We start from the raw sequence: 56915 nt of genomic DNA, 5'->3' as shown, positions 1-56915 counted from the left end.
GGTTGGGGGCTTCGATTTCCCGCCCCAGAGCGCTGACCACGCCGGTGGTCAGTGTGGCGTCCAGGCCAAAAGGGTTGCCGATGGCGAGCACCTTGCGCCCCACCATGAGCTCGCTGGAGTCGCCCCGACGCAGGGGCTGGAGCTTTTTGTCCGGGGCGTTGATTTTCAGGACGGCGAGGTCTTTTTCGGGGGCCAGGCCCACGACCTCGGCGGGCCAGATGCTCTGGTCCTGCAGGGTAATGACAACTTTGCGGGCGTTCTCGATGACGTGGAAGTTGGTCACGATATAGCCGCGCTCATCCCAGACAAAACCGGTGCCGGCGCCACGGGGCACGGTCAGCAGGTCGAAGGAGCGCGGGTCCCGCACGACCTGCTGGTTGGTCACATAAACGACACTGGGGCTGGCGTACTCGAACACTTCGATTGTGTTGCGCTCGTCGTCGGTAGCGAACTCCTGGGCCTGCAGTGGGTTCCAGGGCAGCAACAACAGGGCGACGACGAGCAGGGTCCGAGTTCCCATGGTGAAACTCCTTTCTCTATATTAGTGGGCGTTCTGCAGCGCCGCGATGCGTTCTTCCAGTGGCGGGTGGCTGGCGAACAGTTTACCCAGGTTCTGTTTGAAGCCACCGCTGATGCCAAAGGCTTTCATACTGTCGGGCATGGGGTTCTCCACACCGGCCTGCACTTCGGCCTGCAGCCGCTGGAGCGCCCGGATCATGGCGCCGCGGCCGGCCAGCTTGGCGCCGGCGGCATCCGCCCGGTACTCCCGGTAGCGGGAGAAGGCCATCACGATCATCGAGGCGAGCACGGCGAGAATAATTTCGGTAATGAAGGTCACCACATAGAAGCCGATGCCGTGGCCGCGCTCGTTCTTGAAAATCACCCGGTCGACAGTGTGGCCAATAATCCGGGCGAAGAACATCACAAAGGTGTTCACCACGCCCTGAATCAGGGCCAAAGTGATCATGTCGCCGTTGGCGACGTGACCGATTTCGTGGGCCAGCACGGCGCGCACCTCGTCGCGATCAAAGCGCTGCATCAGGCCCTGACTGACCGCGACCAGCGACGCGTTGCGGTTCCAGCCGGTGGCGAACGCATTGGCCTGGGGCGCGGGGAAAATACCGATTTCCGGCGTCTTGATACCCGCTTCCCGCGCCAGTTGCTGCACGGTACTGACCAGCCACTGTTCATCGGCCGTGCGCGGCGTTTCAATGATCTGGGTGCCAGTGGTTTTCTTGGCAATAAACTTGGACAGAAACAGGGAAATGAACGAGCCGGCAAAACCGAAAATCGCACAAAAAATCAACAGGCTCTGCAGATCTAGGTTGCCGTTTTGTTGCAGGTAGTGGTCCACGCCCAAAAGAGACAGGGTGACGCTGGCCACCATCAGAACGGCCAGGTTGGTTAACAGAAACAAGCCAATGCGCATCAAGGCGGTGATCTCCTACAGTCAGTCGCACACAGTGCGGAGCGCTGCCGGCCCGTCCGGCAGTGCTCCGCTATTCTCCCGGTTATATAGGTGCCGGCGCAAGAAATTCAATATCGCGGATGTGTAAAGATGCGATGTGTGAGAAAACGGGGAGGGCGGAAGAAAATGGCCACCCAGAGGGTGGCCCAAGCAACCGTGATTAGCCAAAGGTCTTCAAGCCCGGAGAGGGACTTGCCTGACCTCAAAGGAGAAGATCCGGCGTGCGCGACAGAGGCTGCGCTGGGCAGCGTTTCGTACCGCCTTCTCCTCGTTGAGTGGGGAGATGCAATCACTCAACAGCTCAAATGATAATTATTACCATTATCGTTGTCAAGCGTTGTCTCGGCTTTTTGATGGTTGCCCGATCAGCCTTTCGCTTGCGAGGCCAGCAGTTGGCCGTTGAGCTGATTGATCTTGGCCGCCAGCTCTTCCACCAGGCCCAGGCAGATCTGGGGTTGCAGCTCAACCAGGTCGGCGAACTCCTCCTTGCGCACGGCCAGTACCGTGCAGTCACTCACGGCCACCACAGACGCCATGCGCTTCTGACGGGTGAACACCGCCAGCGCACCGAAAATCTCGTCCGCCTGAATCTCTCCGACCTTCACGCCATCGCGCAACGCGTGGGCTTCCCCTTCGAGCAGGGTATAGACCCGGTCGGCCTCCGCGCCCTGCTGAATGATGGTCTCTCCGGCCTGGAAGTGCATAAAGCCGGCCGAGGGCTGGAATTCCGCCCGGATTTCCTGGGCCAGGGCTGCCCGGTGAAAGGCGTTGGCACAGATCAGGTAGCGGATAAAGCGGGTGGGGTGGCGTCCAGTGATATCCACGAGGCGGTAGGGCTCCATGGTCAGGGGGCCCGTGGTCCCGTAGACGCCCTGTTCGCAATCCAGCGTCGGCAGACCGATGAGATCACCGGCGCTCAAGCGCACTACCTGTTTGCCACCAACCCGGTAATAGGCCTCGCCGTCAGTGATCAGCCACACGGTCTGATTGTCGCTCTCGGCCAACAGGTCATGGTTGGTGTTGTGGTTGACCGGAGCACCGCACGGGCTCAGCGAGGCCATCAGTTCCGCGCCGGCTTCATCGAGCTGGGCGGCGCAGTCAGTGATGGTATCCGACTGCTTATGGGGCAAATACATAGAACCTCCAGAATTGACTGCGCGCCTCGCCGGCAATGCCGGAACTCAGGCTTCGCTTAGCGTATCCTGTTCGGCCTCGATCACCAACTGTTGTTTCAGGTCCGGCGACAGGTCGTTCCAGTGAACATCCATCAGTGCACCCTGAAGCGCATAGAGCATCACTTTGGAAACATTGATGTCGCGGGCTTTGATACGACGATAGGCTTCAACGGCGCCGATTTCGCGTAGCTCGGCATAGCTGTTGATGCCAATGGCGTGCAGAATGTTTACCGTCGCCATCCCCAGGTTTTTGAGCTGGAGTAATTCACTATGACTGGCGGTCATACGGGTTACGCTCCATTCTTCATTATGATTATGGTTGTGATATTGTCCCAATGCAGTGCGTGCCATCCGGTACACAAAAGCCACTGCATGAGTCCAATAGTACCGGTTTAAACCGCGAGCGCAAAACATTTCCGCGCATTGGCGCATTTTACAGTCGTGGGGGCCAAACATTGACACAATCGGCGGATAATATCCCCGGAAATCGCCCGGCAGACGACTCGCCTGCCTTGGAAACTCTGACGCCAGAGCAGCTCTGTGGGCGCGATGAGTCAGCGCTGGTAAGCTGCCCTTGGATAGGCGGTTTGATTCATCGGGACCTCTACCACCCTCTTATGAGGTTCTCCGAGGCGGCCGAGGGAGCCGGGTTCACGCTAAGGTTGGCCAGCGGTTATCGTGGCTTTGATCGCCAGTGCGCTATCTGGAACGCCAAGGCCGGGGGCGCACGACCAGTGCTGGATGAGCAGGGAGAGCCACTCGACACCGCGGCGCTGGATGAGTTGGCGCTGGTCCATGCGATACTGCGCTGGTCGGCTTTGCCGGGGAGTTCGCGCCATCACTGGGGGACCGATATTGATGTGTATGATGCTGGTGGCTTGGCGGAGGGCGAAACCGTGCAATTGACCCGTCGGGAAAGCGAACCCGGAGGGCCCTTCGCGGCCTTTCACGACTGGCTGGATGGGTACCTGACGGGCCCGGATAACCCCGGCTTTTACCGGCCCTATGATCGGGACCGCGGTGGCGTGTCGCCGGAGCCCTGGCACCTGAGTTATGCGCCCCTGGCGAATCGTTACGCCAGGGCGATGACGCCCGAGATGTTGGCGAATTACTTGCAGACCGAGTCGTTTGCGTTAAAGGAGACCGTGATGGCGCACCTGCCCGAACTGTTCCATCGTTACGTGACCGTGCCCCCGGGGCCGGAGCCTGCCCTGTGAGCTCGCCCGAAGCGTCTCCTCAGTTCTCGTTGCTCTCGCAGCGGCGTTTCCTGCCGCTGTTTCTGACCCAGCTCGGCGGAGCCTTCAACGATAACTTTTACAAAAGCGCCCTGCTGATGCTGTTCACTTATGGTGGCATCGAGCGCTGGGGTATGAGTATCGATGTAATCAACAATCTGGTTGCGGCCACTCTGATTGTGCCGTTCCTGCTGTTTGCGCCGGTGGCCGGGCAGTACGCCGATAAATTTGAAAAGTCCCGGTTTATTCGCGGGATCAAAGTGGCCGAAATCGCCATCATGGTGCTGGGGGCGGTGGCGCTCTGGTTGAACAGCGCCGCGCTGTTGTTGGTGGTGTTATTTCTGACCGGAACCCAGTCGGCCTGTTTCAGCCCCCTCAAATACGCGATCCTGCCTCAGCACTTGTCCGCCGAGGCGCTGACCGGCGGGAATGGCCTGATGCATACCGGCACCTCTCTGGCGATTTTTCTGGGCATGATTGCCGGCACCCTGGCCCTCAGTGTGGTCGGGGGCTACTGGTGGGTGGCGGCGGGGGCGCTGTTGATTGCCTGGTTGGGGTGGCGTGCCAGTCTGCGGATTCCGCCGGCGCCCTCGGCGGACCCGGAGTTACGCCTGGAGGCCAACCCCTACAAACAGACGCTGCGAACGCTGGCCTGTGCACGAGAAAACCCGATGGTGTTCTGGTGCATCATCGGCAATTCCTGGTACTGGTTTCTGGGCTCGGTGTATCTGACCCAACTGCCCAATTTCACCCGCAGTGTGCTCTCTGGCGCTTCGCTGGTGGTCAGCCTGCTGTTGGTACTGTTTCTGGTCGGTATCTGTATGGGTGCCCTGTTGTGTGCCCGCTTGAGCCGCGGGCACATCGAACCGGCGCTGGTGCCCCTGGGGGCACTGCTGGTGTTGGTGTTCGGGGTGGACCTGGCCCTGGCCGGGCAGTCATTCGCGGCGGCGCATCCGGCGGTCGAGGGGGCCTTGCACCCCTTGGCATCCATGGCCCAGTGGCCCCGTGCCTGGCGGGTGGCGGCGGATGTGTTGATGCTGGGGGTGGCCGGCGGTCTTTACGTGGTGCCGTTGACGGCCCTGATCCAGGAACGCAGCCGACCGACGCACCGGGCCCAGGTGATTGCGGCCGGTAATGTGATCAACGCCCTGTTCATGGTGGCGGCGGCGCTGGTGGGGCTGGGCGCGCTGGGCGGCCTGGGGCTGTCGATTCCCCAGTTGTTTCTCACCGTAGCAGTTCTGCATGTCCTGCTGTGCATCGGGGTGTTTGTGAAGCAGCCCGAATTCCTGGTGCGGTTTCGCGCGCGCTTTGTGCCTGTGCGACAATAGGGCAGCGTGACAACAGACCGCCCACGGCGAACCCAGGAGATCACACTTTGCCCTTGACTCAGCTCACCGATGAACTCTGGCACTCCATTAGGCGAGAAGCCCAGGCGGCTTCCGAGGAAGAGCCGGCGCTGGCGAGTTTTTATCACGCCACCCTGCTCAATCACGACAGTTTTGCCAGTGCCGTGAGCTTTCATCTGGCCAATAAGCTCGACAGCCAGGCGGTCCCGGCGATGATGATTCGGGAAGTGTTTGAAGCGGCAATGGCCGAATCGCCGGAGATTGAAGCGGCCATGCGCGCCGATATTTATGCGCACTGTGAACGGGATCCGGCCTGCGAGAAATACTCCACCCCCTTTCTGTTCTTCAAAGGGTTTCATGCGCTGCAGTCCTACCGATTTGCCCACCACCTTTGGCTGAAGGGACGGCGGGGCCTGGCGCTGTATCTACAGAACCAGATCTCTGAGGCGTTTGGCGTGGATATCCATCCTGGCGCACGCATCGGCAGTGGCATCATGATCGATCACGCCACCGGGGTAGTGATTGGAGAGACGGCCGTCATTGGCGATGATGTCTCCATGCTGCACTCGGTCACCCTGGGCGGCGCCGGGCGGCTCAGTGGCGATCGGCACCCCAAAGTGGGGCGGGGTGTGCTCATCAGTACCGGGGCCAAAATTCTCGGGAATATCGACATCGGTGAATGTGCGAAGATCGGTGCCGGTAGCGTGGTTCTGCATCCGGTGCCACCCCATACCACCGTCGCCGGAGTGCCGGCGCGGATAGTGGGGCACCCTAAAGGGGATGTGCCGGCCAGGGATATGGATCAGGGGCTGAACGGGGCTGATTCGGACTGACTAGAGGGCGCGGGCGCGCGGCGCCTGGTGCCGGAGCTCTCCGTCCTGCAACCATTTGAGAACGGATTGGCGACTTTCCAGCATGGTCCGGTAGGTATCAATCACCGGCCGATTGGGACGGGATTGCGCCTCCAGGGTGGCAATGCGGTCGCAGAGGAAAGCGATGTCCTGCTCCACCTTGCGCCGAACCTCATCCGCCTGCTTCAACTGGCCGTGGGACACCAGCTGTGGACGTGAATAGGCATTCATAAGCTACCCTCCAAAGTTGTCCGAATCAAAATCCGGACCTTCAGTATTGGCCGAATATTGATCAGCCGCCAGCATTATCAGAGACCGTTTTGTCACAAAACCCCGGTGTTTATATTGCGAGTGAGCATAGGGCTGATTAAGATCGGGACATGACAATCCCTGTATCATCGTAATTTTCACCTGATGGAGCCTGGCATGGCGGATGAGCGGTTCGATCTGATCTTTCGGGGGGACATCGTCCTCGGGCAGCCGCTGGCAACGGTCAAGGAGCGTCTGCAGCAGCTGTTCAAGGCCGATGCAGCGACCATTGAGCGGCTGTTCACCGGCCGGCCGGTGGCGGTCAAGCGGCGACTGGATCGGGCTACGGCGCAGAAGTACCAGCAGGTCCTGCAAAAAGCCGGTGCCCTGGTTGAACTCATGCCGGCCCGTGCCGAGGCGGATAGTGGCGCCGGGCCCAGCCGTCCCCAGCGTCCGGCGGCATCAGGTCTCAGTTTGGCCCCGGTGGGGCCGCTGCTGAAGCCCTCTGAGCGACCGCGCCTGACTCCCGTGTCGGTGGATATCAGCGGGCTGAGTCTCCGCCCGGCACAGGGGCTTCTGTTGGATGCCAGCGAAAGGGCCTCGGGCGAGGTGAGGGATGTGCCGATACCGACGTTTGAACTGGCCGAGCCCGGCGAGGATTTGCTCCCGGAGCATGAGCGGGCCGATCTGCCGCTGATGGCGGTGGAGCCGGATGATTGGGGCCTGGCGGACGTCGGCGCCGAACTGCTCCGGGCCGAGGAGCGTGCGCCCGAACCGCCACCGGTGGCGGCTCCCGACTTTGAGGTGGCGCCGGTGGGATCCGATATGGGGGAACTGAAACAAGATCGGGCGCCTGTGGCGCCCGATATCAGTGGTCTGCGACTGGAAGGAGAGGCTTAGCCCTCTTTCTTGTACAGCTCCACAGAGTCCAGGATTTCCTGGCGAGCCGCTTCGGCGTTGGCCCAGCCATCAATCTTGACCCACTTGCCTTTCTCCAGATCCTTGTAGTGCTCAAAGAAGTGGCTGATCTGATTCAGGGTCAGCTCGGGCAGATCCTGAGCTTCTTTCACCTGGCTGTAGATCGGCGTGACCTTGTCGATCGGCACGGCCAGGACCTTCGCGTCTTCCCCGGATTCGTCGGTCATCTTGAGCACGCCAATCGGGCGGCAGCGAATCACTGAGCCGGCAGGCAGGGCGTGGGGGAATACCACCAGCACATCCACCGGATCGCCGTCGCCGCACAGGGTGTGGGGCACATAGCCGTAGTTGCAGGGGTAGTGCATGGAGGTGCCCAGCAGGCGGTCCACGAAAATCGCGCCGCTGTCCTTGTCCACTTCGTACTTGATGGGCTCGCCGTTCATCGGAATCTCGATGATGACGTTGATGTCGTCGGGCAGGTTTTTGCCGGAAGCTACCTTGTCAAAGCTCATGGGTTGATGATCCTACTGGTTCAGTGAATGAAAAAACGGCGGGATTTTACCACAGTTCCCCGGAGGACCCACTTACACCCAGTAGAAACCGCCAATCAGGAGCATGGCCGCCGCCAGAACCACCAGCCAGAGCCACAGCTCCTGGCGGCGCTCCTGATAGGTCGGCTCCTGCCGGTTCCCGGGTGAGGTGGGGCGGGTTTTCCAGCGGCGGGGCTTGTCGTCCAGGGGTTTCTTCGGGCGTGGCTCCGGGGGGCGGTTGACCGTGCTGGTGGCCCGCAGGCGGGTGCGCTCCCGGTCCCCGGACGGGCTGACCACTTTGAAGGTGTACACATCGAGGCGCAGTTGATCGCCGCCGTGGGCCAGTGCGTCGGTGACGGGCCGGTCATTGAGGTAGGTGCCGTTCACCGATCCCAGGTCCTTGATGTGCAGGCTGCCGCCCTGAACCCTCAGTTCGACATGGCGTCGGGACAGGTGGGTGCCCGGGATGACGATATCACACTGGTTGGAGCGTCCGAGCACCACCGTACCTTCATGAGGGATTTCATAACTCTGTCCGGCCAGCCAACTGCCGCTGGCGACCAGACGCCAGGGGTCGGCGGGGTTGTTTCCGGGGGCTGGCGCGTCGGTGGGAGGCAGAACATCGAAGGCGACCGGTCCCAGACGGATCTCGTCGCCGGGCAGAATCTCTTTCTGGGTGATGCGCTGGCCGTTGACGAAGCAGCCGCTGGGGCTGTTGTTGTCTTTGAGGAAGATTTTGTCGGCGGTGGCAATGAGCCGGGCCTGAAGGGGGGCAATGCCGTCGTCCGGCAGGATCAGGTGGTTATTGCTGTCGCTTCCAATACTGTACAGCTTTTCCGCCACCCAGAAGGCGGGTTGTCGCTGATCCTTGAACTGAAGCTTGAGCATAACCTCTTCCATCTCGAGCGAATGCGGTCAATGCCCGATTATATCGGGTGTTTTCCTGACTTTACCATAACCCGGTTGGCAAATCCGGCCCGAGAACGTAAAGGAATGTTGTCCTGTGCACCGCTTGCCCCGGTGGTTTCGGGTACACTGTCACCCCCTGGCCCTCAATGGATTTTAAGGTTCACCTATGCTGAAAATGCTTGATGCCCTCTACCGGACAACGGTTCTGCGCCACCCCGGCATTGCCCTGGCGATTGTGGTCCTGCTGGCCGCTGTGGCGGCGGCGGGCTTGCCCAACCTTAAACTGGATGCGTCGGCGGATTCGCTGACCCTCGAAAACGATCGGTCGATCGATTATTTCCGGGAGATCAACCAGCGCTACCAGAGTGGCGACTTCCTGGTGGTGACCTACAGCCCCGAAGCCGAGATGTTTTCCGATGAATCCATCGACACGCTCAAGGCCCTTCGGGATGACCTGGCCGAGGTGGACGGCGTGGCCAGCATCAACTCGATTCTGGATGTGCCCCTGCTGTACAGCCCGATGCGCCCACTGTCCGAGCAGCAGGAGTCGACCCGCACGCTGATGACCGACGGCGTAGACCGGGAAGCGGCCAAAGAAGAGTTTCTGACCAGCCCCATCTACCGCGATACGCTGCTCAGTGAAGATCTGGAAACCACGGCCATCCAGTTGAACCTCGAGGTGAACAACCGTTACCTCGATCTGGCCCGAAAGCGTGATGCGCTGCGGGCGAAGGCTTCTAAGGGTGAACTCGATGAAGGGGAAGCTCAAGAGCTGGAGGCGGTGAGCGAGGAGTTTCGGGCCTATCGCACCGAGCTGACCGAGCGGGATCACGCCCGGGTGGAAGAGGTCCGGGATATTCTCAGTCGCTACGAAGACCGGGCCGAGCTGTTTCTGGGCGGCGTGAGCATGATCACGGCGGACATGATCGCCTTTATCAAGAGCGACTTGGTGGTGTTTGGCAGTGCCATTCTGGTGTTCATCATTGCCATGCTGGCGATCATCTTCCGGCAGTGGCGCTTTGTGATTCTGCCCCTGTCGACCTGTGTGCTCTCTGTAGTCTTGATGTTGGGTTGGCTCAGTTGGATCGACTGGCGCATGACGGTCATCTCTTCGAACTTTGTCGCCCTGTTGCTGATCATGACCCTGGCACTGACCATTCACCTAATCGTGCGTTTTCGAGAGCTGCACCGACAGTCGCCCGAGGCGCCCAAGGACGAGCTGGTGCTCACCACCGTGCGCTTTATGGCACGGCCCTGTCTGTATACGGCCCTGACCACCATCGTGGCCTTTGTCTCGCTGGTGGTCAGTGATATTCGACCGGTGATCGACTTCGGCTGGATGATGACCATCGGTTTGAGTGTGGCATTTGTGCTGGCGTTCGTGGTGATCCCGGCCGGACTGATGTTATGGCGTAAAGGGGAGCCCAAAGACAAGGGCGACCAGTCCGGGGCTTTCACTCTGATTTTTTCCCGCTTTGCCGAGCGCCACGGTGCGCTGGTGATTTTCATAGCCCTGACCGCGGCACTGGTCAGCGCTTATGGCAGCACACGCCTGGAGGTGGAAAACCGGTTTATCGATTACTTCCATGAAGATACCGAGATCTACCAGGGCATGTCGGTTATCGACAAGCAGCTGGGCGGTACCATCAATCTGGACATTATTCTTACCAAGAGTCCGGAGGAAGAAGCCGCTGGCGAGGACGATCCGTTCGCCGAACCGGAGCAGGAGGCCGACCCGTTTGCGACGCCGGAGAGTGACGACCCGTTTGCCACTGAAGGCGATCAGGGAGAGGCCAGCAACGACAGCGTCTGGTTTACCCGCGCCGGACTGGAGCAGGTTCAGTCGCTGCACCAGTACCTGGAATCGCTCCCGGAAATCGGCAAGGTGAATTCCCTGGCCATCGCCTATGAAGTGGCTTCCGATATCAACGGCGGGCGGCTCAATAATTTTGAGTTGGGGGTGATGCGCAATGCCCTGCCGGACAACATCAAACAGGTGCTGATTGAACCTTACCTGTCGGATGAGCACAACGAGGCCCGTATCTCTCTGCGGGTCCAGGAAACCAGCCCGGAACTCAAACGCACCGAACTGGTGGAGAAAATCCGTACACATGCGGTGCAGGAACTGGGTTTTGAGGAAGACAATATCCGCTTTACCGGCATGCTGGTGTTGTATAACAACATGTTGCAGAGCCTGTTCAGCTCCCAGATTGTGACCCTGGGGGCGGTCTTCATAGGCATCATGGTGATGTTCCTGGTGCTGTTCCACTCGCTGACCATTGCCATCATCGCCATCCTGCCCAATATGTTGGCGGCGGCGGTTGTGCTTGGTGGCATGGGGCTGGCGGGTATACCGCTGGACATGATGACCATCACCATCGCCGCCATTACGGTGGGCGTCGGTGTCGACCATGCGATTCATTACCTGTATCGCTTCCGCAATGAGTTTTCGCAGCGGAAGAATTACGTGGACTCCATGCACGCTTCCCACGGGTCCATCGGCCGCGCCATGTATTACACGGCGGTGATCATCATCGTCGGGTTTTCGATACTGGCGCTGTCGGAGTTTATCCCGTCGATCTATTTCGGGTTGCTCACGGCGCTGGCGATGTTTGCGGCCATACTGGGGTCTCTGACACTGCTGCCCAAGTTGATCTTGATGACCAAGCCGTTCGGAAAGGAAGGGGAGTAATATCAGTAACAAAAAAACCCGGCCTGAGCCGGGTTTTTTCTGGGAGGTTTTACTCCGCGAGGTTGATGGTCACGCTGCTGATCGTTACCGTGCCAGCGCCGCCGCCGTTGGTTTGAACGCCGACTTGCGCGGTTTGGCCATCCGGAATGGTTGGCGCATTGCCATTTTCCAGTGTTGCAGGAATGGTGCAAGTGAACGTCTGCTCTCCCAATGCCAAATCGCCGTTGCCAATCCAGCAGAAGTGGTAGTCCCAGCCTGCATAATCTTTCAACTGAAAGAAGGGCTGCAAGTTGGCGCCGCTGTCGATAAACGCCTGATCAACTTCATAGGTAAACACGATGTCTGCGCCGGCATAGTCTGCAGGGCCTGCAGGGTCAAAAACCATCTGATCACTGGCAGCTTCTGGTTGATAGCTGACGCCAGCTTCGCTATAGCTGACCGTTAAGTCACCGCTTGCACGCCAACCGCTAGTCATGTCTACGGTGATTTCGGTGGTGGTTTGTTCACCATTACCTTCCGGAAGATCGATTTCCACTTGTTTGATGAGCGCGACATCAGCTTCGCCGCTGGTGATGGGGCCAACCAGCTGCACGCCGATGCGCATGGCATTTTCCAGCTCTCCAGCTTCGTAGGTGATCAGGTTGTCACCGGCGACCAACCCAGTGGTTGTAATGCTGCCAAAAACCTGGGTGAAAGGATCAGCGTTCTGCTGGATATAAGGTTGTACACCAATACCACCTTCGACCTGGGCTTCGGTCAGGGTAACTATCATGCGCACAGTGGCGTTGCTGATTACGTTGGTGGTTACGCCCATGGCTTTGGGACGGTTACCGCCTTCATCGGCGTTGTCCCAATCAGGGGTGATCACCAGCGCACCGGCATCCGCGTCGTGGCTGACCGCTGATCCGGCGCTGCCGTCGTTGGTCCAGCCCTGCACATCGCTGTCAAAGGTAAAGCTTTCATCACCCGTAGCCAATGGTTCCAGTGTTACGGGCATGACCGGTTTTTCCTCGACGGTAATCGCCTCGGAGGAAATGATGGCATCATCGATATGCAGGGTGTCATTCAGTTCAAGAAAACCTTCCGCGCTCTGGATCTGAACCCCCATCCGGTTGATCGCGGTCAGATCAAAGCCCTCGTTGGCAAACCCAAAGTCTTCAAGCGCGATGTTCTCAAGATAGAAAGTGTTCCAGCCAGCGGTGGTTGTTGTGTACCCGATGTAACCTTTACGGTCCGATGCATCCTGGAAGAATACCTGGGCAATCATTCCAGTGTGGCTTGCGGGGACAAAGAGGTTCAGGTGGGCAAAGCCGTCACTGAGGTCGGCGATTTCTGGGTCAATCGGCGTTGAGACTTCAATCTGGTCGCCGGCTGTGAGCCAATCGGGCGTTACGTCCATCGCCTGTGCGTCAGCGTTGTACGCGAGGGTAGCGGTGGCGTTGCACTCGGCACTGACACACACGGCTTCCCAGGAGTCGATGTCGGTTTCAGCATCGAAGGTGACGCTAACCCAGGGCTCTACCGGAGGCTCTTCTTCCGGTTCTTCTTCGGGCTCTTCTTCTGGCTCTTCATCTTCGCCAGCATTGAGGTCTTCCGGTGGGTTGAGAACGATACGGCTCTGATCGTCTTGATCGTCGCCGCCGCAAGCGGAAAGCGCAAACACTGCACACAGTGCAATCATGAATTTCTGTAACATCGTGTTGTTCCTCTATCGTTATTGTAAATGGTGAGAGGCGTGATGACTGGTGGGGCCAGTGGCCACTCACAGAGCCAGATAGCGACGTGGCCCGGCATAAAAAATACCGGTCACTCCCAGGCTGGTTTACTAAACATAGCACACAAATGTTCTAAAAGACTATAAGTCGCCTCAATAATTTTTCGCTATTTAGGTGCCACTTTTTATAAGGCTAAATTCGCTTTGTGCAGGCAGGTTAATATTGCGGGCGGGAGCATTGGATACAAAAAAGCCCGGCTCTGAAACAGAGCCGGGCTTTTTAGATACTGCTAAGGGCGAGCATTACATTGGGATAGTTAGACTTTTGACTGTTACCGTGCCTTCTATCACTTGCCCTTTTGACTGGAAGCCTACTTGCACGGCTCCGGTTTCGTCGAAATTGAAGTTTTCGCCCAGTGAGCCGCAGGTCACTTCATTTTCGCCAGCCACCAGATTTCCATTTGACACGTAGCAGCTGTAATCACCGATGCTGTAGTCATCTGTTCTCTGGATAATTGGCTGAAGATCTGCACCGCTATCAATGAAGGCCTGGTCGACATCAAAAACAATAGTGTATTGCTTGCCTTCCAGTTCGAGCGGACCTTGGAAGTCGTACATCAACTGATTGTCTGCGCCCACTGGAGAGTAGCTCACACCAGTTTCAGTATATTCCATCATCAGCGAATCAGGATTGACTCTCCACCCTTCAGTAACGGAGGCCTCCAAATCCTGTGGCTCTGGGGTACTGGAAACGATGTTGATCTGCATGCTGTTGATGGTAACCCGACCAGCCACTTCGTTTTTCACCTGCAGGCCGACACGGATGTTCTGGCCTTCTTCAGCGACAAACGCTTCGTTTTCGGTAGCACAAGTCACTTCATAGGGCTCGCCGGCAGTCAGCTCACCATTACCCACGTAGCAGCCGAACTCGCCGGTGTAGCTGCCGAAGTTCTGTTGGATGATGGGCTGAACATCAGCACCAGAGTCCTTGAACGCCTGGTCGACGGTGAAGGTCATGTCGAAGCTGCGACCGACCAGATCCACCGGTCCTTCCAGCAGGTAAACCAGCTTCTGATCGGCGGCGGTGGGCTCGTAATATACGCCGCCTTCGCCGTCGCGTTGTACGGTCACCTCCGGTGCCGCATCCATCACGGTCCAGGCTTCATCATCGGCTTCGACGATCAGCGGGCCGGTTCCGGAAGCCGGGGTTACGGTCACGTTGTCCAACCAGAGCTGGCCGGCGACATCGGTGGGTTTGCCGTTGGCGGCAAAGGCGACACCGAATTCGTTGACGTTGCGCAGCTCAAAGCCGTCGGAGTGGGTGAGGAAGGTGCCGTAGTCTACCGACTCGTTGCCTTCATCGTCGGTGACGGTTTCGCCGGTACCGGCCATCATTTCCCACATTTCGATGCGGTTCCAGCCAGCCTCGACCTCATAGGCGCGGCTGTAGGCGGTGCCGCCAGCGGCGTTGCCCAGAACCAGGTGCGCGGCCAGGTTGCCATCACTGACATAGGCGTCGGTGACAAAGACCCAGGCGCTGATGTGTGAGCCTTCCAGGTCATTGACTTCATCAATGGGGCTGAAAACTTCCAACTGGTCTTCATCGCTGGCCCACGTGGGCTCAATGGCGAGGACTTCCTCGGCCTCATTCCAGCTCAGCTCGGCAGTGGCGTTGCAGGTTTCAACGCAACGGCTGGCCCAGCTGTCGGCCTGTGCAGCTTCGTTAAACGGAACAAATGTAAGGATCCGAGGCTCAGCAGGCTCCTCGGGTTCTTCTGGCTCTTCCGGTTCTTCGGGATTGTCGGGATTCTGGTCAGGCAGAGTGTCCGGCCCCAGATCAAGGTCCCCGCCACAGGCGGAGAGCACAAAGATTGTGCAGAGCGCGATGAGCAGTTTTTGTAACATATCTAAACCCTCTATTATTCTAGTCTTTAGCGTAAGTTGACCGAACTCGGCTGGCTTGCCGCCATCTTTCTTGCGGTCTTCCCCCGAGGCCCGGCGGGGTATGTTGGGGCCAAAAGCCCTCGGAGAGACTGCATGAGCGATAACATAGCACACAAATGTTCTAACTGACCATAAGTCGCGTAAAATTTTATGGTCATAATGACGATATTGTTATGTCAAAATCGCTGGCAGCGCCATAAGAGGTATGAAAAAAGGCCGGAAGGCCCCGGCTGGCAGGGGCTGGAGGGTTACAGCTTGAGCGACAGTCGCTCGTTGGCCGGCTGCAGGCTCTGCACCCCGGCGAGGTTCAGTGTCAGGTCCAGCAGCTCGGCCCAGGGGTCAGCCTGGCGCATTCCCTTGATGGCCCGGTCGATGCCGTTGGCTTTGCGTAGGAGCTGCTGTAGCTGACCCGGAGAGAGCCGACGCAGGGCGGATTGTACGAGGGGCTGGCGTTTGTTCCAGATACCGGCGGCCTGGGCGGCCCGCTCGAACGGAATGCCCTGAGAGGCGGCCTGGGAAATCTGGACCAGCGCGCGTATGTCCCGGGCCAGGGCCCAGAGTAGGGCAATGGGCTCAGTTCCTTCCACTTTCAGCCCCTGGAGCGATTTTACGGCCCCGCGGGCGTCGCCGTGCAGAGCCTTGTCCACCAAACCGAAGACGTCATAGCGGGCGCTGTCGGCGACCACCGAGGCCATGAGTTCGGTACTGATTTCCGGACTGTCGGTCAGGAGTTTGAGTTTTTCGACCTCCTGGGCAGCCGCCAGCAGGTTCCCCTCGACGCGGGAAGCTAGCAGGTCGATGGCTGCCGAGTCGGCGGTGAGGCCTGCGGCTTTCATCCGCTGGGCGATCCAGCGGGGCAGTTGGGCGGGGGTGACCGGCCAGACCTGCACGTGGCTGCCGCTGTCCTCCAGGGCCTTGAGCCACTTGGCTTTCAGTGCGTTGCGATCCAGCTTGCCGGTGACCACCAGCAGGAGGTTGTCTTCCGACGGCGCCTTGGCGTACTCCTGCAGCACTTTGCCGCCCTTGTCGCCGGGTTTGCCCGTGGGCAGGCGCACTTCCAGAATTTTCCGGTCGGCGAACAGCGACAGGCTGTTGGCGGCGCTGAGCAGTTGGGTCCAGTCAAAACTGGCATCGGCATGATAGAGCTCCCGCTCCCCGAACCCCTGGGAGCGGGCGGCGGCGCGAATCTGGTCACAGGCTTCCTGGACGAGCAGTGGCTCATCACCACTGACCAGATAAATGGGCGCCAGGCCTTTATTCAGAGCCTGGCCGAGTTGTTCAGGGCGTAGTTTCGCCATTGGGGGTCTCATCCGGAGCGTCGGGTGCGTCGGAAACCAGTCCCTCGGCCTGTGCCGCGTTGATAGCGGCCTGCAGTTGGCGGAGTATCTGCTGAGCCAACTCGGTGCGCATCTCCCGGGTCAGCAGCACTTCTTCCTGGGCGCTGCTGCCGGCACTGCCGGAGCTGGCGTTGTAGGAGCGGGTCACGCTGCTGGCCAAGCGGGTGGCGATGGGCATGCCGCGCTGGTCCAGCACGTCAAACTCGGCCCTCAGGGTCAGCTCATAGGCGCTGGCCAGGGCATCGCTGCCGACGGCGGCGACCCGCTTGTCCACCAGTTCCCGGTTGACCCGCAAGGTATACCGGGCCTCGGTCGGTGAGTCGGTGAGCCGGATATCATCCGCCGACAACCGGTTGCGCAGCTCGACCATGAGCGCGCCATAATCGTCCGGGCTGGTCAGGTGCAGGGTGTCTGTCAGGCTGGAGAGGGCGACGGAGCCGCGCAATTGCCAGCCACAGGCGCCGGTCAGCAGTATCAAAACAGCAATCATCATAGAGCGGACAGACATTGAGGCCCCCTTGGCACTCGCGATCGCGCTGGGCGGGCAGCTCCCGCCCAGCAGGACTCAGTTGGCGACGATATTGACCAGTTTGTTGGGTACGACAATCACCTTGCGTACCGTCACCCCGTCGAGAAAGCGCTGAACATTGGGCAGGGTTTTGGCTTGCTGCTCGATGTCGTCTTTGGGGGCGTCAACCGGCGCCTGCATCTTGTCCCGTACTTTGCCGTTGACCTGAACCACGATTTCAATGCTCGAGCGGGTCAGGGCGGACTCATCCAGTGCGGGCCAGCGGGCGTCCAGCGGAATATCCTGGTGTCCCAGTGCCGACCACAGCGCCTGGGTGATGTGGGGCACGATGGGGGCGAGCAGCAGGACCGAGGCTTCCAGTGCCTCGCGCTCCACCGCGAGCCCCTCCGGGGTTGCCCGATCGGCCCGCTTGCCCACTTCGTTCATCAGCTCCATCACCGCCGCAATGGCGGTGTTGAAGGTCTGGCGACGGCCGTAGTCATCGCTGACCTTGGCGATGGTTTCGTGGGTTTTGCGGCGCAGATCTTTCTGGGCATCCGGCAGGGTGTCGGCATTCAGGTCGCCCGGCTCACCCGCCTGCAGGTGGGCGTGAACGGTTTTCCAGAGCCGGCGCAGGAACCGGTGGGCGCCCTCCACACCGGAGTCGCTCCACTCCATGCTCTGCTCCGGCGGAGCGGCAAACATGGAGAACAGACGCACGGTGTCGGCGCCGTATTGTTCAATCAATTCGCCCGGGTCCACGGTGTTGCCTTTGGACTTGCTCATTTTGGCGCCGTCTTTGAGCACCATGCCCTGGCAGAGCAGGCGGTCGAACGGCTCATCGCAACTGACCAGGCCCTCATCGCGCATCAGCTTGTGGAAGAAGCGGGCGTACAGCAGGTGCAGGATGGCGTGCTCGATGCCGCCCACATACTGGTCCACGGGCAACCAGTAGGCGGTGGCTTCCGGGTCCAGCATCCCTTTGTCGTACTGCGGACAGGTATAGCGGGCGTAGTACCAGGACGATTCCATAAAGGTGTCAAAGGTGTCGGTTTCCTTCTCCACCGCCTGGCCGTTGAGTTCCGCCTTGCGCCACTCGGGGTCGGCCTTGATCGGCGACTGGACGCCATCCATGACCACATCTTCGGGCAGCAATACCGGCAGTTTGTCCGCCGGCACAGGGATTTCGCCGCCGTCGGGCAGGTTGTACATCGGGATGGGTGCACCCCAGTAGCGCTGACGGGAAACCCCCCAGTCGCGCAAGCGGTAATTCTCGGTGACTTTGCCTTGACCGGCGGCTTTCAGGGCCTGGGCGATTACCTCAAAGGCCGCATCAAAATCCAGACCATCGTATTCGCCGGAGTTGACCAGCACGCCTTTTTCGGTAAAGGCCTCCTGGCTGATATCACAGGGCTCATCGCCTTTCGGTGCGATCACCTGTTTGATCGGCAGATCGTATTTATGGGCAAACTCGAAATCCCGCTGGTCGTGGGCGGGCACCGCCATGACAGCGCCGGAACCGTAGTCCATCAGCACATAGTTGGCGATCCAGACCGGAACCGGCTCGCCGGTAATCGGGTGCTTGGCCTTGATCCCGGTATCCATGCCTTTCTTTTCCATGTTGGCCATATCGGCCTCGGACACGGACTGCTTTTTACAGGCCTCGACAAAGGTCGCCAGTTCCGGGTTGTTTTCCGCCAGCGCCAGGCTGATCGGGTGTTCAGCGGCAAGACTGACGTAGGTGACGCCCATCAGGGTATCGGGACGCGTGGTGTAAACATCAAAGCTCTGGTGCTCCGCCACCGGTTCGACCAGCTCAAAGCGCATTTCCACGCCCCGGCTCTTGCCGATCCAGTTGCGCTGCATGGTTTTGACCTGCTCCGGCCAGTGGGGCAGCTTGTCCAGGTCGGCCAGCAGCTGATCGGCGTAGTCGGTGATCTTGATGAACCACTGGGCCAGCTCCCGGCGTTCCACCTGAGTGCCGCAGCGCCAGCAGCAGCCTTCCTCTACCTGTTCATTGGCCAGCACGGTCTGGTCTTCCGGGCACCAGTTCACCGCCGAGTTCTTTTTGTACACCAGCCCTTTTTCGTACAGGCGGGTGAAGAACCACTGCTCCCAACGGTAATAATCAGGTTTGCAAGTGGTTACTTCGCGGGACCAGTCAAAGCCGAACCCCAGCTCCTTGAGCTGCTGACGCATGGCGTCGGTGTTGGCGTAGGTCCATTTTGCGGGAGCCGTGTGGTGCTTGATGGCGGCGTTTTCCGCCGGCAGACCGAATGCGTCCCAACCCATCGGGTGGAGCACGTTCTTACCCTGCATCCGCTGATAGCGAGCGATCACATCGGAGATGGTGTAGTTGCGCACATGGCCCATGTGCAGCTTGCCGCTGGGGTAGGGGAACATGGACAGGCAGTAGAACTTTTCGCGGCTGCGATCTTCCACGACCTTGAAGGTCTGATGCTCGTCCCAGTAACTCTGGGCCTGGGTTTCGACATGCGCGGGATGATATTGCTCTTCCATCGGGGTGTTGGGCCTGTTTCGGTCTGCGAAATGGTAAAAGGCGCAATTATAGAGCCTTGGGGGCGATAAAGCGAAGGGCCGCGGACGCCGTTTGATTATGGTAAGCTCCGGTCGCTTATAAACAGAACAATTGCCCCACAACAGAGGGAGTTTTCATGAGAGAGAGTCTTAGGTTTTTTACTGTCCTGAGCGTGCTGCTGAGCCTGTCCCTTGTGGCTCAGGCCCAGAGTGAGCGCCCACAGTCGCCGTTCCGGATCTGGTCCGAGCAGGCACCCGTCGAGCCGGATCGCGAGCATATTCGAAACGACCGCATCGTGGCGGTCGATAACCCCAGCATCACCCCCTTTTGGCCGGAAAAGCCGAATGGTGCGGCCGTCGTGATTTTTCCGGGCGGTGGCTATAAGTGGCTGGCGTTTGAAAAAGAGGGCGTCAAGGCGGCGCGCTGGCTGAATGAGCTGGGGGTAGCTGCCTTTGTGGTCAAATACCGCCTGGAAGACTACGGCCACCCGGCTCCGCTGCTGGACGGCCTGAGGGCGGTTCGGTATGTGCGGGTGCATGCCGCCACCTGGGGGTTGGACCCGGAACGCATTGGCGTACTGGGCTTTTCGGCCGGAGGACATCTAGCGGGCAGCGTGGCGCTGCGCTCAGGGTTTACCCACGAAAGCCTGACGGACGACCCCTGGGGGCGGGTCAGCGCACGGCCGGATTTCGCCATGCTGCTCTACCCGGTGGCGACCATGGAGGACCCCTATACCCATAAGGGATCCCGGCAGGCGTTGCTGGGGGAAAAACCGAGTGCGCAGGATCGCGCTGAACACTCGCTGGAAAATCAGGTCAAACCGGGAGCGCCGCCCCTGTTTCTGGTGCACGGCAACGGCGACCAGAGTGTACCGGTGGCCAACAGCCTGCAGCTCTATGAAGCGGCGCTGCCCCACAGTCCGGCCTCGGAACTGCACATTTACCAGACCGATCGCCACGGTTTTGGCCTGGAGCCCAATGAAGGCACCGCCTCCAACTGGCCCCGCGCCGCCGAGGATTGGCTGCGCCTGAATGGCGTGTTGGGTGAGTAGACTATTACGGCGGATGCGGCCTCCGGCCTTATCCGCCCTACGGATACTGCCATGGCCGGCGTAGGGCGGATAAGGCCGGAGGCCGCATCCGCCGTAACCCAGCTCTAAGATCAATATAAATACAGAGAGAACCAGAACAATGACATCAACCTCCTTTTTACACAGCCTCACCCCCTTACTGGCCGCCGCAGCGCTCCTGGTTGGCTGCGCCACCCAGGCCCCCGTCGAAGAGGCGACCAAGCCCACCCTGTTCCTTGTCGGCGACTCCACCATGGCGGACCAGCCGAAAGAAAAATACCCGGAAACCGGCTGGGGTCAGGCGCTCCCGGGATACTTGACCGACGGCATCGAGGTGGAAAATCACGCCAAAAACGGACGCAGCACCAAGAGTTTTATCGACGAGGGGCGCTGGGAGGCTGTCATGGAACGGCTTCAGGCGGGGGATTTCGTGGTGATGGGCTTCGGCCATAACGACCAGAAAGACTACGATGAAACCCGCTACGCCGCCCCTTGGACGGACTATCGGGCCAACCTGGAGCGGATGGTCGATGACGTATTGGCCCGGGGCGCTAAGCCCATCCTGGTAACCTCCATTTACCGCCGGGCATTCACCGATGACGGGCAGCCCGAAGCCACCCTGGGTGACTACCCGGAGGTGACCCGCGCCGTCGCCAGCGAGCGGGGCGTGCCTCTGGTGGATCTGAATGTCATGACCCGCCAGCTGCTGCTGGATGCCGGCGTAGCGGGCTCAGCCAACATCTATATGCAGATTCCGGCAGGAGAGTACGCCAACCTGCCCGATGGCAAAGACGACAACACCCACCTGCAGCGCCGGGGCGCCCGACAGGTCGCGGAACTGTTCGTCCAGGGCGTCCGCCGTCAATCCCTGCCTCTGGCCGACTACATTCGCTGATTTTCGCCCGGCCTGAGGAGGAGCAGTCCTTTCAAGACACGCCGTAAACCCATCCATGGGGGCTCGACGCGCGGAATCCCGCCGCTTACGGTCTTGAAAGGACTGCTCCTCCTCAGGCCTATCTGCCATGATTCAGGTTGGATTAAGGTGGGTGTGTGTCAATAGGAGATAGCTATTGCTATCGGGCGCCACTTCGCATACAATCGCCGCCCTTGAAAAACCGAACCAACGACGCAAGCCCCGGAAAGCGCCCTGAACGCTGCTTCGTGTCGTCCAAACTGAGTATTTGGAGCAACTATGTACGCAATTTTTGAAAGTGGTGGCAAACAGCACCGCGTCGTGGAAGGGGAAACCCTCAAGCTGGAAAAAATCGAAGTCGCCACCGGTGAAACCGTGGAATTCGACAAGGTTTATCTGGTTGCCAATGGCGACGACGTCAAAGTGGGCGCTCCCGTCGTAGACGGCGCCAAAGTGACCGCCGAAGTGGTAAGCCACGGTCGTGGCGAAAAGGTGCGGATCATCAAGTTCCGTCGCCGTAAGCACTCCATGAAGCGTCAGGGTCACCGTCAGTGGTTCACTGAAGTGAAAATCACTGGAATCAAAGGTTAAGAGGAGTTTAGACAATGGCTCACAAAAAAGCAGGCGGTAGTACGCGCAACGGGCGCGATTCCGAAAGTAAACGCCTTGGCGTTAAAGTATACGGTGGCCAGGCCATCCCCGCCGGCGGCATCATCGTTCGCCAGCGCGGCACTCAATTTCACCCCGGTGTGAATGTGGGTATTGGTAAGGACCACACCCTGTTCGCCAAGGCCGAAGGCCGGGTGAAGTTTGAAACCAAAGGTGAGAAAAACCGTAAGTTCGTCAGCGTCGAAGTCGCTTAAGACGTCCTTAAATTCGGTTGTCGCCCTAGGGCGAACACACCTCGGAAAGCCCTGTCGAACTATCGATGGGGCTTTTTTGTTGGTTTAGACTGGTTTCTTTGGGGAAGTTGGGAGCGGGGCTCGGCGGGGTATACCCTTGCAAGACACGCCGTACATACGTCCCTGTAGGCTCGGATCGCGGGTCCCCCGCTCTACGGCTACGGTCTTGCAAGGGTATACCCCGCCGAGCCCTTCACGTTGGGCAGCTCCCCACTTAAACGCAATGTTATTGAGAGTGGGTAGAAAGCGAACTCAACTCAAATGATGGCACTTAGGCCAGGAAGGCGGTGTACTGATCCCGGACCGTAGAGCGGGGGACCCGCGATCCGAGCCCCCAGGGATGGGTTTACGGCGTGTCCGGGATCAGTACACCGCCTTCCTGGCCGGAATCGTTATTGGCACCAGTTAAATATTCTGTCGGGAGTAAGAAAGTGAAATTTGTAGATGAAGCGCCCATTCACGTCGAAGCGGGCAAAGGCGGCAACGGTTGCCTCAGCTTCCGACGGGAAAAATTTATTGCCAAAGGCGGCCCCGATGGGGGTGATGGTGGCGACGGCGGGAGTGTGTACCTGGTGGCTGACGAAGCCCTCAACACCCTCATCGACTATCGGTTCCAGCCCCGCTACCGCGCCCAGAATGGCGAAAAAGGCGGGAGTAAAAACTGCACCGGCAGCAAAGGCGAAGACCTGCTGCTGCCGGTACCCGTCGGCACCACCGTCATCGATAGCGACACCGGCGAACAGCTTGGCGATTTGACCGAAATCGGCCAGAAACTCAAAGTCGCCCAAGGTGGCTTTCACGGGCTGGGTAACACCCGGTTCAAATCCAGCGTCAACCGCGCGCCCCGGCAAACCAGCCATGGTACCGAAGGCGAAATGCGTAACCTCAAGCTGGAACTGAAAGTATTGGCGGACGTTGGCCTGCTGGGATTGCCCAATGCCGGCAAATCCAGCTTCATCCGTGCCATCAGCTCCGCCAAACCGAAAGTGGCCGACTACCCCTTTACCACCCTGGTGCCCAACCTCGGTGTGGTCAAAGTACAGAAACATCGCAGCTTTGTCGTGGCCGACATTCCGGGGTTGATTGAGGGCGCCGCCGATGGCGCCGGTCTTGGGATTCGCTTTCTCAAGCACCTCACCCGCTGCCGGGTGTTGTTGCATATCGTCGACATGGCGCCGCTGGACGACTCTGACCCGGTCGAGCAGGTGCGCACCATTGCCAACGAGCTGGAGAGTTTCAGCCCGACCCTGGCCACGCGGGAGCGCTGGTTGTTGTTGAATAAAATCGACCTGCTGCCGGAGGATGAAGCCGAGGCGCGTTGCCAGGCCCTGGTGGACGAGCTCGGTTGGGAAGGGCCAGTGTTCCGTATCTCGGCGCTGCAACGGCAGGGCACAGAGCCCCTGTGCGGCGAGCTGATGACGCACCTGGAAAACATCTGGGAAACCGAATCCGAAAATGGAGAGGCCCGCGAGCGCGAGGCGCAATTCCAGGCGGATATGGCCGCGGAAGTGCGCGAACGCGTCGAAGAGCTTCGCTTGCGTCGCCGTGCGGCACGTAAGGGTGACGACGATGATGACGACTTCGATGACGACGACTATGATGTCGAAGTAGAATACGTACGTTAAGCACTCACAGGCCACATGGCGGATGCGCCTTCGGCTTATCCGCCCTACGCCAACTACCAAAGCAATTGTAGGGCGGATAAGCCGAAGGCGCATCCGCCGTTCGCAGGTGTCGCCATTTTGCCAAACAGGATGAACGGAACACGCTACCTATGACAGACCGACGTTCGGTAACCACCACTCAGCGCTGGGTCGTTAAAATTGGCAGTTCCCTGCTGACCAACGATGGCCGAGGGCTCGATGTCCGCGCGATTAACGACTGGGTGGCGCAAATGGCCGAACTGCGTCATGCCGGTGTCGAGATTGTATTGGTGTCCTCCGGAGCCGTGGCTGCCGGCCTGACCCGGTTGGGCTGGACGCGTCGCCCGACCGCGGTGCATCAGTTGCAGGCCGCCGCGGCGGTCGGTCAGATGGTACTGGTACAAACCTACGAAAGCGCCTTCCAGCAATACGGTCTGCATACTGCTCAGGTGCTGCTCGACCACGATGACCTCTCGTCCCGCCAACGCTACCTGAATGCCCGCTCCACATTGCGCACGCTGCTCGACCTGGGCGTGTTGCCCGTCGTGAATGAAAACGACACCGTGGTCACCGATGAAATCCGGTTTGGTGATAACGATACCCTGGGTGCGTTGGTGGCTAACCTGATTGAAGCGGATCTGCTGGTCATCCTGACGGATCAGTCCGGCATGTACGACAGCGATCCGCGCTCCAACCCCGACGCGAAGCTGCTGCCGGAATTGTCCGCCGATGATCCGACCCTGGAAGCCATGGCCGGCGGAGGCGGTGCCCTCGGGCGCGGCGGTATGTTGACCAAAGTTAGAGCCGCGCGGGTCGCTGCTCGCTCGGGTGCCGATACCCTGATTCTCGGCGGGCGCACCGAGCGGGCGCTGCTGCGTGCTCGGGCGGGCGAACCGCTGGGAACGCTGCTGCACGCCGGGCAGGAACCACAGGCAGCGCGCAAGCGCTGGATCGCCGGTCAGTTGCAGACCCGTGGCACCCTGGTGCTGGATGAGGGAGCGGTCAAGGTACTGCGGGAGAAAGGTCGCAGCCTGCTGCCGGTGGGCGTCAAGTCGATCCGGGGGGCTTTTACCCGGGGCGATATGGTGGTGTGTGTCGGACCCGATGGGACGGAAATTGCCCGGGGTCTGGTCAATTATTCCGCCGACGAGGCGCGCAAGATTCTCGGTCGACCCAGTGGCGATATTCTGGCCTTATTGGGTTACAAGGACGACGATGAACTGATACACCGGGATAACCTGGTACTCACGGAAGGGTAAGGGATGAACTGGAAATGGGCCCGTCGGCTGGTAAATTTTTGGCCACCGTTGTTTTTTGCCGGCATCAAAGCGACGTCTATCAGTGAAGATTTTCGGCGTATCGAGGTGGTTCTAAAGCGCCTCTTCCACACCCGCAATATGGTGGGTACCCAGTTTGGGGGCAGCCTGTTTGCCATGACCGACCCCTGGTACATGATGATGCTGACCTACAACCTGGGGAGGGATTATTTTGTCTGGGACAAAAGCGCTCACATCGATTTTATCGCCCCGGGACGCACGGCGGTCCGAGCGGTGTTCAATCTTGATGATGCCACCCTGGAGCGCATCCGGGCCCATACCGCCGATGGCAAAAAATACCTGCCCAATTTTGCGATCGATATTGTGGACGATAATGGCCACCTGGTGGCCCGAGTGCATCGCACGCTGTATGTGCGCGCCAAACCGCACAAACGCCCGCAGGGCTGACCCGGCTCAGGCGGGGATGGTGCGCTCCGCTGCCCACTCCCGCAACTGCCTCAGCGGCTCTGCCATCACCACCGAGAGTGGGCTGGTGTTGCCTATCTCCCTCAGGATGCACTCGGTACGAATCCCGTCTCGCCCCTCGCTGTAGCGCGCGGCGACAATGGCCTGCTCAATCTCCGCACCGCTAAAGCCTTCGCTCGCTTCACTCAACAGCGCCAGGTCAAACTGCTCGGGGTTCAAATCCCGCTTGCGTAGATGAATGTCAAAAATCGCCCGGCGCACGTCGGCATCGGGCAGATCGACAAAAAAGATTTCGTCGACCCGACCCTTGCGAATCAGCTCCGGTGGTAACTTGCTGATATCGTTGCTGGTGGCGGTGAAAAATACCGAGTTCTTGCGCTCCGCCATCCAGGTGAGCAGGGTGCCGAGCATCCGTCGTGAGGTGCCGTCGTCACTGTTGCCCTGTGCCAGGCCCTTTTCGATTTCATCCAGCCAGAGAACGCAGGGCGCCATGGCATCCGCCATCGCCAAAGCTTCGCGCAGGTTGCGCTCAGTTTCGCCGTGGTACTTGTTGTACAGAGCGCCGATGTCCAGGCGCAGCAACGGCAGGTTCCAGGTGCCGGCCACGGCCTTTGCGGCCAGGCTTTTGCCGCCACCCTGGACCCCGAGCAACAGGATGCCCCGGGGTTGTTCTACCCCCGGGTCCCGGCTGTGAAAGGCCTTGCCGCGAGCCTCCAGCCAGCGCTTTAGGTTGTGCAATCCCGCCACCTGGGAGAAGTCGGCCGTCTCGTACTCGTAACTCATGACCCCGCCCATATCCAGCAGGGAAAACTTGGCTTTATTGACCGCCGGCAGATCCTCTTCGGTGATGGCGCCGTCTTGCCAGATGGCCACCCGCACCAATCGTCGTACATCGCTGGCGCTCAAGCCTTGGAGGTTGGCCATCAGCCGCCGCAGGGTATTGTTGTCGGTTTTGATGCGCTTCTGACCGTTCTGTTCGGCGTAGTGACGCGCCTCTTCCCGGATGATCGCCAGAATGCGTTCGTCCGTGGGCAGAGACAGTTGAAAGGAGGCGCTGTAGCGGCTGATTTCCGGCGGCAGCGTCAGTCGGTGACTCAGCAACACGATGGCATGGGGTGTCTGCTCGTGTTTAAGCGCAATGTCCTTGAGAAGACGCACAGTATGGGGTTGATCGTTCAGGTAGGGGTGCAAATCGCACAGCAGATAAATTCCCGGCGTACCCTGTGCCTTGATGTGCTCCAGCACTTCGGCCGGCTCCTGATGCTCACGCCCTTTGGGAACCAATTGGGGGCCGAAACCCATCGTGGTCAATCCGTCGGTCACCGACCAGCGATACAGCGGCCGCGCTTTATCCCGCGCGACCCGCTGGAGTAAGTTGATGGCCTTGTTTTCTTCATGAGTCTCAATGACCACCAGCGGGACTTTGGAGTCCAGCATCAGGGACAGGTCGTGTGCGTCTTGCATCTTATTGGTGTTCCTTAACTGAAAAGTGACGCTGAAACGATAGGAAGCGGTGTCTCGCTTGTCAATAGGCGAAGAGGGGTAACGGCGGATGCGCTTCGCCCCGATGCATCGGACCGATCCATCTTATGTGACGGCTGGTGTGGCAACGGCGGGTGCGCTTCGCTTATCCGCCCTACGGATAGCACGGCAGGTCGCGTAGGGGCCGAGCGCAGCGGTATTAAAGCGCATCCGCCGTTACCGAAAGCAATTTTGTCGCCTCAATAGTACGTCAACTCCCGCGCCTTACCCCAGAATACACGGTAGGCGAACAGCGTATAGGCAATGATCGCCGGCAACACAATCACCACACCCACCAGAATGAACTTGAGCGATTCCGGGGCGCTGGCCGCCTCCCAGAAGGTGAGCTGTTCGGGCACCACGTAGGGGAAAAAGCTGTATGCCAGGGCGGAAAACGCGAGCACGAAAAGGGCGATGGCGATGGCAAATGGCAGCCAGCAGCCAAAGTCATTGTCGTAGGGAAAGCTGGACAGGTAACGGTCATTGATCAAAAACAGGAAGAAGCTGAGCACCGGGATGATCAACAGCAGAAGCGTCAGGTCTCCCCCCAGCCACTTGTCGAACACCCGCTCGCTGATCATCGGGTTGATGACCGACACGGCGACCAGCCCCAATGCCATCAACCAGGCGCAGCGGCGCGCCCAGCGTGCCGCCCGTAGCTGCAGCTCGCCTTCGGTTTTCATCACCAGCCAGGCGGCGCCAATCAGGCAGTAGCCGGCGGTCACGCACACCGCGCTGAGAGCGGCAAAGGCGTAGGCGGCGAGGCTCTGTTCAAAGCCCATGACGTAAAGCCCGAGCATGTAACCCTGAGATAAGGTCGCCAGCAGTGAGCCGGCCCAGAAAGCGAAGTCCCAGCGGGTTTTGTGATCCACCGGCGCCTTGGCCCGAAAGTCAAAGGCGACACCGCGCAGAATCAATCCGGCCAGCATCAGCGTTACGGGCATATACAGCTGAAACAGGATCACATTGTGGGCGGCGGGAAAGGCAATCAGAATAATGCCGACACCCAACACCAACCAGGTTTCATTGGCGTCCCAAAAGGGGCCGATGGACGCGATCATGGTGTCGCGCTGGCGCTCCGAGTCTCGCGGCAACAGGATGCCCACTCCGAGGTCATAACCGTCAAGAATGGCATAGATGAGAAACGCCACACCCATCAGTGCCATGAAGATCAAAGGTAGCCAAAAGGCTTCTCCGGTCGGCATCACAGGGCACCTCCTTCATTGCGGACCATCGGGTTGTATTGATCCTGCAGGGTGTTGACCTCTTCGTCGCGGTCGACCAGTACCGCCTTGCGGGCGATCAGGAACAGGGCGCTGATGTAGGCCACCAGAAGACCGGCATACAGCGTCAGGTAGATGGCGAGCGATATGGCCACATTGCCTCCGGGGACGGTGGTGACGGCCTCGCTGGTGCTCAGAACGCCGGTTACCAGCCAGGGTTGGCGGCCAATTTCGGTGACGTACCAACCGGCGAGGGTGGCGACCCAGCCCGAGAAGGTCATGGCCACGAATACCTTGAGCATCCAGGGGGGCACCGAGGCGCGCCGCCACAGCTGCCAGGCCCCTAACCAGGAAGCCGCGAGCATCAGAAAGCCCAGCCCGACCATGATGCGAAAACCCCAAAACACCGGCGCGACGGGCGGATGTTCATCGGTAAATTCGTTCAGCCCCTGCACCTTACCCTGCCAGTCGTGGGTGAGGATGAAACTGGCACCGCCGGGAATTTCCAGGGCAAAATGGTTGCGTTTCTGTTCTTCGTCGGGAAGCCCGAAAAGCACCAGAGGGGCCCCTTCGGTGGTTTCCCACAGGCCTTCCATGGCCGCCACTTTGGCGGGCTGATGTTTCAGGGTGTTCAGCCCGTGTAGATCGCCCAGCAGGATCTGCAGTGGAATCAGAAGTGCGGCGGCATAGACGCCGGTTTTCAATGCCAGGCGTGGAGCGGGCTTGTGATCGCCCTTGAGCAGGCGATAAGCCGATAGGCCCACCATCAAAAAGGCCGCCGTCAGCCCGGATGCGACCAGCATGTGGGCCAGTCGGTAGGGCATGGATGGGTTGAATATGATGGCCCACCAGTCCACCGGAAAGGCCACCCCATCGCGCATTTCAAAACCGGTGGGCGTGTGCATCCAGGAGTTGAGGGACAGAATCCAGAAGGCGGACAGGCTGGTACCGACGGCCACCAGAAAGGTGGCGATGGTGTGAACCCGATTGGAGACCCGGTTGATGCCGAACAGCATGATGCCCAGGAAAGTCGCCTCCATGAAAAAGGCAGTCAGCACTTCATAGCCGAGCAGTGGCCCGGCGATATTGCCCACGGTTTCCATAAAGCCCGGCCAGTTAGTGCCGAACTGAAAGGACATGGTGATACCGCTGACCACGCCGAGGGCAAAGCTCAGCGCAAACACCTTCACCCAGAAGCGGTAGGCCCGCATCCACACTTCGTCACCGGTGCGGTTGTGCTGAACCCGGAAATAAAACAGAAACCACGCCAAGGCGATGGTGATGGTGGGGAACAGAATGTGGAAACTGATATTCGCGGCGAATTGAATGCGCGATAACAACAGGGTTTCCATTGTTGGTACCTCGTTGGTTCAGGTGACGGCGGATGCGCGGGGGCTGGTAACGGCGGATGCGCTGCGCTTATCCGCCCTACGGCCGAGCGCAGAGGTATAAATCCGCGTAGGGCGGATAAGCGCAGCGCATCCGCCGTAACGATACGTCGATGCAAGCGCCTCTACTTCAAAAACCGATCCTTCATGTCCAACACCTTGCCCAGACTCCCGCCAAGCTTTAACAGGCTCTTCAGATTACTCTGATTGAGCCGCTGAATTTCCGTGGTCCACTGGGTCAACATCTCGATCAGTTCGTGCATTTCCTGCATGCGCGCCTGAGCGTACTCCTCCTGGCGATTGGCGGGCTGCTCCAGCAGCAGGCCGCGCAGGGTCGACAGGGTCGGGTCGATTTCCCGCTTGCGCCGCTGCTCGATCAGCGTCTTGGCGATGTCCCAGACATCATCCGGAGCGGAGAAAAACTCTTTGCGCTCGCCGGGAATGTGTTGCAGACGCACCAACTCCCATGACTGCAGTTCTTTGAGCCCCATGCTGACATTGGAGCGCGAGAAACCCAGCGCCTGGGCAATCTGCTCTGCGCACAGAGGTTCTTCGCTCAACACCAAAAGAGCGTACATCTGGCCCACGGTGCGATTGATGCCCCAACGGCTACCCATTTCACCGAAGTGCAGCACGCAGGATTGAATCATCGGGGTAAGTTGGTCTGACACGAATGGGGTACTCCACAAATTTCAGTAATTACTGAAATTACAGTAACAGGTGGTAGTCGTCAAGTGTCCGGTGGTCCAAATCCTGCACTGCTATGCTTATAAGGTCCCAGGTGTGGGTTCGAGTTAACCAGAAGGATTGCGTCATGATTGATTTGGAGGAAACCACGGCACTTTGGCCGGCGGCCCTGCTGGAGCGGTGGGGCGTCAGGGGGCGAGAAGCCCCGGCCGATATCCCATTGCTTTCCCGGCATCTCCGTGTCACCGAAGCTTTGGCGGGCTACCTGGCTCGGCTGTATAGCCCGCTGGCGGAGCGCCTGGCGCGCTGCCTGCCCACGCGCTCTGACCCCCTGGTGTTGGGCATAAACGGCGCCCAGGGGACGGGGAAGTCCACCGCGGCGGAGGTGATAGCGCATCTTCTTGAGCTGCGAGGGTTCCAGGTGTGTCGTTTGTCCATTGATGACCTGTACCTGACCCGGAGTGAGCGGCGACGGCTGGCGGACGAGGTGCACCCGCTACTGGCAACCCGGGGGGTGCCGGGCACCCATGATATCGCCATGGGGGAGGCGTTGCTGCAGGCGCTGACACAGGCCGATGCCGATACCCGGGTGACCCTGCCGCGTTTTGACAAAGCCCAGGATGACCGCCGTGCGGAAGGTGGGCTGTGGCAGGGTCGCCCTCATTTGATCATTTTCGAAGGCTGGTGCGTCGGCGCCCGACCCCAGGAGGAGGCGGCGCTGGAGCCCGCGCTCAATGCCCTGGAACGTGAGGAAGACCCCGACGGCCGCTGGCGTCGCTATGTCAATGAGCAACTGAAGGGCTACCAACGTCTGTTTGCCCGTCTCAATCACCTGATTCTATTGCGGGCACCGTCGTTTGAGCAGGTGTTTCAGTGGCGCTCCGAGCAGGAAGCCGCTCTGAAAAAGCAGCTCGAGGATGAGCGGCGTACCGGCACTCACCTGATGACACCCCCGATGTTGCAGCGCTTCATCGATCACTACGAACGGCTCACCCGCTGGATTCTCCAGGAAATGCCGGAGCGGGCCGACCTGGTGTTGGCGCTGGACACCCATCACCGCGTTGAGCGGATTACGGCCTCTGGAGCAACCAGGTTATGAGCACACCCATGGTGGTATTTACCGATCTCGACGGCACCCTGCTTAATCATGATGACTACGACTGGTCGGCGGCGAAGCCGGCGCTGGCCGCGCTCAAACAGCGCAAGGTTCCTCTGGTCCTGGTTTCCAGCAAAACCGATGTGGAGATGCTCGAGCTGCGCCGTGCGCTGGGCAACACGGATCCTCTGGTCTGTGAGAACGGCAGCCTGCTTCTGATACCAGAGAACCTGCTGGAGGCGCTGGGCTTGTCGGCGGACTCGCGCCTGATCAGCGATGGGTACCACTACGAATACCGGGGCCTGTCACGGGAGCAGATTCTGACGCTGCTCAACGAGCTGAAGGCGGATTATCGGTTTACCGGTTTTGGCTGGATGACCGATGAGGACATCGCCCAACATACCGGCCTGACGTTGGAGGCCGCCCGCTTGGCCAGCCAGCGTAAGGCCTCGGAGCCTATTGTGTGGCGCGATACGCCGGAGGCTCTGGCGGAGTTCACCGAGCGACTGACCCGTCACAATCTCCGCGTGGTCAAGGGAGGGCGCTTCTATCACGTCATGGGACAGTGCGATAAAGGCGATGCGGTACGGTACTTGCAAAAACGCTATGAGCACCACTTCGGCGCAGCACCGTTCAGTATTGCCCTGGGGGATAGCCCCAACGATCTGGACATGCTCAAAGCGGTGGATGCACCGGCCATCATTCCGCACAGCGATGGTTCACACCTGGAGGACCCTGCACTAAAACGGGCCTTCATTGCACCAAAAGAGGGCGCGGCAGGGTGGAATACCGCCGTTCTTACCCTGATCGACCAATAGGCGATCGCACTGACGAGGATGAACCGATGAGTGATTTTTTCCAGAACGGTCGTATTGCCACTTTGCACAACCTGGGGGATCGCCCGCTGGAGGCGATGGAGGCGGAGCTGAATGAATGGGCGGAGAAGAAGCCCATGTGCCTGGTGTTGCCCTGTCTCTACTCTGAGCTACAGGGGCCGGCGTTGGAAAACATCATTCAGGAACTGAGTAAGGTCACCTACCTTGATGAGATCATCATCGGGCTTGATCGCGCTACCGAAGAAGAATTCGAGCATGCCAAGACGTTTTTTTCCCGACTGCCTCAGCGTCACCACATTCTGTGGAATGACGGGCCGCGCCTGAAGGCCATTGATAAGGTCCTCGATGAATATGGCCTCGCGCCCAACGAATTGGGGAAGGGGCGCAATGTCTGGTATTGCCTGGGCTATGCGCTGGCTCAGGGGCGGGCCAAAGCCGTCGCGCTGCACGACTGCGACATTCTCACCTACAAGCGGGATATTGTTGCCAAGCTGTTTTATCCGGTGGTCCATCCCACATTCAATTACGCCTTCTGCAAGGGGTATTACTATCGTGCGGCCAACGGCAAACTCAACGGTCGCGTGAGTCGACTGTTGGTATCGCCGCTGGTGCGGGCGCTGGAGAAAGTGTTTGGCCGCGACGATTATCTGGAATTCATTGACAGCTTTCGCTACCCGCTGGCGGGTGAGTTTTCCATGATCATGGATGTGGTCAGTTCCATCCGGATTCCCAGCGACTGGGGCCTGGAAATTGGTGTGCTGTCGGAAGTGAATCGTCGCTACTCCGACGAGCGGGTCTGTCAGGTGGATATTGCCGATGCCTACGATCACAAGCATCAGGATCTGTCCAAAGACAACCCGGAAGGTGGGCTGTCGAAAATGAGCACGGACATTTCCAAATCGCTGTTCCGCAAACTGGCAATCAAAGGCACCGTGTTTACGCCAGAAGCGTTTCGTACCATCAAGGCGAGTTATTATCGCCTCGCGCTGGATCTGATTGACCGGTATCACAACGATGCCGTCATCAACGGCATGACGTTGGACCGCAACCAGGAAGAGAACACCGTGGAGCTGTTTACCAAGTGCATCATGCGGGCGGGGGAGCAGTTTTTGAACGATCCCACCGAGCGGCCATTCATGGCCAATTGGTCGCGCGTGTTAAGCGCCGTGCCGGATGTGTACGATCAGTTGTTGGAGGCGGTTGCGCAGGATCGGGGGTGAGTGGGTTGCGCTCGTTTGGTGACGGCGGATGAGGGCTGCGCCCTTATCCGCCCTACGCATACTACGGCGGGTCGTGTAGGGCGGATAAGCCGAAGGCGCATCCGCCGTTACCCAACCCAAAATATACCTCAAACTTTTTTCTCATAATTCGTCAACCAGACACATTGATACGGCGCCAGAGTCAAAGTCCCGTACAGATCCGTCACCGCCTCCCCACTGATCAAATCCCGCCAATTCTCTGTACTGATCAAATTGATATTGGTCAAACTGATTTCCTGCGGCCGATCGCTCAGGTTATTCAGACAGAAAATACTCTGGGTCCGGCGCAGGCTCTGCCGCCAGAAACCAAACACCTCCGGCTGCAAGTGCAAAGTGAACTGAGTAGCATTCGGGTGAAACGCCGGCTGGGCACAGCGGATCCGGATCAGTCTCTGCAGCGCATTGAAGATTCGGTGTTGAGGTGTTTCCGGGTCGGCTAGAAGCGTTTCGAGTTCACCCTTGTGCCAGTTGGTCCGGTTGATGGAACGGTTGTGCTGGGTGGCTTCCAGTTTGTCCAGGTCATTGGGCGTCGCAAACAGGGTATGAATATAAAACGCCGGTATACCCTCCAGGGCCAACATGATGATCTGTGAACAGAGCAACCGTGCCTCCTGCCAGCGATCGGTACCCTGATAGGTACCCTTGAAGGCATCGAACAGACTGATGTTGGCCTCGTAAGGTTTGCTTTCGCCATTCTGTCCGGTGCGGCTGGAAATGCGACCGCCAAAGGACTGCAGCGTTTTCAGGAAGGTTTCCAGCTCCTCGTCGGACAATAACCCTTCCGCCGGACGCAACCCGATACCGTCGTGGGAGGCGGTAAAATTCAGATAGGCACAGCCGACCGGCGAGGGCGGCATGCTCATCAACCAGCCTTTCAGATACTGGCCGTTGCCGGACAGCAGCGCGTGAATCACCAGTGGTGGCAGGCTGAAGTTGTAGATCATGTGCGCTTCGTTACTGTTGCCGAAGTACGTCAGGTTTTCCCGGTTGGGCACATTGGTTTCGCTGATCAGAATCGCGTGGGCATTTTTGTACTCCATCAGCAGCCGCAGCAGCTTGATGACTTCGTGGGTTTGCGGCAGGTGTATACAGGGCGTTCCGATTTCCTTCCACAGAAAGGCCACGGCATCCAGACGAAGCCACTGAACGCCCTTGTCGAGATAAAGCCCGATGATCTTCAGGTATTCGAGCAGCACCTTGGGGTTGCGGAAGTCGACATCAATCTGGTCATGACTGAACGTACACCAGACGTGCTTCACGCCTTCGTTGGTTTCTACTGCGCGCAGTAGCGGGCTGGTGCGCGGCCGCACGACCATGGACAGGTCGTAGTGGGGGCTCGCCTCGACAAAGTAATCCCGACCCGGGTCTTTGCCATATTGGTAGTTGCGGAACCAGCCGCTCTGGCTGGACACATGGTTGATCACCAGATCGCCCATGAGTTTGAAGTCTTGCCCCAGAGTTTCAATATCGTCCCATTCGCCCAGCTCGGCGTCGACCTGGGTGTAGTCGATGACGGCAAAGCCGCCGTCGGAGCTGTGGGGGAAGAAGGGCAGCACGTGCACGGCGCTGAAGGTGTCCTGCAGGTGTTTGTGCAGGAACTGCTCAAGCGTATCGAGCGGTTTTTCGTTGGGGCTGCGGATGGAGTTGCCGTAGGTAATCAGCAGGGCGTCCTGTTCGGACCAGAGTTGCTCGGGCGGCACGATGGCGCGGTTGATCCGCGGCCCGATGGCCTCAAGGCACTGTTGGGTCAGTGCGTCGGTGTCGGCATTGGGGTAGAGGTAGGCGAGTAGCGCGGTGAGTTTACTTTTCAGTTCCGGCAGCGAAAAAAAGTCAGTCGTCATAGTATGGGCCCGTCATGGTCAGTACCCAATATCGCAGCAAGATCCATACCGGTGAGCCGTGTGCGTTGATCCAGCTCCGGGTCTCGTCGAGGTATACCTGTCGGGGACCCGCCGTGAATCCGTCCCTGGAGGCTTCTCGTCGGCTCCCTGCCTCCGAGAGTCCCCGACAGGTATACCTCGACGAGACCCTCAGTGCCAACTGGGTGCTTAGTGCCAATGAGCGCGAAAGGTTTCTAGTAGGTCTGCGTAGGGCGGATAAGCCGAAGGCGCATCCGCCGTAAATACAGGTAATTCGAAGCTACAAAACCGTACTCAAAATCAACACAACGATCAGGCCAACCACCCCGAGGATGGTTTCCAGAACCGTCCAGGACGCCAAGGTCTGTCGCTCGGTCAGCCCCATAAACTGCTTCACCAGCCAGAACCCCGAATCGTTGACGTGGGACAGCACCGTGGCGCCGCAGGCAATGGCAATGACGATACAGGCCGTTACGCCGTCGGAGTAGCCGCCGGCGCCGACCAGGGGCGCCACCAGCCCGGCGCTGGTGACCATGGCCACAGTGGCGGAGCCCTGGGAGACCCGGATGACGGTGGCGACCAGGAAGGCGAACAGGACGACCGGGAGGTTTGAGGCGGTCATGGCCTCGACCAGTGCATCGCCCACGCCGGCGGCGATGAGGACTTTGCCGAATACGCCGCCGGCGCCTGTCAGCAGGATGATCATGCCCACCGGCTCCATGGAGCGGGTCGCCACTCGTTGGATTTCGTCTCGGCTGAAGCCCAGGCGGGTGCCCAGGAAGTAGAAGGAGAGCAGGGCGGCGACCAGCAGGGCGGTGAAGGGGTGGCCGACAAAGGCCATAATCTGGGCCGCATCGTGGCTTTCGCCGAGCCAGGTTTTGGTGGCGGTGTTGAGCAGGATCATCGCCAGGGGCACCAGGATAATGCTCAATACCAGGGTGAAACCTGGCTGTGGGCGATCGTTCTGGTGGTGGCTGTCCATCTGGACCTGAGCGGTGTCTGGTAACTCGGCGTGGATGCGGTTGCCGATAAAGCGCCCGAAGACGATGCCGCCGAGAATCGCGGCGGGAATGCCCGCCAGCAGGCCCACCAGAATGACCCAGCCGAGGTCAGCGCCCAGGAGCGAGGCGACCGCCACGGGGCCGGGGGTCGGGGGGATGAACGAGTGGGCCACGGCAATGCCCGCTACCAGTGGCATGCCGTAAAACAGCAGGGATTTGCCCGTGCGCTTGGCCAGGCTGTAGACCAGCGGAATAAAGAGGATCAGCGCCACTTCGAAAAATACCGGAATGGCGACAATCAGACCGAGGGCCATCAGGGCCCAGGGGGCTTTGTCTTCGCCGGCTTTGCGGGTGAGGGTGTTGGCAATCTGCTGGGCTCCGCCGGAGACCTGCAGGATTTCACCGATCATGGTGCCCAGCCCGATCACGATGGCGATATAGCCCAGGGTGCCACCCATGCCCTGCTGGATGACGTCCGCCACTTCTGGCAGGGGCACGCCCCCGGCGATGGCAACCCCCATGCTCACCAGCAGGAGGGCGACAAAGGCCTGCAGACGCAGGGCCATGATCAGAAACAGTAAAACACCGATGCTGACAACGGTGACCGAGAGCAAGTAGGTGGCTGACATGTTGTTATTATCTCCTGTCGTTTGTGGGTGCCGTTTTAGTCGGAGCGGGCCTTGAGGGATTCTATGTAATCAATGGCCTGGTCCAGTACGCCGGGTACCGGTGGGTGAATGTTCAGGGGAGTGACATCGGGCTCTTTCTGCAGGTCCGGGCGCTCCAGGGCCTCGAACTGGCTGTCCAGCAGTTCCGGGGGCATGAAGTGCCCCTGACGGGCACTGATCCGGTCCGCAATGGTGGCCGCGTCGCCGTCCAGGAACAGGAAGTGGGTATCGAGACCACAGTGCCGGAAGGGTTCACGGTGGCTGCGCTTCAGCCCGGAGAAGGCGAGGACAAAGGTAGCATCGCTGTCGGCCTGCTCTTTCAGGTAGTCGCACATCCGGGTAATCCACGGCGCGCGCATTTCATCGGTCAGGGGTTTGCCCGCCGCCATGTGCGCTTTGGCAGCGTCACTGTGAAAGTCGTCCGCATCCAGGTAGGTAAAGCCGAAATGTTCCGACAGCGCTGAGGCCATCGTGGATTTGCCCGCCCCGGAGACGCCCATCATGATCAGCAGAGTTGCCAAGGTGTGTCACCCTCATTCCCAAAAAATACGGATTATAACGCGGGAGGAGGTTAGCGCACTTATTATGTTAGCGCAAACATTTAGGCTGTGATAATCTTCCGGTTTTTGGAAGAGGGAGTTGGACAGTGAGCACCCGGGCGAGAAAAAAGCACTCCCAGGCCGTCACCCTGGCGGATGTGGCGCAATACGCCGGCGTCAGCGGTATCACTGTATCGAGGGTCATTAACCATCCTAATAAAGTGTCGCAGGCAACGCGGCAGGCCGTGCAGGAGGCAATCGATATGCTGGGTTACATTCCCAATCAATCCGCCAGTTCTCTGGCATCAGCGCGCTCACGGGTGATTGGCGTGGCGATTCCGTCACTGTCGAATATTGTGTTCACCGATGTATTGCGTGGCATCTACGATGTCGCGGGCACCTCGGGCTACAAAGTGCTGATGGTGGACACCCACTACTCGGCGCTGGAGGAGGAGCGCATGGTGCGCACCCTGCTCAGCCAGTCGCCCGAGGCCATGATTCTCACCGGTGGTGAGCAGACCCAGGCCTGTGAGCGCCTGCTGCTGAAGGCCAAGATCCCGGTGGTCCAGATCATGGATCTGCTGGATGAGCCGATGGATATGAACGTCGGGGTATCGCACTTCGAGGCCGGCGCCGCCGTGGCGGAGCAACTGCTGTCGGCGGGCTATGGTCAGTTGGGCTTTATCGGTGCCCGCATGGACAAGCGGGTTCGGGAGCGTCTGGCGGGCTTCAAGTCGGTGCTGGAAGGCCGGGGGCGTTTCTGGCGGAACTTCGTCCAGGTGACCGACCGGCCCTCGTCCATTGAGCTGGGAGGAGAGCTGTTTCGCACGCTCATGGGGCAGGCCGGTGACGTAGTGGACGCGGTATTCTGCTGCAACGACGACCTGGCTTTGGGGGCGTTGTTCGAAAGTCAGCGTATGGGGCTGGATGTGCCGGGGGATATTGGCCTGTGCGGCTTCAATGACTTTGAGGTGTCGGCCTTTACCAACCCGTCATTGAGCAGCGTGGCCGTTCCCCGATACCAGATGGGGGTGACCGCGGCGGAGATGATCATCACCGCCTTGAATGGCGGCGAGGTCGGGCCGAAGAAGCGCGACCTCGGGTTTGAAGTCGCGCTTCGCCAGTCTACCGATCACCTCTGAGGTCGCATCAGGCGCTTTTGCGCAGACTGGTTGAGGTGTCCTGGACGATGCTCAGGTATTTCAGCCAGGCCTGTTCCACCGGATTCTTTGGAGCGGCCTGCCTGGCGATGACCTTGAGCAGGTGGCGGTCCTCATCCGTGGGGTCGGTCACCTCGCCCCGGCACAGGGCGTGAATCAGCGCACCGTGCTTGCGGATCAGGCGGGCCTGGATGCCGGACAGCTGGCTGGAGTGGTCAAAACCGGCGGGAAAGTGCTCCCGGTCCTGAAAGGGCTGCTTGAGGTAGTGCTCGCGCGGCAACATGGTTGCTCTCCTTTACCGTAACGTGGGTGGAATTGACACCTCGATCACGTTATACGATGTTTCTGGCAGAAATATGTCAGTGCGGAGTGAATTTTTCAGCAGTCATCCGGGGTCGGGCTCGCAGGCACAAAAAAACCGGCACGAGGCCGGTTTTTCGGGCGCCGCGGTCAGGCCGTGGCGCGGGTCACACTCAGGTCAGGCTCAGGAAGCCATGGCCTTGATGTGGCCGTTCAGGCGGCTCTTATGACGAGCGGCCTTGTTCTTGTGCATCAGGCCCTTGTCGGCCATGCGGTCGATGACCGGAACAGCGGCGGTGTAAGCGGTTTTGGCCGCTTCCTGGTCGCCGGATTCGATGGCCTTGACCACGTTCTTGATGTAGGTGCGCGTCATGGAGCGCAGGCTGGCGTTGTGCTTGCGAGCCTTTTCGTTCTGGCGAGCGCGCTTCTTGGATTGAGGTGTATTTGCCACCGTGGAGCTCCTGTTACGTATTCAGACTGAAATTCGGTCGTCCGGCAGCCATTCGCACAAGCCGGAATCAAGGACGCGACATTATGCCCATTTGGAGCCGTATGTCAACTGTCCCGGTGCCAATGGCGCGTATCCTTGCGGTAGGGCAGGCGCACATGCAGGGCGGCTTTGGCCACAATATGAGCGCTCACCGGCGCGGTGATAAACAAAAACAGCGCAATCAGCAGCTCGTGCAGGCTCAGACCGTCGCCACGGGTGCTGAAAAACACCATGGAGGCGACGATCATGCTTCCCACGCCCAGAGTCGTGGCCTTGGTGGGGCCGTGCAGGCGCATAAAAAAGTCCGGCAGGCGCGCCAGCCCAAAGGAGCCGATCAGCGCAAAGGAGGCGCCGATCAACAGCAGAATGGACACCAGCCATTCGATCCAGCTTGTCTCGCTCATGGTCTTGCTCCTATTCGATGATGTCGCCGCGCAACAGGTACTTGGACAGTGCAACGGTGCCGACAAAGCCCATGACGGCAATCAGCAGAGCCGCCTCGAAATACAGCATGGACTCCTTCGAGAGCCCGTACAGCACCAGCAGGGCGATGGAATTGATATACATGGTGTCCAGCGCGAGGATCCGGTCCGGCAGCGACGGGCCCACCGCCAGGCGCCACAGGTTCAGCACCAGGGCCAGGCTCATCATCACCAGGCTGATCTGGATTACGATGTCGAGCATTCGAAAATCTCCTTAAGCGGCGCTTCATAACGCTGTTTGATGGTAGCCACAGCTTCGGCCGGATCATTCACGTGCAGCGTGTGGATGATCAACCGCTTGCCATCGGCACTCAAATCGGCGGACACGGTACCCGGAGTCAGGGAGATGGTGCTTGCCAGAATGGTGATCGCAAAGTCCTGTTCCAGGTCCAGCTCCAGGGTCATGAAGGCCGGCTTGAGGGACTTGGGTGAGCCCAGGATCAGGCGCGCGACGGTCCAGTTGGCGATCACGATATCCCAGAGCACCACCACCACAAACTTGAACGCCACCCCCGGGCGGCTCAGGGTCATTTCCTGGGGCCAGAAGGACTGGGTGACAAAGGGGATGAACCAGGCGAGCAGCCCCCCCAGAACCAGATGGCCACCGCTGACGTCATTGGCCAGAAGAAACCACAGAAACAACATGAACAGGCTGAGTACCGGGTGCGGTAAAAGCCGCCGGCGCCGTCGCCGGGTATTGGTCAGGGTGCTCATGGGTTCCCCCCTACAGTGGTGTGGCGCAGTACGCTGTCGATGTACTGGCCCGGGTTCAATAGCTGCTCGGCCATGGCATCGGTGTAGGCGATGATCGGCTCGCCCCACAGTGCCAGAGCCGGTGTCGTTGCCAGCAAGCCCAGTGCAGCGGCCAGCGGCAGCAGAGAGGCTTTCTGGGTGTTGGCCACCACTTCCGTGGTGCGCCAGAAAAAGGTACTGCCACTGCGACTCAGGGCGGTAATGGAGGCAAGTCCGCCCAGCAGCACCAGCCCCCACAGCCAGATGGCGGCATAGCCGGTACCGGCCGATTGCAGCAGCAGCACCTTTCCGACAAAGCCACTCAACGGGGGCATGCCGGCCACACTCAGGGCGGCCACAAAAAACATCAGCCCCAGGGTCGTGCTCTGGGGTAGGGCGGGGCCGGTACGGATGGCGTCGCTGCCGTCCTGACGCTGGCGGCGGATCAGGTCGACAATCAGATACAGTGCCCCGCACACCCAGGTGGAGTGGGCCAGATAGTAAAAGGTCGCACTCAGAGCCTCTGCGGTGTTAAGGGCCAGACCGGCGAGCAGGGTACCCACCGAGATGATCACCAGGTAGGACACCTGCATACGCAGATTGCGGGCGGCCAGTACACCGATAACCCCCAGTGCCAGGGTGATCAGGGCCAGTGGCCACAGCCAAGGCTGAATCAGGTTGGCCAGCTCGCCGGCGTGATCGCCGAAGATCAATGTGTAGACCCTGGCGATGGAGTAGACCCCGATTTTGGTCATGATGGCGAACATGGCCGCCACCGGGGCACTGGCCGCACTATAGGCCCGGGGCAACCAGAAGTACAAAGGCACCATCGCGGCTTTTAGGCCGAATACCACCATAAACAGCAGGCCTGCCGCCGCCACAATCGGCGCGTCCTGGGCCGGCAGGTTGGCCACCTTGGCCGCCATGTCCGCCATGTTCAGGGTGCCGGTAATGCCGTACAGGGTGGCCACGGCAATCAGAAACAGGCTGGAGCCCGCCAGGTTCAACACCACATAGTGCAGGCCAGCCCTTGCCCGTTCCCGGCCTCCGCCCTGCACCAGCAGCGCATAGGAGGCGAGCAGTAATACCTCAAAACAGACAAACAGGTTGAACAGGTCGCCGGTGAGAAAGGCGCCGTTGACCCCGAGCAGCAACAGGTGCAGCAGGCCGTTCAGGTTGTAGGCCGGGTGGTCCATGGTGCTCGCCGCGTACCAGATGGCAAAGAACGCCAGCACACTGGTCACCAGCACCATGAAGGCACTGAGCCGATCCAGAACCAGGACGATGCCAAACGGCGGCGCCCAGTCCCCCATGGCATAGACCTGAATGACACCGCTGCTGGCGGTATAGAACAGCAGCAGGGAAACGATGACCAACAGCCCGGCGCTGATCAGGCTGACCGTGCGGGTCAGCACGAAGCCCTTGCCGGCCAGTAACAGCAGGATCACCCCGGTGATCAGTGGCAACAGCACCGGCAGTGCAATCAGGTGACTCATGCCCGGTCCTCCTGCTCCGCATCGCTCGGCGTACCGTCGACATGGTCATTGCCAAGCTCGGCCCGTGCCCGCAGGGCGAGCACCAGGACAAAGGCGGTCATGGCAAAACTGATCACGATGGCGGTCAGTACCAGGGCCTGAGGCAGTGGGTCGGCGTAGTGATCGCTGGTGCCGATCACCGGCGGCGCGCCAGCGGTCAGGCGGCCCATGACGAAAATGAACAGGTTGACCGCGTAGGTGAACAGGGTCAGCCCGACAATGACCGGAAAGGTCCGGCCGCGCAGCATCAGGTACACGCCGCAGGCGGTCATCACCGCGATCATGATTGAAATCAACAGCTCCATTAAATCTTCTCCCCTTGTTCATTGGTGGCCGGGGCTTCGTGGGTGGTCTGTGCCAGCTTGCCCAGGTGCGCCAGAATCAGCATGGTGGCACCCACGACCGTGACATAGACGCCGACATCGAAAGCCATGGCGGAGGCGAGCTCAAAGTCGCCCACAAACGGCCAGTGCACATGCGTGAAAGTCGAGGTCAGGAAGGGGTAGCCGAACAGCCAGCTTGCCAGCCCGGTGAGCGTGGCAATCAACACGCCGGTGGCGGCCACTTTCCGGTAATTCCAGCGCAGGCGCTGCTGCATCCACTCGGTACCGGTGGAAATATATTGAAGGATCAGCGCCACACTGGTGACCAACCCGGCAATGAACCCGCCGCCGGGCATATTGTGACCGCGCAGGAAAATGTACAGGGACACCATGATGGCGAGCGGAAGCAGGATGCGGGTCATCACCGACAGAATCGGCGGATGCGGCTCGCGGGCCCAGCGACGACCGTCGCCATCGGCCTGGGGCAGTGGCAGTTTCAGGCCGTGCAGCATCGCGTAGATACCAACGGCCGCCAGGGCTAGCACGGTGATCTCCCCGAGGGTATCGAAACCGCGGAAATCCACCAGAATCACGTTGACTACGTTGGTGCCACCGCCACCGCTAACGCTGTTTTCCAGGAAGTAGTTGGAAATGGGGGTGAACGGCCGGGTCAGCACCGCCCAGCACAGGGCGCCAATGCCCACCCCGGCGCTGCCGGCAATGGCAATATCCCGAACCACGCGTCTGGGTGGTGACTCGTTGGGTGTCATCTGGGGCAGGAAGTAGAGCGCCAGCATCAGCAGAACGATGGTGACCACTTCAACCGACAGCTGGGTCAGCGCCAGGTCCGGGGCGGAAAACCGGATGAAGGTCAGCGATACGATCAGACCCACCACGCTCAGCATCAGCAGGGCCGCAAACCGGTTGTGATGAATCAGTACCGTGCCGAACGCCGCGATCACCAGCAAAGCGGTGGCGACCAGGCTCACCGGGTCCATAGGGGTCAGCGAAGCGGAACCGGTCCACTCGGCCAGAGGCCAGAGCCCCGCGGCGCCCACGACCAGGGCTGAACCGAAAAACAGCGCCAGATAGCGCTGGAGCGAGCCGTTCTCAAGCCGGTCGGTAACCCACTGGGCAGCCAGGACGCTGCGCTGTACCCGATGCTCGAACACCAGCTTCTCGTCCTTGCGGAACTTGCGCTCGTAAAACGCAAACAGCCCTTTGCGTTGGGTGTAGAGGAGAATGCCTCCGGCCAGGGCGATGGCGCTCATCAACAACGGCAGGTTGAATCCGTGCCAGAGCGCGATGTGGTATTCCGGCATCTCGTGCCCCAGAACCGCCGTGGCAGCCGCGTGGATAAAGGGCTCGATGGTGTAGTGAGGGAAAACACCCACCACCAGGCAGAGCACCACCAGAATTTCCACCGGTACTTTCATGTAACGGGGCGGCTCGTGGGGCGGATACTTGGGCAGATCCTGAGGCTCGCCGTTGAAAAAGACATCGTGAATAAAGCGCCATGAGTAGGCCACTGAAAACAGCGCCCCGAGAGTGGCCAGCATCGGCATGATCCACCAGAACTGACCGAGGTATTCCAGGTGCAGGCTCTCGGCAAAGAACATCTCCTTGCTCAGGAAGCCGTTCAGGAGCGGTACCCCGGCCATGGCGGCGGACGCGACCATGGCCAGTAGCGCGGTATGCGGCATGTACTTCCACAGGCCATTGATCTTGCGCATATCCCGGGTGCCGGTTTCGTGATCGATGATTCCGGCCGCCATGAACAGCGACGCCTTGAAGGTGGCGTGGTTGATGATGTGAAACACCGCCGCCGCTGCCGCAAGCTCGGTACTGAAGCCGAACAGCAGGGTAATCAGGCCCAGGTGGCTGATGGTGGAGTAGGCCAGCAGGCCTTTCAGGTCGTGTTTGAACAGGGCGGTATAGGCGGCGTACACCAGCGTGGCAAGGCCCACGAAGCTGACGATAAAGAACCACAGCTCGGTGCCCGCCAGTGCCGGGTACATCCGGGCGAGCAGAAACACCCCGGCCTTGACCATGGTGGCCGAATGCAGATAAGCCGACACCGGGGTGGGGGCGGACATGGCGTGCGGCAGCCAGAAATGGAACGGGAACTGGGCCGACTTGGTAAAGGCGCCCAGCAGCACCAGAATCAGGGTGATCGGGTAGAGCGCGTGGGCGCGGATCTGATCCCCGGCGGCGAGAATCTCGGTCAGATTAAAGCTGCCGACAATATGTCCCAGCAGCAGTGCGCCCGCGAGCAGGCAGAGGCCGCCCGCCCCGGTAATGGCCAGAGCCATCCGTGCCCCTTTGCGAGCCTCGGACTGGTGGGACCAATAACCTATCAGCAGGAAGGAGCTCAGGCTGGTCAGCTCCCAGAACACCAACATCAGAAGGATGTTGTCCGACAGCACAATGCCGAGCATCGCCAGCATGAATATCTGCAGCAGGGCGTAGAGCTTGCCCAGAGAGTCCCGTGAAGACAGGTAGTAACGGGCGTACAGCATGACCAGCAGGCCGATCCCGGTGATCAGCAAGGCGAACATCAGCCCCAGGCCGTCCAGGCGGAGGCTCAGATCCAGCCCCAACCCGGGCAGCCACGCCTGATGGAAACGAAAGGTCTCGCCGGCCAGCACAGCTGGCGTCAGGTAAAGCAACAGCCCCAGGGAGATCAAAGGCGCCAGCGCCGCCGACCAGGCGCACAGGTTGCGCCCGAAGCGCTCCGTGGCGAGGGGGACCAGCGCGCCCAGAAGCGGCAGGAATACAATCAATAGCAGTGTCATAAGGTCTCTCACACCTTGTGGGTATTATTCATCTCCGCCCGGACAAGTATAACCGGGGATACCTTGAGATTCGTTGTGGGTAAGAACAGACGGGGTTACAGCGACGCGGGTGGGTCGGTAAAGAAGGGGCGGCGTTTCAAAGTGAAGCCTTGAGGCTCATGGTGGTGCGGCATCGCGGTCATTCCCGTGTCTTAGGTCGTTGTGGACGTCGTACCAGAAACCGGCAAATGCTTTTATACACTGTTAAGGGGGCCGAGTACCAGTATTGCAGAGGCCTCTTAACCTATGTTAACCAACCGGCAGTGGGCTGCGTAGCCGCGTAGGGCGGATCGGTCCGACGTATCGGAGCGGAGCGCATCCGCCGCTCCCCACCTCACACACTATACTTCCCATGCAACTCCCCAACCTGCCGCTTCAAATCCGCCAAGCCCCCACTGTTATCCAACACATCATCCGCCCGGCGCAACCGCTCCTCCCGCGACATCTGACTGGCCATGATCCGCCGAATCTGCTCCGGGTCAGCACCGTCCCGCGCATTGGCCCGCGCCAGTTGAACCGCTTCCGGCACATCCACCACCAGAATCCGGTCGACCAGCTTGTCCTGCCCGGTCTCAAACAGCAGGGGAGACACCAGCAGTGCGTAGGGGCCTTGCGCCGCAGCAAGCCGCGAACGCAACTCGCGGTTGATCAGAGGGTGCAGCAAAGCCTCAAGCCAGGTTTTCGCGTCGGGATCGGAAAAGATGATGGTGCGCAGGGCTGGGCGGTTCAGGGTGCCTTCGGGCGTCAGAATATCCGGGCCAAAGTGCTCGGCAATGGCATTCAGCGCAGGTTGGCCGGGTTCGACCACCACCCGCGCCATATCGTCCGCATCCACGGCCTCAATGCCTTTTGCCTGGAAGGCCCGCATGACGGAAGACTTGCCGCTGCCAATGCCCCCGGTAACGCCGATAACCCGTTCCGCCATGATTCAGGGAGCCGCGAGCTGAAGGTACTGTTGGAGCAGGCTGTCGCCCCAGATAAAGGCAATCCAGCCCGCAATGGCCAGATAGGGGCCGAAGGGAATGGGGATGTTTTTGTCCCGGCCCAGAATCAGCATCATGCTGATGCCGATCACCGCGCCCACCAGGGACGACAGCAGTACCACCAGGGGCAGCATCTGCCAGCCGAGCCAGGCGCCCAGGGCGCCCAGCAGTTTGAAATCGCCGTAGCCCATGCCTTCCTTGCCGGTCAGCAGCTTGAACAGCCAGTAGATGGACCAGAGCGAGAGGTAGCCCACCACCGCGCCCCAGAGGGCGTCCTCCAATGGCACAAAGCCCCCCAGATGATTGACGATCAGCCCGAGCCAGAGCAGCGGCAGCGTGATGACATCGGGCAGCAGTTGGGTATCGATGTCGATCATGGTGAGCGCAATCAGCGACCAGGTGAGCACCAGTGCCGCCAGGCCGACGCCGGTCACGCCAAACTGGTGAATCACAAACAGGCTCAACAGGCCCGTCACCAGCTCAATGATCGGGTAGCGGGCGGAAATCCGGCCTTTACAGGCCGAGCACTTGCCCCGCAGCACCAGATAGCTGATTACGGGTACGTTCTCCCAGGGCTTGATCCCGTGCCCGCAATGGGGGCAGGTGGAATTGGGGGTGATCAGGTTGAACGTTTTCTGCGGCTCCGGTGGTGCCTGCTCCAGCAACTCACAGCACTGCGACCGCCACTCCGACTGGAGCATTTTGGGCAGGCGATAGATCACCACATTGAGGAAACTGCCAACCAGCAGACCTAAAACAGTGGCGCTGATGAGCGCCACTGAGGGGTAGAGAACGAAAACTTCGGATATGGAGGACACGTTAAATAACCGACCCCATCTGGAAGATTGGCAGGTACATGGCGATCAGCAGGCCGCCGACCAGAACGCCGAGCACGGACATGATAATGGGCTCCAGAAGTGAGGTCAGGCTGTCGACCATGTTGTCGACTTCATTTTCGTAGTAGACCGCAACTTTCTCCAGCATCTCATCCAGAGCGCCGGATTCTTCACCAATAGCGGTCATTTGAATAAGCAGAGCGGGAAACATTTTCTGCGAGCGGACTGCCGTATTTAACTGAATGCCGGTAGAAACCTCTTCGCGAATCTTGTAAATGGCATCACTATAGGGCCGACTTCCGGCGGCGCCTGCTACCGAAGTGAGAGCATCAATCAAGGGTACGCCAGCAGCGAAAGTCGTGGAAAGTGTGCGGGCGAATCTTGCCATTATTGATAAGTAAAGAATTTGACCCACTACAGGTATTTTCAGGACGTACTTGTCCACGGCGTAAGCGAATGCCTTAGAGCGTCTTCTGGCCTCTTTGAATACGAAAACCAGCGCAATTATGCCCACAAGCACATGAAACCAATAGGCAATCATAAGATCAGATAAGCCCATTACAAACTGAGTAAATGCTGGCAATTCTGCGCCAAAACTCGTGAACGTTGAAGCGAATGCAGGCACTACTTTTATCAACAGAACTGCTGTCACAATGATTGCAACAACAACAACTGCAATCGGGTAGGTCATTGCCTTTTTGATTTTTGCTTTTAACGCTTCCGTCTTTTCTTTATAAGTGGCAATCCGATCCAGCATGGTTTCAAGTGCACCGGATTGCTCGCCAGCCTCTACCAGGTTACAGAAAAGATCGTCAAAATACTTGGGATGTTTGCGAAGCGCGGCCGCAAACCCGCCGCCCGCAGCCACGTCCTCGCGAATCTCCATTACCAGCTTGCGGACATTGGGATTGTCCAGCCCATCAGCGACAATCTCGAAAGACTGCACCAGCGGCACCCCGGCTTTCATCATGGTAGCCATCTGTCGGGAAAAGACCGCGATATCGCTTGGTTTGATTTTCTTGCCACCGCCACCAAACAGGGGCTTCGGCTTTTTACGAACCTGATTGGCTCGAATGCCCTGCTTCAATAACTGGGCCTTGACCAGAGCAGGGGTGACGCCTTCCAGCTCACCTTCAATTTTATTGCCTTTTTTGTCCAGGCCTTTATAGATGTAAGTAGCCGACGTAGAGCCTTTCGCAACCGGCTTTTTGCGGGTCGTTGTGGGTGCGGCTTTCTGGGCTTGGGCGGTAGTGGCCATAAGCGTTAATCCTTGGTGACTCGGTTGGCTTCTTCAAGGCTGGTCAACCCTTGCGCCGCTTTGCGCAGGGCTGAAATCCGCAGGTTATTAAAGCCCGCCTCTTTGGCGGCTTTGGCAATTTGCAGGGAGTTGCCTCCCTCCATTATAAGGCTGGCGATGGTCGGTGTGATGCGAACCACTTCATAGACCCCGACACGACCCTTATAACCATTGGTACACTGTGCGCAGCCCACCGGATGATATAGCTCCAGTTCGCTGCGGGGAATTCCGATCTCATCGAAACCTTCTTCACTCAGTACGGCATCGGGAATATCCGTTGCGGGCTTCTTGCAGCTCTTACACAGTCGACGGGCCAGGCGCTGAGCGATAATCAGGCTCACGCTCGTGGCCACGTTAAAGGCCGGCACGCCCATATTGAGCAGGCGGGTCAGCGTTTCCGGGGCGCTGTTGGTGTGCAGAGTGGAAAGCACCAGGTGGCCTGTCTGGGCCGCCTTGATGGCGATTTCCGCCGTTTCCAGGTCCCGAATTTCCCCCACCATCACCACGTCCGGGTCCTGACGCAGGAAGGAGCGCAGAGACTCGGCAAAGGTGAGCCCCACCCGGGTATTGACCTGAACCTGGTTGATCCCCTCCAGGTTGATTTCCACCGGATCTTCCGCGGTGGAAATATTGCGTTCGCTGGTGTTTAGAATATTCAGGCCGGTATAGAGTGACACCGTTTTACCGGACCCTGTCGGCCCGGTCACCAGAATCATGCCCTGAGGCTGTGCCAGGGCATCCATGTAAAGCTGCTTTTGATAATCCTCGTAACCGAGCGCATCAATGCCCATTTTGGCGGAGCTGGGATCGAGAATCCGCAGCACGACCTTCTCCCCAAACAGGGTAGGCAGGGTATTCACCCGGAAGTCGATTGCCCGGCTCTTGGAAATCTTCATCTTGATCCGGCCATCCTGGGGCACCCGGCGCTCGGAAATGTCCATCTGGGACATTACCTTCAGGCGTGCTGCGAGGCGAGTCGCGAGGTTGATTGGCGGCTTGGCCACCTCCTGCAGAATGCCATCGGTGCGAAGCCGCACCCGATAGGCCTTTTCATAGGGCTCAAAATGAATGTCTGAGGCGCCGCCCTTGATGGCATCCAGCAAAATCTTGTTGATAAAGCGGACGATTGGGGCCTCATCTTCTTCTTTGCCTCCCTCATCCTTGGGAGCCTCGGGTTCTCCGCCCTCAGTTTCCAGGCCATCCAGGGCATCATCGTCCAACCCGCCCAGGGCATCCCCAATGGACTCCTCTTGGGCATTGACATAGCGCTCAATGGCAGCGGCCAGTTTGTCGGCCTCCACCAAAATCGGGTCAGTATTTAGACCTGTATTGAATTTGATCTCGTCCAGCGCGTGTAGATTGGTCGGGTCGGCCACTGCCAGAAACAGCCGATTGCCCCGCTTCATCAAGGGCAAGGTATGGTGCTTCTGGATCAGTTTCTGGTCCACCAGCTTGGTAGGAATAGCGGTGGTGGACAGGCTGTCGAGGTCGAATACCGGGGTGCCGAATTCATCAGCGGCCACCCGGGCGACGGTGGAAGCATCGAGAATCTGATGGGTGACCACATGCTGCACAAAAGGCACGCGATCACGTGCCGCCTGGGCCTGAGCCTGGCTCGCCAAATCGGAATCCAGCAGGCCATCGTGGACCAACCGGCGTGCCAGGCCGCTGAGGGCGGGTGCGGAGGTATTCATAAATGCCTGATTTCCAAGAGCTTTTATTCTGTTCGCTGACAATGTGCCACGGCTGCTAGAGGCCGGCCGGTGGCGTTAAAGTCAAAGCAGAATCTTAACTGTATACGATAAGTCCATGGGATATCTACAATTCTAGCGCAGGAATCGTTCTTGGTGTTTTTACACCCAATCCCCAGCCCTGAGGCAGAATGTGATGTGGTTCACAATATTGAGAATCGAGGAGTGGCTCTGTCTGACTGTTTGACCAGGGAAAGCATCGCCCGACCGGTCGGGGTGACAAAAAATGTCACTAGGGGGCGGGCAGTGTCCAGGGGTGTCGCAAAAATCATTATTTTAGAGGGTGCTGGGTTGATTGTGGTGTCGGTTATGGCTCAGGTGGTGGGTTTGGGCGGTTTGGCACAGCTTATGCAAACTTATTCCTGTCTGTAACTTTTCCACCAACGGAGATTCAAAGCATGAAACAGATGCAGAAAGGTTTTACTTTGATTGAACTGATGATCGTTGTAGCGATTATCGGTATTTTGGCTGCGGTAGCAATTCCTCAATACCAGAATTACATCACTCGCTCGCAAGTTAACCGTGTGATGTCTGAGGCTGGCCAGCTTCGTACCTCTATTGAAGACTGTATTTTGAATGGTCGGCTTACTGTGGGAGTTGCTGCTGGAGAATGCGATCACGGTGCTACTGGCTCCAACTTGATGACAGGTGGTGCTTTGGCAGACCCCGCTGCTGCGCTGCCAGCGGGAACCGGCGTGCCCGTAATCGCCTCTCCCTTGACCCCTACAAGCACCATCATTGCTAACTTTGGTAATAACGCAGCAGCCGTTTTGACAGGTGATTCTTTGACTTGGACGCGAGACGCCAGTGGTACTTGGGCTTGTACAACTACAGTGGATACTCAGTTTATCCCGAATGGTTGTACTGCTCCTTAACGGATACTGGTAGTCAGCGCTACATAAGCGCATATTTGTTAGAGAGAAATGCAAGAACCCTCGCCTAGGCGGGGGTTCTTGCATTTTAGGGTGGCTGGATAGTAGTTCTTTCGGTTTGCCAAGCTTTTGAGTGTTGATTAGATAACTGACACATGCCGGTCACAACAACCGCCTTAGTTCCCATAGGTCCATCGATATATTCTGTTCTTACTGCTTTGAGTCAACAGCAAAAATCCAGGATCAAATAAACTTATCCGGTTAAAGCTTGCCGACCTGTCGGTCGGTGCTGAAATAGGAAGTCCAATGCGCTCCCCTTTTCAGATAGCGGCTAAATTGAGTGATAGTTGGCGCGTAATATTCTTGCCGACATTGCTGTAATGGCGTTATATTTCAAATTAAACGTCAACAAGGCGTTCGACGTTTACTAATTTTAGACGCCAGACCCTTTGGTTTGTGTGATCTAACTCTCAAGGCGAAGGCGTGTCAGGTTGGCACAGGGATTTTCAGGGACACCGTAGCTGCTTTATCCAGGTTTCTCTCCTTGTAAGACTATCCTGCTGAATATCCTGACTATAACCGCGAAATGCCGATGATTGGTGTCGTTGGAGTATTTGTAGGGGCTGATTCTTGAAAATTGTCAGTGTTTTCGTGGCGAGCGTTATTTTTTTGTTTTCGGTGAATGAGGGACTATCCATGTCGATATTTTCTAAAGGAGAAGACGTTGAGGCGGTCCTCTTTTCTCCGCTTCAAGGTCAGCTTACCTATCACGGTGAGCCAGCTTCCAATGCCGATATTAGCGTTTGGATAGCGTGGAAAGACCAAAAGGGTGAGACATTTCATTATAAGTCGGATGGGGATGGCTACTTCTCTATTCCTAAACAGTCTGTGTTTATAAAAGATAGTCCGTTTTCTCAGCTTTCAGTGGGCCAAACCGTAACAGTAGATTTTGAAGGTCATAGCTTTCTGATTTGGAAGGCGGGTAAGTCCAGTCCGCACTTATTTGGTGAGTTGGGCGGCGAGCCGGTCGGTTTGACATGTGAGCTGTCTCGCGATGATATGGATGCTCATCTTGAGTATGCCTTGTTAGAAACGAAATGCGTTTGGAAGGATGTTTTGACAATTAAGGAGGAATAGATGGCTGTTGGTCCAAGCGATGCGGCGCTTCTGGCGAAGAGAATTTATGATGTCCAGAACCCAATGTTTGTTGATACGTTTCTTAAACTGCCACCGTTCAGACGAACGGGTTCAAAGCGTCTTTCTGCCCACCTTAAGGCTGAGGTCGGAGGGCGAGTTTTGCTGAATCATAAAGATGGGTTCGGCATTTGCTCGGAAGGTGGTGATCTCTACAAGAACGAAGTGTTCTTGGTGTTTAGAGGTACGACAAAAGAGAATAAAGGAGCTGATTTCCTCACCGATGCCAGAATCGGCATTACCAATAACCAGGCTGGCCTGCCCGTTCACTGCGGATTTCATCATTGCTTTGCCAGTATGCTGCCCGCCCTCAAGGCGTTTTTCGCCTCCTTGGGAGGCAATATCAAAGTGGTCCACTGTGTGGGCCATAGTCTGGGAGGCGCGGTGGCCTCTCTGGCAGCGGATTGGGTTGCCAGACACCTCAAGTATGCGACACGGCTCTATACGTTCGGGGCGCCACGGGTCGGTACGGACTGGTTTGTGAAAAGTACCACCTCCGCTGTTCAGGGGGTGAATATGCACCGGATCTATCACAAGACGGATCCGGTGGCCATGGTGCCTTTATATCCGTTTATGCACGCCCCTTATAACTTTCCGGGTCACTATATACACTCTCATGAGCCTCTGCTGTCAGGCGACGCTCACCGAATGGATCGCTATGTGACGTCTGTGAAAGGGAAGTCCTGGGATTCGATCAAGGGAAACCCCGAGCCACCTTATACGCTTGAGAGTGCCATTGAGTCCTGGCTGGAATCTAAAACGCCGGTGTACAGTTCGTCGCCAACATTCTGGCGTTGGTTCGATTCGGCGCTGATTTATGTCATCAAGAAAGTCGCCATGGCGACGTTGGTGACGTTTCAGGGGGCGTTTGTCGGGATTTTTACAGTGGCGGACAAAATGGCCTACCTGTTGGCGAAGGGCATAAAGATGGCCGAGCACGTCGGCTATTGGGTGGAGCGCCTGATGCGAAAGATCATGCAGGCTTTGGGGATGCGTGCCCCAGAGAGTAGAGAATCGCTGACAGAGGGATTGATTCGCCATGTTCTGCGACGGTTGATGGCTCAGTCAAATAAAGATGCTCGAAACGCGATTCAGAAGTCAGATAGCTGAGCCCAAGGGATGTGACTAATGGGGGAGGACTGGACCCAAGGGTCGTAAAGTGCGGAAGGCAGCGTGTAATGTGTAGACAAAGTGTGCTCACCTTTCATTAGTGTAAAAAAAGTTATGGTAGTGTGATTTTTATTGGCTCTTACGACGCCATACTGCTAAGCGCCGGAAACAGTACCCGATATTCGGTCCCCGCTGAAGTTTCTGACGCGTTGGAGCGGGCTTACCGGGATGTTGTGATTGAAAAGATAAATGGATGATGCTTAATGGAATGGATTAAGTGGGCCGGCTGGATATTCGGAGCACTGTTTCTTATCGGGTTTGTGCTTATGGCGGGCCTGTTTTTTTGTATGGCTTTTCAGGGAAAGCTTACCGAGATCGTTGTACGTCGGATGAAGGACTTTGTTCTGGAGGATGCTTGCTTTCGCCTGGCTGAAGATAAATCGCACGCTTACCCTCCGTTGCCCCGCGAATATCAGCCCGGATCCGGAGATGTTGCCGGCGCCCGTGAAGTGTTGTTGACCCCGAGTGGCACGCTGGAGGAGGGGAAGAGGGTGTACGACAGTAGCTCAAATTGCACTGTCAGGCTGCTTGAGCCAACAGATGATGTCCAGGGAAAGGTGTTCCATCGCAACGATGTGTTTGCGCTTGAAGGTGCTCGTATTGGTCGGACGCTGCACAGCTTTTCTGAGCCTCGCTTGAGTTATACGGGGTATGTGGGTGGCGTAAGCCGTCATTGGTTTGTTTTAGAGGGTAACCCTGAAAACACGATGGGCGTGCGCTCAAAGCTTTGGCAGGTGTCACACGCCGATTATTCTCGAGTGCTGTTATCTGAATCACCCTATTACAGCTTTTCTCGGCCGCCGCGCACGTTTCGGCCGGATGGTTTTAATGGCGTGGTGTTGGTGTATTACGTGGGTAGCGTTGATTATGGTTTCGGCGGTGACTGTAGTCGGCCCAAGTATAGTGTTATCCGGCTTTATTCTGACCGCTATCCTGAAGGGCATGACGTGGCGCGACTGTCGTTTCGAGCCGGTACCATCGTCGACGTTCGATATGAACAGGAGGCGTTGGTGCTCTACGGCGATCCTACACGGCCAGGAGAGTCACCGAGTCGTCGGCCGCGGGTTTGGCACTTGCAGGCAATTTGAGGGGATCGGCATGTGGTTTGTTTTTGGAAATAACCTCTGCCTCCGATAAGGCCCGGAAAGCATCATAGGCAAATGCGGGAACGTGACGCCCTTTGGTTTTCAGGAGTTGTTTGGTCTTGCTTATAGACATCGTTCCAGTAGTGTTCTTCCAGATCGCGCCAGGTTCGGCTTAAAAAATGAAACCAGGGAAGCCGGGTGATCAGGGGGCGCCCTTCCTCGGCAACCGCTCCTCTCATGGCCAACCCCGCCGTCGGTAGCTCCACCAGATCAATGGCTTCTGGCGGGACGGACAGCCAGTTGGCGAGATCCAGTCGCAATGTTTCCGTTTGGGTGAGCGTGCTCCAGGTATCGTTCGGCGCTTTGGGCCACTGGATGGCAAAATCCCAGTCGCTGTTGGGATGCGCGTCTCCTCTGGCCCGGCTGCCGATAAGCGCACAAATTTCAAGCTCCGGGAAACGGTTGGCTAGGTGGGCGCTCAAGCGATCAAGGTCATTGTTTGTCATAGCCGTTGCGGGTCTGGTTCATGAGGTTATGGCTTGATTCTACGGGGCGGAGTGGCGGGCGGCAAGTTGGGTGGGGCGTTATTAACGCGGCTTGCGTTCGTCTTGGTTGGGGTTTCGTTGTCACAGTGGGCGGGCAGCGTTTCGTGTAGTTACGGCGGGTGCGCTTTGCTTACCCGCCCTACGCGGACTCTTTGGGGAGCTGAGTTTTAGATTGGGCGGATGATGCGGGCGGGGTTGCCGGCGGCGAAGTGGTCGGCGGGGATGTCTTTGGTGACTACGCTGCCGGCGCCGATGACGGAGCGGTCGCCGATGGTGACGCCGGGGCAGATGATGGCGCCGCCGCCGATCCAGACGTCTTCACCGATGGTGATCGGTTTGCCGGCCTCCAGGCCCGAGGCGCGCTCTTGGGCGTTCATGGGATGGGTGGCGGTGTAAACTTGGGCGGCGGGGCCGAACAGGGTGCGGGCGCCGATGTGGACTTCCGTCACGTCGAGTACGACGCAGTTGAAGTTGAAGAACACCTTTTCGCCCAGGTGGATGTTGTCGCCGTAATCGCAATAGAAGGGCGGTTGCATCCAGACAGTGTCGCCGCCGTCGGGAATCAGTTCGCGCAGTAGCTGGCGACGCTTTCTCACTTCGTTATCCCGGCTGGCATTGAGGCTTTCGAACAGCAGGCGCGCCCGGCGACGGGCGGCGCAGAGTTCGGCATCCATGGGGTCGTACAGCGCCCCCGACAACATTTTCTCCCGCTCGGTTTTGTGGTTGCTCACAGCATCAGGCACCGCGGGCGATAAAGAAAGGGTTCAGGACCGACTCTTCCTGATTGTAGCGCAGCGGCTCGCCGCTTTCGGCGACGTTCAACTGCCCTCCAGCGCCCAGCAATACCGCGTGGGCGGCGCCGGTGTCCCACTCGCTGGTGGGGCCCAGGCGGGGGTAGAGGTCGGCTTCGCCTTCGGCGATCAGGCAGATTTTCAGGGAGCTGCCCATGCTTTTGATTTCCGGGGCGTCGAAGTCGTCCAGAAAGGCCTTGAAGGCGTCGCTCTGGTGCGAGCGGCTGCCCACGATGCGCCAGCCGGCGTTGCTTTCGGGTGCTTTACTGACGGTGATTGGGGTGTTCTGTCCGTTCACGGATTTCCAGGCGCCTTGAGTCGCGGTGCCACCGTGATAGGTGCAGCCCAGCGCCGGTGCGTCCACCACGCCCCAAGTGGGTTCGCCGTGCTCGATCAGGGCGATGTTAACGGTGAATTCGCCGTTTTTCTTCACGAACTCCTTGGTGCCGTCCAGGGGGTCCACCAGCCAATAGCGGTCCCAGGTTTTGCGCTCATCCCAGGGGGCGTTTTCACTCTCCTCGGAAAGGATGGGCAGGTCCGGTGTCAGGCGCTGCAGGGCGTCGACGATGACGCGGTGGGCCGCCAGGTCCGCTTCGGTGAGGGGGCTGTCATCGTTCTTTTGATAGACCTCGAAGTCTTTCTGGTAGACGGCCATGATGGCGTCGCCGGCGGCTTGGGCGGCTTGGATGATGTCGGAATAAGGGATGGTTGGCATCGTTAGGTAAAGCTCCTTGAGGGGGTGGGTGCCGAACGTGTTGGAGGGAGTATACCGAA

Annotated in this window: 54 protein-coding genes (1 of these 54 running past the window's edge); 20 read left to right on the top strand and 34 right to left on the bottom strand. The window is 58.9% G+C overall.

The annotated features are described in order from the left end of the window. The 4 genes from N645_RS0107600 to N645_RS0107580 all read right to left on the bottom strand — a co-directional run. A protein-coding gene (locus N645_RS0107600) for a S1C family serine protease (protein WP_024460910.1) crosses the window boundary here: on the bottom strand, positions 1–520 show its 5' end (the start). 527 nt of this gene lie to the left of the window's left edge; 520 of the gene's 1047 nt are visible here — the first part of the coding sequence; the start codon lies at positions 518–520; the stop codon falls past the left edge of the window. 21 nt (positions 521–541) lie between these two features. Beyond that, positions 542–1432 carry a protease HtpX gene (gene htpX / locus N645_RS0107595; protein ID WP_024460909.1) on the bottom strand — a complete coding sequence of 297 codons (891 nt, stop codon included), beginning with the start codon at positions 1430–1432 and terminating at the stop codon, positions 542–544. Between the two features lie 401 nt (positions 1433–1833). After that, the gene (locus N645_RS0107585; RefSeq protein ID WP_024460907.1) at positions 1834–2604 is read right to left on the bottom strand and encodes a cyclic nucleotide-binding domain-containing protein; all 771 of its coding nucleotides are present in this window, start codon (positions 2602–2604) and stop codon (positions 1834–1836) included. Positions 2605–2649: 45 nt separating this feature from the next. Further along, a complete protein-coding gene (locus N645_RS0107580; protein ID WP_024460906.1) occupies positions 2650–2928 on the bottom strand; it encodes a TfoX/Sxy family protein in 279 nt (92 codons plus the stop codon). A gap of 302 nt (positions 2929–3230) precedes the next feature. Between N645_RS0107580 and N645_RS0107575 the strand changes: the two genes are divergently transcribed. The 3 genes from N645_RS0107575 to cysE are packed head-to-tail and all read left to right on the top strand — an operon-like array spanning position 3231 to position 6057. Next, complete coding sequence (locus N645_RS0107575; RefSeq protein WP_238559221.1) at positions 3231–3860, top strand: M15 family metallopeptidase; 630 nt, start codon at positions 3231–3233, stop codon at positions 3858–3860. Continuing rightward, entirely contained in the window at positions 3857–5206 is a 1350-nt protein-coding gene (locus tag N645_RS0107570; RefSeq protein WP_024460904.1) for an MFS transporter, read from the top strand. The genes N645_RS0107575 and N645_RS0107570 overlap by 4 nt, the downstream gene beginning before the upstream one ends. Positions 5207–5259: 53 nt before the next feature. Next, on the top strand, positions 5260–6057 hold the full coding sequence (gene cysE / locus N645_RS0107565) for a serine O-acetyltransferase (protein ID WP_238559223.1): 798 nt from the start codon (positions 5260–5262) through the stop codon (positions 6055–6057). Here the strand turns inward: cysE and N645_RS0107560 are convergent, their stop codons facing one another. Then, positions 6058–6306, bottom strand: a complete 249-nt coding sequence (locus tag N645_RS0107560; protein ID WP_024460902.1) for a hypothetical protein — start codon at positions 6304–6306, stop codon at positions 6058–6060. Positions 6307–6501: 195 nt separating this feature from the next. Between N645_RS0107560 and N645_RS0107555 the strand changes: the two genes are divergently transcribed. Next, entirely contained in the window at positions 6502–7224 is a 723-nt protein-coding gene (locus tag N645_RS0107555; protein ID WP_024460901.1) for a hypothetical protein, read from the top strand. Here N645_RS0107555 and ppa read toward each other — a convergent pair. Together ppa and N645_RS0107545 are read right to left on the bottom strand one after the other, a co-directional pair. Continuing rightward, positions 7221–7754, bottom strand: a complete 534-nt coding sequence (gene ppa, locus N645_RS0107550; RefSeq protein ID WP_024460900.1) for an inorganic diphosphatase — start codon at positions 7752–7754, stop codon at positions 7221–7223. The two genes, N645_RS0107555 and ppa, sit on opposite strands and share 4 nt — an antisense overlap. Before the next feature lie 72 nt (positions 7755–7826). Further along, positions 7827–8660 carry an FHA domain-containing protein gene (locus N645_RS0107545; protein ID WP_024460899.1) on the bottom strand — a complete coding sequence of 278 codons (834 nt, stop codon included), beginning with the start codon at positions 8658–8660 and terminating at the stop codon, positions 7827–7829. 187 nt (positions 8661–8847) lie between these two features. Here N645_RS0107545 and N645_RS0107540 point away from each other — a divergent pair, with 187 nt between their 5' ends. Further along, positions 8848–11373 carry an RND family transporter gene (locus N645_RS0107540; RefSeq protein WP_024460898.1) on the top strand — a complete coding sequence of 842 codons (2526 nt, stop codon included), beginning with the start codon at positions 8848–8850 and terminating at the stop codon, positions 11371–11373. Between the two features lie 49 nt (positions 11374–11422). Here the strand turns inward: N645_RS0107540 and N645_RS0107535 are convergent, their stop codons facing one another. The 5 genes from N645_RS0107535 to leuS form a co-directional block, all read right to left on the bottom strand. Next, positions 11423–13069 carry a family 15 carbohydrate-binding domain-containing protein gene (locus tag N645_RS0107535; RefSeq protein WP_024460897.1) on the bottom strand — a complete coding sequence of 549 codons (1647 nt, stop codon included), beginning with the start codon at positions 13067–13069 and terminating at the stop codon, positions 11423–11425. A gap of 321 nt (positions 13070–13390) precedes the next feature. Then, a complete protein-coding gene (locus N645_RS0107530; RefSeq protein ID WP_024460896.1) occupies positions 13391–14992 on the bottom strand; it encodes a family 15 carbohydrate-binding domain-containing protein in 1602 nt (533 codons plus the stop codon). Between the two features lie 287 nt (positions 14993–15279). Further along, the gene (gene holA / locus N645_RS0107525) at positions 15280–16329 is read right to left on the bottom strand and encodes a DNA polymerase III subunit delta (RefSeq protein WP_024460895.1); all 1050 of its coding nucleotides are present in this window, start codon (positions 16327–16329) and stop codon (positions 15280–15282) included. Beyond that, positions 16310–16876, bottom strand: coding sequence for an LPS assembly lipoprotein LptE (lptE, locus tag N645_RS0107520; protein ID WP_081665963.1), 567 nt, complete (start codon positions 16874–16876; stop codon positions 16310–16312). Before lptE ends, holA begins: the two co-directional genes overlap by 20 nt. Positions 16877–16933: 57 nt before the next feature. Beyond that, positions 16934–19396: a leucine--tRNA ligase gene (gene leuS / locus N645_RS0107515; protein ID WP_024460893.1), complete on the bottom strand. Its 2463-nt coding sequence runs from the start codon at positions 19394–19396 to the stop codon at positions 16934–16936. Positions 19397–19551: 155 nt separating this feature from the next. Between leuS and N645_RS0107510 the strand changes: the two genes are divergently transcribed. The 7 genes from N645_RS0107510 to N645_RS0107480 all read left to right on the top strand — a co-directional run bounded on the left by N645_RS0107510 (position 19552) and on the right by N645_RS0107480 (position 25666). Next, complete coding sequence (locus N645_RS0107510; protein WP_024460892.1) at positions 19552–20466, top strand: alpha/beta hydrolase; 915 nt, start codon at positions 19552–19554, stop codon at positions 20464–20466. 139 nt (positions 20467–20605) lie between these two features. Continuing rightward, a complete protein-coding gene (locus N645_RS0107505; RefSeq protein ID WP_024460891.1) occupies positions 20606–21379 on the top strand; it encodes a rhamnogalacturonan acetylesterase in 774 nt (257 codons plus the stop codon). Positions 21380–21676: 297 nt separating this feature from the next. After that, a complete protein-coding gene (gene rplU / locus N645_RS0107500) occupies positions 21677–21988 on the top strand; it encodes a 50S ribosomal protein L21 (protein WP_024460890.1) in 312 nt (103 codons plus the stop codon). A 14-nt stretch (positions 21989–22002) separates the two neighbouring features. Beyond that, positions 22003–22260 carry a 50S ribosomal protein L27 gene (gene rpmA / locus N645_RS0107495; RefSeq protein WP_024460889.1) on the top strand — a complete coding sequence of 86 codons (258 nt, stop codon included), beginning with the start codon at positions 22003–22005 and terminating at the stop codon, positions 22258–22260. Positions 22261–22730: 470 nt separating this feature from the next. Next, positions 22731–23924 carry an Obg family GTPase CgtA gene (gene cgtA / locus N645_RS0107490; protein WP_024460888.1) on the top strand — a complete coding sequence of 398 codons (1194 nt, stop codon included), beginning with the start codon at positions 22731–22733 and terminating at the stop codon, positions 23922–23924. A 149-nt stretch (positions 23925–24073) separates the two neighbouring features. Further along, entirely contained in the window at positions 24074–25201 is a 1128-nt protein-coding gene (gene proB / locus N645_RS0107485; RefSeq protein ID WP_024460887.1) for a glutamate 5-kinase, read from the top strand. A gap of 3 nt (positions 25202–25204) precedes the next feature. Further along, positions 25205–25666, top strand: coding sequence for a DUF4442 domain-containing protein (locus N645_RS0107480; protein ID WP_024460886.1), 462 nt, complete (start codon positions 25205–25207; stop codon positions 25664–25666). Positions 25667–25672: 6 nt separating this feature from the next. On the opposite strand, the gene N645_RS0107475 is transcribed toward N645_RS0107480, so the two are convergent. The 4 genes from N645_RS0107475 to N645_RS0107460 form a co-directional block, all read right to left on the bottom strand. Continuing rightward, on the bottom strand, positions 25673–27148 hold the full coding sequence (locus N645_RS0107475; protein ID WP_024460885.1) for an AAA family ATPase: 1476 nt from the start codon (positions 27146–27148) through the stop codon (positions 25673–25675). Positions 27149–27405: 257 nt separating this feature from the next. Next, complete coding sequence (gene cydB / locus N645_RS0107470; protein WP_024460884.1) at positions 27406–28410, bottom strand: cytochrome d ubiquinol oxidase subunit II; 1005 nt, start codon at positions 28408–28410, stop codon at positions 27406–27408. Next, on the bottom strand, positions 28410–29780 hold the full coding sequence (locus N645_RS0107465; RefSeq protein WP_024460883.1) for a cytochrome ubiquinol oxidase subunit I: 1371 nt from the start codon (positions 29778–29780) through the stop codon (positions 28410–28412). Before N645_RS0107465 ends, cydB begins: the two co-directional genes overlap by 1 nt. A 161-nt stretch (positions 29781–29941) precedes the next feature. Next, positions 29942–30487, bottom strand: a complete 546-nt coding sequence (locus N645_RS0107460) for a GbsR/MarR family transcriptional regulator (protein WP_339619876.1) — start codon at positions 30485–30487, stop codon at positions 29942–29944. A gap of 143 nt (positions 30488–30630) precedes the next feature. Here N645_RS0107460 and N645_RS0107455 point away from each other — a divergent pair, with 143 nt between their 5' ends. Genes N645_RS0107455 through N645_RS0107445 form a run of 3 tightly spaced genes read left to right on the top strand, consistent with a single transcriptional unit; the run spans position 30631 to position 33655 of the window. Beyond that, the gene (locus N645_RS0107455) at positions 30631–31602 is read left to right on the top strand and encodes a hypothetical protein (RefSeq protein WP_024460881.1); all 972 of its coding nucleotides are present in this window, start codon (positions 30631–30633) and stop codon (positions 31600–31602) included. Continuing rightward, on the top strand, positions 31599–32417 hold the full coding sequence (locus tag N645_RS0107450) for a mannosyl-3-phosphoglycerate phosphatase (RefSeq protein WP_024460880.1): 819 nt from the start codon (positions 31599–31601) through the stop codon (positions 32415–32417). Before N645_RS0107455 ends, N645_RS0107450 begins: the two co-directional genes overlap by 4 nt. A 26-nt stretch (positions 32418–32443) precedes the next feature. Then, the gene (locus N645_RS0107445) at positions 32444–33655 is read left to right on the top strand and encodes a glycosyl transferase (protein ID WP_024460879.1); all 1212 of its coding nucleotides are present in this window, start codon (positions 32444–32446) and stop codon (positions 33653–33655) included. A 128-nt stretch (positions 33656–33783) separates the two neighbouring features. Here the strand turns inward: N645_RS0107445 and N645_RS0107440 are convergent, their stop codons facing one another. From N645_RS0107440 to N645_RS0107430, 3 genes are all read right to left on the bottom strand, one after another. After that, positions 33784–35535: an alpha-amylase family glycosyl hydrolase gene (locus tag N645_RS0107440; RefSeq protein WP_024460878.1), complete on the bottom strand. Its 1752-nt coding sequence runs from the start codon at positions 35533–35535 to the stop codon at positions 33784–33786. 298 nt (positions 35536–35833) lie between these two features. Beyond that, complete coding sequence (locus N645_RS0107435) at positions 35834–37183, bottom strand: GntP family permease (RefSeq protein WP_024460877.1); 1350 nt, start codon at positions 37181–37183, stop codon at positions 35834–35836. Positions 37184–37218: 35 nt separating this feature from the next. After that, entirely contained in the window at positions 37219–37743 is a 525-nt protein-coding gene (locus tag N645_RS0107430; RefSeq protein ID WP_024460876.1) for a gluconokinase, read from the bottom strand. 125 nt (positions 37744–37868) lie between these two features. On the opposite strand from N645_RS0107430, the gene N645_RS0107425 reads away from it, so the two are divergent. Continuing rightward, a complete protein-coding gene (locus N645_RS0107425; protein ID WP_024460875.1) occupies positions 37869–38903 on the top strand; it encodes a LacI family DNA-binding transcriptional regulator in 1035 nt (344 codons plus the stop codon). 7 nt (positions 38904–38910) lie between these two features. Here N645_RS0107425 and maoP read toward each other — a convergent pair whose 3' ends face one another. The 12 genes from maoP to pilB form a co-directional block, all read right to left on the bottom strand. After that, positions 38911–39204 (bottom strand): DUF413 domain-containing protein, encoded by a 294-nt coding sequence (gene maoP, locus N645_RS0107420; RefSeq protein ID WP_024460874.1) that lies wholly within the window; start codon positions 39202–39204, stop codon positions 38911–38913. 201 nt (positions 39205–39405) lie between these two features. Continuing rightward, a complete protein-coding gene (gene rpsT / locus N645_RS0107415) occupies positions 39406–39672 on the bottom strand; it encodes a 30S ribosomal protein S20 (protein WP_024460873.1) in 267 nt (88 codons plus the stop codon). Between the two features lie 104 nt (positions 39673–39776). Further along, entirely contained in the window at positions 39777–40115 is a 339-nt protein-coding gene (locus N645_RS0107410) for a Na+/H+ antiporter subunit G (protein ID WP_024460872.1), read from the bottom strand. A 10-nt stretch (positions 40116–40125) separates the two neighbouring features. Further along, entirely contained in the window at positions 40126–40395 is a 270-nt protein-coding gene (locus N645_RS0107405; protein ID WP_024460871.1) for a K+/H+ antiporter subunit F, read from the bottom strand. Next, the gene (locus N645_RS0107400; protein WP_024460870.1) at positions 40380–40907 is read right to left on the bottom strand and encodes a Na+/H+ antiporter subunit E; all 528 of its coding nucleotides are present in this window, start codon (positions 40905–40907) and stop codon (positions 40380–40382) included. The genes N645_RS0107405 and N645_RS0107400 overlap by 16 nt, the downstream gene beginning before the upstream one ends. Next, positions 40904–42421 carry a monovalent cation/H+ antiporter subunit D gene (locus tag N645_RS0107395; RefSeq protein ID WP_024460869.1) on the bottom strand — a complete coding sequence of 506 codons (1518 nt, stop codon included), beginning with the start codon at positions 42419–42421 and terminating at the stop codon, positions 40904–40906. Before N645_RS0107395 ends, N645_RS0107400 begins: the two co-directional genes overlap by 4 nt. Next, positions 42418–42765 carry a Na+/H+ antiporter subunit C gene (locus N645_RS0107390; RefSeq protein ID WP_024460868.1) on the bottom strand — a complete coding sequence of 116 codons (348 nt, stop codon included), beginning with the start codon at positions 42763–42765 and terminating at the stop codon, positions 42418–42420. Before N645_RS0107390 ends, N645_RS0107395 begins: the two co-directional genes overlap by 4 nt. Beyond that, positions 42765–45578, bottom strand: a complete 2814-nt coding sequence (locus N645_RS0107385; protein ID WP_024460867.1) for a monovalent cation/H+ antiporter subunit A — start codon at positions 45576–45578, stop codon at positions 42765–42767. The genes N645_RS0107390 and N645_RS0107385 overlap by 1 nt, the downstream gene beginning before the upstream one ends. A gap of 373 nt (positions 45579–45951) precedes the next feature. Continuing rightward, positions 45952–46542, bottom strand: coding sequence for a dephospho-CoA kinase (gene coaE / locus N645_RS16755; RefSeq protein WP_036160576.1), 591 nt, complete (start codon positions 46540–46542; stop codon positions 45952–45954). 3 nt (positions 46543–46545) lie between these two features. Continuing rightward, positions 46546–47409 carry an A24 family peptidase gene (locus N645_RS0107375; RefSeq protein ID WP_238559222.1) on the bottom strand — a complete coding sequence of 288 codons (864 nt, stop codon included), beginning with the start codon at positions 47407–47409 and terminating at the stop codon, positions 46546–46548. 10 nt (positions 47410–47419) lie between these two features. Then, the gene (locus tag N645_RS0107370; RefSeq protein ID WP_024460865.1) at positions 47420–48694 is read right to left on the bottom strand and encodes a type II secretion system F family protein; all 1275 of its coding nucleotides are present in this window, start codon (positions 48692–48694) and stop codon (positions 47420–47422) included. 5 nt (positions 48695–48699) lie between these two features. Then, positions 48700–50427: a type IV-A pilus assembly ATPase PilB gene (gene pilB, locus N645_RS0107365; RefSeq protein ID WP_024460864.1), complete on the bottom strand. Its 1728-nt coding sequence runs from the start codon at positions 50425–50427 to the stop codon at positions 48700–48702. A 455-nt stretch (positions 50428–50882) separates the two neighbouring features. Here pilB and N645_RS0107360 point away from each other — a divergent pair, with 455 nt between their 5' ends. The 4 genes from N645_RS0107360 to N645_RS0107345 all read left to right on the top strand — a co-directional run bounded on the left by N645_RS0107360 (position 50883) and on the right by N645_RS0107345 (position 54808). Further along, a complete protein-coding gene (locus N645_RS0107360; protein ID WP_024460863.1) occupies positions 50883–51359 on the top strand; it encodes a pilin in 477 nt (158 codons plus the stop codon). Positions 51360–51986: 627 nt separating this feature from the next. Further along, positions 51987–52493 carry a DUF6795 domain-containing protein gene (locus tag N645_RS0107355; RefSeq protein ID WP_152521651.1) on the top strand — a complete coding sequence of 169 codons (507 nt, stop codon included), beginning with the start codon at positions 51987–51989 and terminating at the stop codon, positions 52491–52493. Beyond that, the gene (locus tag N645_RS17415; RefSeq protein ID WP_024460861.1) at positions 52494–53660 is read left to right on the top strand and encodes a lipase family protein; all 1167 of its coding nucleotides are present in this window, start codon (positions 52494–52496) and stop codon (positions 53658–53660) included. Positions 53661–53923: 263 nt separating this feature from the next. After that, positions 53924–54808 (top strand): hypothetical protein, encoded by an 885-nt coding sequence (locus N645_RS0107345; protein WP_024460860.1) that lies wholly within the window; start codon positions 53924–53926, stop codon positions 54806–54808. A gap of 62 nt (positions 54809–54870) precedes the next feature. On the opposite strand, the gene N645_RS16745 is transcribed toward N645_RS0107345, so the two are convergent. The 3 genes from N645_RS16745 to cysQ form a co-directional block, all read right to left on the bottom strand. After that, a complete protein-coding gene (locus tag N645_RS16745) occupies positions 54871–55311 on the bottom strand; it encodes a nucleotidyltransferase family protein (RefSeq protein WP_024460859.1) in 441 nt (146 codons plus the stop codon). Between the two features lie 206 nt (positions 55312–55517). After that, on the bottom strand, positions 55518–56081 hold the full coding sequence (locus tag N645_RS18470; RefSeq protein WP_304412287.1) for a sugar O-acetyltransferase: 564 nt from the start codon (positions 56079–56081) through the stop codon (positions 55518–55520). Between the two features lie 4 nt (positions 56082–56085). Continuing rightward, positions 56086–56856, bottom strand: coding sequence for a 3'(2'),5'-bisphosphate nucleotidase CysQ (gene cysQ / locus N645_RS0107330; protein ID WP_024460857.1), 771 nt, complete (start codon positions 56854–56856; stop codon positions 56086–56088). Positions 56857–56915 lie beyond the last annotated feature (59 nt).

Origin of the sequence: Marinimicrobium sp. LS-A18, from assembly GCF_000463525.1 — a bacterium.
Classification (GTDB): Bacteria; Pseudomonadota; Gammaproteobacteria; order Pseudomonadales; family Cellvibrionaceae; genus Marinimicrobium; species Marinimicrobium koreense.
This window is presented reverse-complemented; position numbering and strand designations above follow the sequence as displayed.

What these genes read in the sequence shown, in the direction of transcription:
- N645_RS0107585 (WP_024460907.1), bottom strand. Translation starts at nt 2,604, where the DNA reads ATGTATTTGCCCCATAAGCAGTCGGATACCATCACTGACTGCGCCGCC.
- N645_RS0107580 (WP_024460906.1), bottom strand. Translation starts at nt 2,928, where the DNA reads ATGACCGCCAGTCATAGTGAATTACTCCAGCTCAAAAACCTGGGGATG.
- N645_RS0107560 (WP_024460902.1), bottom strand. Translation starts at nt 6,306, where the DNA reads ATGAATGCCTATTCACGTCCACAGCTGGTGTCCCACGGCCAGTTGAAG.
- N645_RS0107555 (WP_024460901.1), top strand. Translation starts at nt 6,502, where the DNA reads ATGGCGGATGAGCGGTTCGATCTGATCTTTCGGGGGGACATCGTCCTC.
- ppa (WP_024460900.1), bottom strand. Translation starts at nt 7,754, where the DNA reads ATGAGCTTTGACAAGGTAGCTTCCGGCAAAAACCTGCCCGACGACATC.
- N645_RS0107545 (WP_024460899.1), bottom strand. Translation starts at nt 8,660, where the DNA reads ATGCTCAAGCTTCAGTTCAAGGATCAGCGACAACCCGCCTTCTGGGTG.
- N645_RS0107540 (WP_024460898.1), top strand. Translation starts at nt 8,848, where the DNA reads ATGCTGAAAATGCTTGATGCCCTCTACCGGACAACGGTTCTGCGCCAC.
- N645_RS0107535 (WP_024460897.1), bottom strand. Translation starts at nt 13,069, where the DNA reads ATGTTACAGAAATTCATGATTGCACTGTGTGCAGTGTTTGCGCTTTCC.
- N645_RS0107530 (WP_024460896.1), bottom strand. Translation starts at nt 14,992, where the DNA reads ATGTTACAAAAACTGCTCATCGCGCTCTGCACAATCTTTGTGCTCTCC.
- holA (WP_024460895.1), bottom strand. Translation starts at nt 16,329, where the DNA reads ATGGCGAAACTACGCCCTGAACAACTCGGCCAGGCTCTGAATAAAGGC.
- lptE (WP_081665963.1), bottom strand. Translation starts at nt 16,876, where the DNA reads ATGTCTGTCCGCTCTATGATGATTGCTGTTTTGATACTGCTGACCGGC.
- leuS (WP_024460893.1), bottom strand. Translation starts at nt 19,396, where the DNA reads ATGGAAGAGCAATATCATCCCGCGCATGTCGAAACCCAGGCCCAGAGT.
- N645_RS0107510 (WP_024460892.1), top strand. Translation starts at nt 19,552, where the DNA reads ATGAGAGAGAGTCTTAGGTTTTTTACTGTCCTGAGCGTGCTGCTGAGC.
- N645_RS0107505 (WP_024460891.1), top strand. Translation starts at nt 20,606, where the DNA reads ATGACATCAACCTCCTTTTTACACAGCCTCACCCCCTTACTGGCCGCC.
- rplU (WP_024460890.1), top strand. Translation starts at nt 21,677, where the DNA reads ATGTACGCAATTTTTGAAAGTGGTGGCAAACAGCACCGCGTCGTGGAA.
- rpmA (WP_024460889.1), top strand. Translation starts at nt 22,003, where the DNA reads ATGGCTCACAAAAAAGCAGGCGGTAGTACGCGCAACGGGCGCGATTCC.
- proB (WP_024460887.1), top strand. Translation starts at nt 24,074, where the DNA reads ATGACAGACCGACGTTCGGTAACCACCACTCAGCGCTGGGTCGTTAAA.
- N645_RS0107480 (WP_024460886.1), top strand. Translation starts at nt 25,205, where the DNA reads ATGAACTGGAAATGGGCCCGTCGGCTGGTAAATTTTTGGCCACCGTTG.
- N645_RS0107475 (WP_024460885.1), bottom strand. Translation starts at nt 27,148, where the DNA reads ATGCAAGACGCACACGACCTGTCCCTGATGCTGGACTCCAAAGTCCCG.
- cydB (WP_024460884.1), bottom strand. Translation starts at nt 28,410, where the DNA reads ATGCCGACCGGAGAAGCCTTTTGGCTACCTTTGATCTTCATGGCACTG.
- N645_RS0107465 (WP_024460883.1), bottom strand. Translation starts at nt 29,780, where the DNA reads ATGGAAACCCTGTTGTTATCGCGCATTCAATTCGCCGCGAATATCAGT.
- N645_RS0107455 (WP_024460881.1), top strand. Translation starts at nt 30,631, where the DNA reads ATGATTGATTTGGAGGAAACCACGGCACTTTGGCCGGCGGCCCTGCTG.
- N645_RS0107450 (WP_024460880.1), top strand. Translation starts at nt 31,599, where the DNA reads ATGAGCACACCCATGGTGGTATTTACCGATCTCGACGGCACCCTGCTT.
- N645_RS0107445 (WP_024460879.1), top strand. Translation starts at nt 32,444, where the DNA reads ATGAGTGATTTTTTCCAGAACGGTCGTATTGCCACTTTGCACAACCTG.
- N645_RS0107440 (WP_024460878.1), bottom strand. Translation starts at nt 35,535, where the DNA reads ATGACGACTGACTTTTTTTCGCTGCCGGAACTGAAAAGTAAACTCACC.
- N645_RS0107435 (WP_024460877.1), bottom strand. Translation starts at nt 37,183, where the DNA reads ATGTCAGCCACCTACTTGCTCTCGGTCACCGTTGTCAGCATCGGTGTT.
- maoP (WP_024460874.1), bottom strand. Translation starts at nt 39,204, where the DNA reads ATGTTGCCGCGCGAGCACTACCTCAAGCAGCCCTTTCAGGACCGGGAG.
- N645_RS0107410 (WP_024460872.1), bottom strand. Translation starts at nt 40,115, where the DNA reads ATGAGCGAGACAAGCTGGATCGAATGGCTGGTGTCCATTCTGCTGTTG.
- N645_RS0107405 (WP_024460871.1), bottom strand. Translation starts at nt 40,395, where the DNA reads ATGCTCGACATCGTAATCCAGATCAGCCTGGTGATGATGAGCCTGGCC.
- N645_RS0107400 (WP_024460870.1), bottom strand. Translation starts at nt 40,907, where the DNA reads ATGAGCACCCTGACCAATACCCGGCGACGGCGCCGGCGGCTTTTACCG.
- N645_RS0107395 (WP_024460869.1), bottom strand. Translation starts at nt 42,421, where the DNA reads ATGAGTCACCTGATTGCACTGCCGGTGCTGTTGCCACTGATCACCGGG.
- N645_RS0107390 (WP_024460868.1), bottom strand. Translation starts at nt 42,765, where the DNA reads ATGGAGCTGTTGATTTCAATCATGATCGCGGTGATGACCGCCTGCGGC.
- N645_RS0107385 (WP_024460867.1), bottom strand. Translation starts at nt 45,578, where the DNA reads ATGACACTGCTATTGATTGTATTCCTGCCGCTTCTGGGCGCGCTGGTC.
- coaE (WP_036160576.1), bottom strand. Translation starts at nt 46,542, where the DNA reads ATGGCGGAACGGGTTATCGGCGTTACCGGGGGCATTGGCAGCGGCAAG.
- N645_RS0107370 (WP_024460865.1), bottom strand. Translation starts at nt 48,694, where the DNA reads ATGGCCACTACCGCCCAAGCCCAGAAAGCCGCACCCACAACGACCCGC.
- pilB (WP_024460864.1), bottom strand. Translation starts at nt 50,427, where the DNA reads ATGAATACCTCCGCACCCGCCCTCAGCGGCCTGGCACGCCGGTTGGTC.
- N645_RS0107360 (WP_024460863.1), top strand. Translation starts at nt 50,883, where the DNA reads ATGAAACAGATGCAGAAAGGTTTTACTTTGATTGAACTGATGATCGTT.
- N645_RS17415 (WP_024460861.1), top strand. Translation starts at nt 52,494, where the DNA reads ATGGCTGTTGGTCCAAGCGATGCGGCGCTTCTGGCGAAGAGAATTTAT.
- N645_RS0107345 (WP_024460860.1), top strand. Translation starts at nt 53,924, where the DNA reads ATGGAATGGATTAAGTGGGCCGGCTGGATATTCGGAGCACTGTTTCTT.
- N645_RS16745 (WP_024460859.1), bottom strand. Translation starts at nt 55,311, where the DNA reads ATGACAAACAATGACCTTGATCGCTTGAGCGCCCACCTAGCCAACCGT.
- cysQ (WP_024460857.1), bottom strand. Translation starts at nt 56,856, where the DNA reads ATGCCAACCATCCCTTATTCCGACATCATCCAAGCCGCCCAAGCCGCC.